Consider the following 57,671-nt stretch of genomic DNA (forward strand, 5'->3'; position numbering starts at 1 on the left):
CCGCCGGGCCGTGTCCTCAGGCGCCCTCACCCCGGGCCCGGCCCCCGTCCGGGGCGACCGCACCCGTTTCCGGGCCGCGACCGCCCTCACCGCCCGACACGGCCGCCGGAGCGGCCGCGACGACGTCGGGACCAACGCGGGTGCGGCCCCGTTCGGGGCCGCACCCGCGCCCTTGTCCGCTCCTCAGGCCCCGGCCCCGTCACGACGGCGCCGGGGCACCCGTCACAGGAACTCCACGCCCTGCGCCAGCGGCAGCTCGCCGCCGTAGTTCACCGTGTTGGTCGCCCGGCGCATGTACGCCTTCCACGAGTCCGAACCCGACTCCCGGCCGCCGCCGGTCTCCTTCTCCCCGCCGAACGCGCCGCCGATCTCGGCGCCCGAGGTGCCGATGTTGACGTTGACGATGCCGCAGTCCGACCCGGCCGCCGACACGAACCGCTCCGCCTCGGCCTGGTCCCGGGTGAACAGCGCCGACGACAGGCCCTGCGGCACCCCGTTGTGCAGCTCCACCGCCTCCTCGAAGGTGCGGTAGGTCATCACGTACAGGATCGGGGCGAAGGTCTCCTCCTCCACCACCGGCGTCTGGGCGGGCATGCGCACCAGCGCGGGCTCGACGTAGTAGGCCGCGGGCGCGGCGTCCTCGCCGACCCGGCCGCCTCCGGCGACCACGGTGCCGCCGTCGGCCTGCGCACGGGCCAGCGCGTCCTGCATGGCGGCGTGCCCGCGCTCGGAGATCAGCGGCCCGACCAGGGTGGCGTCGTCGAAGGGGTCGCCGATGCGCTCGCGCAGCTGCCGGTAGGCCCCGGCGAGGCGGTCGGTGACCTCATCGGCCACGTCCTCGTGCACGATCAGGCGGCGCAGCGAGGTGCAGCGCTGCCCGGCGGTCCCCGCCGCGGCGAACACGCTGCCGCGCACCACCAGGTCCAGGTCGGCCGAGGGGGCGACCACCGCGGCGTTGTTGCCGCCCAGCTCCAGCAGGCAGCGGCCCAGGCGGGCGGAGACCCGCGGGCCCACCGCACGGCCCATGGCCACCGACCCGGTGGCCGAGACCAGCGCCACCCGCGGGTCGTCCACCAGGTGCTCGCCGACCTCGCGGCCGCCCGGCACCACCCGGTGCAGCCCTTCGGGGGCGCCGGTGTCGGCGGCGGCCCGCCNCCAGCGCGGTCAGGGGGGTGGTGTCGGAGGGCTTCCACACCACCGTGTTCCCGCACACCAGCGCGATCGCGGTGTTCCAGGACCACACCGCCACCGGGAAGTTGAAGGCGGTGATCACCCCGACCACGCCCAGCGGGTGCCAGGTCTCCATCAGCCGGTGGCCCGGCCGCTCCGAGGGCATGGTGCGGCCGTACAGCTGCCGGGACAGGCCCACCGCGAAGTCGCAGACGTCGATCATCTCCTGCACCTCCCCGGCGGCCTCCGAGCGGATCTTGCCCGCCTCGATGGAGACCAGGTCGGCCAGGTCCTGCTTGTGCGCGCGCAGCAGCTCGCCCAGGCGGCGCACGAGCTGCCCGCGCACGGGGGCGGGGGTGTCCCGCCACACCCGGCGGAAGGCCTCGTCGGCGGCGGTGACGGCCTGCTCGGTGGTCTTGGCGGTGCCGAAGTCCAGCCGGAACAGCTCCTCACCGGTGATGGGGGTGCGGGCCGAGCCGGGGGCGCCCCCGTCCTCGGGGAGGCGGGCCGCCCCGCACGCCTCAAGGGCGGCGGTGGCGCGCTCGGCGAGGTCGGCGGTGTCGGGGAGGGTGGTGGTAAACGGCATGCGTGATCTCTCTCCATCGAGAGCCGTGGGGTCCGGTCGTCGGCGGCGCGTGAACACCGCCACAGGCCGGGTCTACCCCGGATCGCGCCGGACCTCACCCGCCCGCCGCGAGCGCCGCCGCACCCGCCCCGGTGTCGCTGCGGGCATGTAGACTCACGCCCCGTTCGGACCGCCGACCCGCGAACATGGAGCCATGGACGCCACCCCCACCACCGCCGAGGAGGACCGCGCCCGTCGGGAGGCGCCGCGGCAGCTGCTGCGCCGCTCCGGGTTCGCCGCGGCGGCGCCCCTGTTCACCGCCGACCTGGCGGGGGCCGCCGGGGCCGAGGAGGCCGCGCGGATCGTCACCTCGCACGGGCACCGGCTGTGGTCGGAGGCGGCCCGCAGCGGACAGGCCGGGGACGACCGGCCGCTGTACTGGGCGCGGCTGACGCTCGCCGCGATCCTGCGCTCCTGGGAGCCGCCGTTCGCGCTGGCCGCAGAGGAGCGCGCCGCGCTGCTGCGCCGCCTGGAGTACGCCTCCCGGGGCCACGACGACCTGGTGTTCGCCCCCGACGACCGGCAGCTGCGGGTGATCGTCACCGGGTTCGACCCGTTCGGGCTCGACGAGGACGTGCGCCGGTCCAACCCGTCGGGGGCGGCGGCGCTGGCCCTGCACGGCACCTCGTTCGAGGCCGGGGGGCACACGGCGGTGGTGCGCGCGGCGGTGTTCCCGGTGCGCTGGCGGGACTTCACCGAGGGCATGGCCGAGGAGACGCTGATGCCGCACTACGGGGCCACGGCGGCCCCGGCCGACGCGGTGATCACCGTCAGCCGGGGGCGCGAGGGCCGGTTCGACCTGGAGGCCTACAACGGCGCCTGGCGCAGCGGCCGGGCCGACAACGAGGACCGCGGCGAGCAGGGGCCGGTTCCGCTTCCCGGCGGCATGGGCCTGCCGGACCCGCCGCCGCAGTGGTGCCGGTCCACGCTCCCCCGCCGCGCGATCGTCGAGGGTGCCGCGGGGCGCTTCCCGATCGTGGACAACACCGAGGTCACCGAGATCCCGGCCGGGGCGTCGGAGCCGGTGGTGCGCCCCGACGGCCCGACCGAGGGCTCGCAGGCGCGCGCGGGCGGCGGCGGGGGCTACCTGTCCAACGAGATCGCCTACCGCAACACCCTGATGCGCGACACCGCGGGCCGCGACATCCCGGCCGGGCACGTGCACACGCCCGAACTGGAGCTGGCGACCGACGACCCGTCGGCGGTGACCGACCCCGACTTCGAGCGCGACCGGGCCGACATCACCGAGCAGCTGCGGGCCATCGTGATGGCCGCGGTCAGGGCCCGCACGGAGGACGACGGGTAGCGCGGTCCGGCCCTGCCGGGCCGCGGTCCGAGCGTTCCGGGTGCCCGCCGGGCATCCCGGCACGGTCGGGGACACTCCCCGTGGACGCCTTCGCGGCGACGGGGCCGGGCCGCGCCAGGCCCCTCCCCGCCCTACCCGGGCGCGGAGTCCTCGGTGTCCATCAGGCCGGAGCGGTAGGCCCAAGCGGCGATCTCGACCCTGTTCCGGGCGTGCAGCTTCGCCTGGACGCTCGCCAGGTGGGTCTTCACCGTGCTCAGCGACACGAAGAGCCGCTCGGCCGCCTCCGTGTTGGTCAGCCCTTCGGCCACCGCCCGCACCGTGTCCAGCTCCCGCTCGGTCAGCCCCTGGCGCCGCGCCTCCTCCGCGGGGTCGCGTCGCCTGCGGGCGGGCCGGGCGAAGTGCTTGAGCAGCCGCACCGTGACGTTCGGCGCCACCAGCGCGTCGCCGCGGGCGGCCGCCCGCACCGCCTCGGTCAGCAGCGCCGGACCGGCGTCCTTGAGCAGGAACCCCACGGCTCCGCCCTGCAGCGCCGCGTGCACGTACTCGTCCAGGTCGAAGGTGGTCACCACGACCACCTTGAGGGGGTCGGCCACCCCCGGCCCGGCCAGCCTGCGGGTCGCCTCCAGGCCGTCCACGCCGGGCATGCGGATGTCCATCAGCACCACATCCGGCCGGAGCTCCTCGGCCAGGCGCAGGGCCGACAGCCCGTCCCCGGCCTCCCCGGCCACCTCGATGCCCTCCTCGGCCTCCAGCATGTACCGGAAGCCGGTCCGCACCATCGCCTGGTCGTCGGCGAGCAGTACCCGGATCGTCAACGTCCCCCTCCGTCCCCGGCCGTCCCGGCGGGCAGCTCGGCCTCGACCCGCCACCCCGGCGCGTCGGCCGCGGGGCCCGCGGTGAAGGACCCGCCCAGCAGCTTGGCCCGCTCGGCCATGCCGATCAGACCGTATCCCCCGCCGGGGCCGTGCGCCGAGCCGCCGCCCCGGCCGTCGTCGGCGACGCGCAGCCGCGCCCCGGACGCGTCGGCCGCCAGCTCGACCCGGACCAGCGCGGCGTCGCGGGCGTGGCGGCGCGCGTTGGTGACCGCCTCCTGGGCCATGCGCAGGACGGCCGAGGCGGTCTCCTCCGGGAGCGCGCCGAGGTCGCCCTCGACGGCGACCTCCACCCGCGGGCGGCCGATGTCGCCCGGCTCCTCCATGGCGCGCAGGGCGGCCGCCAGGTCGTGGGCCTCCAGCGGGGCCGCGTCCCCCTCCTCGCGCAGGGCGCCGACCATGCGGCGCATCGCGGCCAGGGCGGCGGCCCCGGCGTCCTCGATCTGCGGCAGGGCGGCGGCGACCACGGCCGGATCCCGGTCGGCCACGTGGCGCAGCGCCTGCACCTGCACGACGATGCCGCTGACCTGGTGGGCGACGACGTCGTGCAGGTCGCGGGCCAGGGACAGGCGCTCTTCGCGCCGGGCCTCCTCGACCCGCCAGGTGCGCTCGCGCTCGCGCCAGCGCAGGACCAGGCCGGGCAGGAAGGTCAGGGTCGCCAGCAGGAGCATCCAGCCGACCGAGTCGGTGCCCCACCCCTCGCTGCGCAGCGCCTGGGAGAGGATGGCCAGGGTGGTCGCGGCCGCCATCACCACCGCGGCCCTGCGCGAGGCGTGCCAGGCGACCAGGTTGGCCACGAGGAACATAGCGAACACCTCGAGGATGCTCATGGTGTAGCCGTAGGCCCCGTGGTCACCGGGCCACAGCGCCACGGACGCCGCCACGACGACGACGGGGGCGACCGGGCCGAGCAGGGCCAGGCGGCGCGGGGGCGTTCCGGGCCAGGCGGCCGCCACGGTGGCGGCGCCGCCGATCAGGCCGGAGTACAGGGGGAACCAGTCGCGGAAGGAGGGCGGCGGCCCCATCCAGTCGGGGCCGGGCGAACGGCTCAGCAGCTCCTGCAGCGTGGTGGCCAGGCCGAGCACCAGGACCACGCCGACGACGACGGTCAGCATGAACCCTTTGCGGGCGAGCGTCTCCATGGCCGCCTCGGCGCGGCCCCAGGGCTTCCACGATGGCATGGCGCCAGGTTAGAGGGGGTGAACAGCGAACCGCCTCGGCCGAACGGCCGAGGCGGTCGCAGGGTCTGCCGACGAGACGGAGGGGACTAGTACGTGGTCGTCGTCCCGGCTCCGCTGGCCGCGACCAGGAAGAAGTAGAGGATGCTGGAAACGATGCCGATCGCGACGAAGACCCAGCCGATGATCTGGCAGATCTTCGACGCCTTCGGGTTGCTCTCAGCCGTCACGATCGCCACGATGCCGAGGATGCCGGAGAGCAGGTTGCAGCACAGGAACCCGATGACCGTCAGTGCGATCGCCGCGCCCTTGTTGGCCGGCGGCTCCGTCGGGCCCATGTTCGGCGGGGGCGGCGGGGCGCCGTAGCCGCCTCCGGGGGGCGGGGGCGGAGGCGGCCCGTAGCCCCCGGGGCCCTGCGGTGGCGGTGGACCGTAACTCATACTCGGTTTCTCCTGGGTTCGGGGATTACTGCATCGGCCTGCGCCGATTCGCGCGGCGGCTCGCCGATGATCTCACTTCGGACGGGGCCCAGCCGCTCGAGGTTCCCGATGGAACCACTTCGTTATCAGGACGTATCCGAAATCGCCGCTGCTGCGGTGCGCGGGCGGGCATGACCACTCGGATGGTATGACGCGGCGGTGACCGCGACGCGCCGCGGGCACGCGATTGCACGCCCGCCCTCGTGCCCGTATGTTCGCGATGCGGTCCGCTGCGGGAGGCCGGGGCGCGTCCGCCCGCTCCCGCCCCGTGCGCCGCCGACCGGCCCCCGAACTCCAGGTGAGAACCCGTGCCCGTGTCCGCCATCGCCCGACTCCGCCCGACCGGGCTGCGCCCGCGCCACGCCCTCGCGGCGGCCGTGGCACTGTGCCTGCTCGCCGTACCCGGCGCGGCCGCCGTCGTCGGCGGGAAGCCCGACTCCCCGCCCCTGGCGCTGGCCGACCCGCAGAGCGTTCCCGGGCTGGACCTGGTCGCGCACACGGCGGCGGACGACGAGGTGAGCACCGCGTGGACCTACCCGGTGGTGCCCGGGGCCCCGGGGTTCGGCGGGGAGGTGCGCACCGCCATGGCCGAGGCGCACACCGCCTTCATGGAGGAGCGGGGCGGTGAAGGGCCCGCCGAGCTGGAGCAGCGGCTGGACCTGGTGGCCGCCTCGGGGGACGTGCTCGGGGCACGGATCGTGCGCGAGGCCCGGCTGGGCGGCGGCGGACCGCGGGTGGACGGCGAGTCGCTGTGGTTCGACGGCGGCTCCGGCGCGGTGCTGCCGTGGACGGGTCTGCTGCGCGGCGAGGACGCGGTGGCGGCGCTGGACGCCGAGGTGGCGCGGGTGCTGCGGGAGCGGGACGGCGTGGAGCCCGGCGAGCTCCCCGAGGGACTGGAGTCGGACGGGTCGGCCGAGCCCTTGGGCGACGGCGCCGACGCCCCCGGAGGAGGCGGCGACACCTCCGGGGAGAGCGGCGGGGACGCGGACGGCGACGGCGGCCCCGGCGACGGCGCCGGGGAGGCGCCCGAGTTCCGCCCCGGTGACGCGTGGGAGCTGAGCACCGAGCTCGGCGACTCGCCCCTGCGCGACCTGGCCTTCGACACCGAGGGGGGCTTGGTGGTGACGCTGCCCGGCACCCCCGCCGAGGGGGCGGGTTCCACCGCCGGGGACGGCGGCGACGGCGGCGGATCAAGGGCCTCCGACGGCCCCAGGGTGGCGGTCTCCGCGGAGGCCGCCACCGGGCTGCTGTCGGCGTTCGGCGAGCGGGCGCGCGCGGCGGCCCTGGCCGACGCCCCGCTGGAACTGAAGGACGCCGACGGGCCGGGCCGCGCCGACCTGGACTGCGACCGCGTCCCGTGCGTCGCGCTGACCTTCGACGACGGGCCGGGCGAGCACACCGGGCGGCTGCTGGACGCGATGGACCGCTACAACGCGAAGGGGACGTTCTACCTGCTGGGAATGCTGGCCGGGGAGTTCCCGGACCTGGCGGCCCGGATCACCGGGGAGGGGCACGAGGTGGGCGCCCACTCCTGGAAGCACGACGACCTGGCGGGCAAGTCGGCCTCCGGGGTCTCCGACGACTCCGTGCGCACGGCGGAGGCGATCGAGAAGGCGACCGGCGAGTGGCCGCAGACGATGCGCCCGCCGTACGGGTCGTTCAACGCCACGACGAAGCGGAGCGTGGGGGCGCCCCTGGTGCTGTGGGACGTGGACACCATGGACTGGAAGGTGCGCGACGCGGGCAAGGTGGCCGACACCGCGCTCGAACAGACCCGCCCGGGAAGCATCGTGCTGATGCACGACATCCACGGCACGACGGTGGACGCGGTCCCGGACATCCTCAAGGGGCTGCACGCGAAGGGCTTCCACTTCGTGACGGTGTCCCAGCTCTTCTCCGACCTGGAAATGGACGAGGGAACGGTCTACCGCCGCCGGGAGTGAGTGCGGTCCCGTCCGGTGCGGGACCCGCCGCCCCGCCGCCCCGCCGTCCCCGCGTCCGATGGTCCCGTCTCCGACGGAACCACGGCCCGCGGAACCGTTGCCGCCGTCCCTACCGCCCGTCGGGGAACCGGCCTTTCCTGGGAGCGTCCGGACGGCCGTGGAAAGGACGCCGACCATGGAAGCGCAGAACCTACCCCCTCCCCTCCGACACCCGCGCTCCCCGCACCCCCGGCGTCGCCTCGGCGGCGGCGCGGTGGGTCCTGGCCGCCCTGCGGCCGGCCATCGGCTGGGTCTTCTTCTGGGCCTTTCTGGACAAGCTGTTCGGCCTGGGGTTCGCCACGCCCGCCGACGGGGCGTGGATCGCCGGTGGCAGCCCGACGTACGGATTCATGGCCGAGGCCGCCTCGGGCCCCTTCGAAGGCCTCTACGGCTCCTTCGCCGGGGCCGCCTGGGCGGACTGGCTGTTCATGGCAGGGCTGCTCGGGATCGGGCTGGCGTTCCTGCTCGGCATCGGAATGCGTATCGCGGCGGCCTCCGGGGCCCTGATGCTGGTCCTGGTGTGGACCGCGGTCCTGCCGCCGCCCAACAACCCCTTCATGGACGACCACCTGGTGATGGCGCTGGCGATGGCGGCCCTGGCCCTGGTGGACGCGGGCGACACCGCGGGTCTGGGCGGCTGGTGGTCCCGCCTCTCCCCGGTCCGGCGCGTTCCCGCCCTGAGGTGACCCCGCGTCCTCCCTCTCCACCGCTCCATGCCCCGGCGCCCCGGGCGCGTGGAGCGGCCAGGCGCGTGGAACGGCTCCGTGGCACACCGCTCCGCCGCTGGAGGTCAGACCGCCTCGGAGGAGTCGCCGCCCTCCCCCAGTTCCTGGTAGGCCGCGCGGGTGCGTTCGGTGTGGTCGGCCATCAGGGCCGCGGCCTCGTCGGGGCGTCCGGCCTCCACCGCGTCGATGATGCGGGCGTGCTCGTCCCATGAGGCCTGCCCGCGGGACCGGGCGATCGGGGCGTAGAACCAGCGCACCCGCCGGTCCACCTGGGCCGCGAGTTCGGCCAGCACCGTGTTGCCCGAGGACACGATCAGGGCGCGGTGGAAGTCGGCATTGGCGTTCACCGCCGCCTCGACCGGCTCCTCTCCCGCGGCGCGGGTGCCGCGGCGCCACAGCGCGCGCAGGCGCTCGATGTCGTCGGGGCCCGCGTTGCGCGCGGCCAGCCGGGCCGCCTCGGTCTCCAGGAGGGCGCGCACGGCCAGCAGCTGTTCGGCCTCCCTCTCGTCCGGGGTGTGCACGAACGCCCCGTAGCCGGGGCGCAGGTCGACCCAGCCTTCGTTGCTCAGGCGCTGCAGGGCCTCGCGCACCGGCTGGCGGGAGACCCCCAGCCGGGCCGCGAGGTCGGTCTCGACCAGGTGCCGCCCCGGCGGCAGGGCGCGGGTGGTGATCAGGTCGAGGAGGGCCTCGTAGACCGCTTCGCGAAGCGGGGCCGGGCGTCGCACCGGGTCGGCCGCGCCGCCGGCGGTGGTCGTCGGTAAGGGCATGGACGGTCCTCCGACTCCTCGGCGGTGACTGTCGACAGTGTACGAAACGCGCGGGCAGGCGCGGGGGCGATCGCGCCGACCGCCCGCCGCCGCGGCGGCGGAAAAGTGCGGAAAGAAGGCGAGAACTTCCCGGTCCGGGACCATCCCCGCCTCCTTCTCCCCCTCCGTGGAGGGTCACCCTTCCCGCACACGGTTACTGTATACAGTATTCCTTTCCCCGAGAGAAGGGACCCCCCATGCGCATCGCCGTCCTGGGCGCAGGCGCCATCGGCGCCTACGCCGGCGCCGCCCTGCACCGCGCGGGCGCCGACGTCCACCTCATCGCGCGCGGCCCCCACCTGGAGGCCATGCGGGCCCGCGGCGTCCGCGTGCTCAGCCCGCGCGGCGACTTCACCGCCCGCCCGCACGTGACCGGCGACCCGGCCGAGGTCGGCCCGGTCGACTACGTCCTGCTCGGCCTCAAGGCCCAGCACTACGCCTCCTGCGGCCCGATGCTCGCCCCCCTCATGGGCCCCGACACCGCCGTCATCGCGGCCCAGAACGGCGTCCCGTGGTGGTACTTTTACGGGTCCGGCGACCGGTGGGAGGGCCACCGGATCGAGGCGGCCGACCCCGGCGGGGCCGTCAGCGCCACCATCCCGCCCGAGCGCGCGATCGGCTGTGTCGTCTACGCCGCCACCGCCATCGAGCGGCCCGGGGTCATCCGCCACATGGAGGGCACCCGCTTCTCCATCGGCGAGCCCGACCGCTCCCTGTCCCCCCGCTGCACCGCGTTCTCCGAGGCGATGACCGCAGGCGGCCTGAAGTGCCCGGTCGAGAACGACCTCAGGGAGGACGTGTGGGTGAAGCTGATGGGCAACGTCACCTTCAACCCGCTCAGCGCGCTGACCCGCTCGACCATGGCCCAGATCTGCGCGTTCCCCGACACCCGCACCGCCGCCGAACTGATGATGCGCGAGACCCTCGACGTCGCCGGGCGCCTCGGCGTGCACACCTCCATCTCGATCGACCGGCGCATGGCGGGCGCGGAGCGCGCGGGCGACCACCGCACCTCGACGCTGCACGACGTGGAGCGCGGGCGGCCGATGGAGCTCGACGTCATCCTGGGCGCGGTCGTGGAGCTGGCCGACCTCACCGGGGCCGACGCCCCGACGCTGCGCACGGTCAACGCCCTGGCCAGCCTGCTCAACGAGCGCCTGGACGAAGGGGCGGTGCAGCCCCGGGCCGCCGAGGGCGCGGCGGCGGGCTGACCGGAGGACCGGCCCCGCGCGCATCGGCCGGAACGGCACCCCCTCCCCCGGCTGCGACCGGGGCGCCGATGCCCTGAGCGGGCGGCGGAAGGCGGGGGAAGAAGGAGGGCGGGCCGCCGCCACCCACCCTCCCCCCTTGCCGCCACCCCCGAACGGTTGAATACTGTAGACAGTCACCATCGATCGACCCTGCCCGCCGCACACCTGGACGACCCCTCCCACCCCTGCGAGGCAACGATGCGATCGGACCGGCGGAATTCCGCCTACCAACGACTCACCCAACCGCTCGTCCGCGAGGGCGGCGGCCTGCGCCCCGCCACGTGGGACGAGGCCCTGGACCGCGCGGCCGAGGGCTTCCGCGACGCCGTGCGGCGGCACGGCCCCGACTCCTTCGCCATGCTCTCCTGCGCCCGCTCCACCAACGAGATGAACTTCATGGCGCAGAAGTTCACCCGCGCGGTGATCGGCACCAACAACGTCGACTCCTGCAACCGCACCTGCCACGCCCCGAGCGTGGCCGGGCTGGCGGCCGCGTTCGGCTCCGGGGGCGGCACCTCCTCCTACCGCGAGGTGGAGGAGACCGACCTCATCGTCATCTGGGGCGGCAACCCCCGCAACGCGCACCCGATCTTCTTCCAGCACGTGCTGAAGGGCGTGCACAACGGCGCGCGCCTGTTCGTCATCGACCCCCGCCGCACGCCCACCGCCGAGTGGGCCGACCGCTGGCTCGGCCTGAACGTAGGGACCGACATCCCCCTGGCGCACGCCGTGGGCCGGGAGATCATCCACTCGGGACTGGTCAACGAGACCTTCGTCAAGCGCGCGACGACCGGCTTCGAGGAGTACCGGGAGCTCGTCGAGCCGTGGACCCCGGCCGCGGCCGAGGCCGAGACGGGCGTCCCCGCCGAGGCGATCCGCGAGCTCGCCCACGCATTCGCCCTGGCCGAGCGCGCACAGCTGTGCTGGACCCTCGGCATCACCGAGCACCACAACGCCACCGACAACGTGCGCGCGCTGATCAACCTCTCCCTGCTGACCGGACACGTCGGGCGCCCCGGATCGGGGCTGCAGCCGCTCCGGGGGCAGAACAACGTGCAGGGCGGCGGCGACATGGGCGCCATCCCCGACCGCCTCACCGGGTTCCAGGACATCCTCGACGACGAGTCGCGCGCGCCGTTCGAGCGCGCGTGGGACACCGCCATCCAGCCGCGCAAGGGCAAGAACCTCACCCAGATGTTCGAGGGCATGGACGAGGGCGAGGTCAAGGCGCTCTACGTCATCGGGGAGAACCCGGTCCAGTCCGAGCCCGAGACGGAGACGACGCTGCGCCGCCTGGGGCGCCTGGACCACATGGTCGTGCAGGACATCTTCCTGACGCGGACCGCCGAGCAGGCCGACGTCGTCCTCCCGGCGAGCGCGGCCTGGTGCGAGTCGGACGGGACCTTCACCAACAGCGAGCGGCGCGTGCAGCTCGTGCGCAAGGCCGTCGACCCGCCGGAGGGGGCGCGCGACGACATCGAGATCCTGTGCGACCTGGCCGACCGCCTCGGGCACGCGTGGAAGAGGCCCACCGCCGAGGAGGTGTGGAACGAGGTCCGCTCGCTGTCCCCGATCCACCGCGGGATGACCTACACGCGGCTGGAGGAGGAGCAGGGGCTCCAGTGGCCCTGCTTCTCCGAGGACCGGACCGAGCCGTCCTACCTGCACGGCCGCCTGTGGTCGGAGACGCCGCAGGAGCGCGGGGAGCCCGCGCCGTTCGGCATCGTGGGCCACTCCCCGCCGGTGGACCTGCTGGACGAGGAGTACCCGCTGAGGCTGACGACGGGGCGCCGCCTGGACGACTACAACACGGGCGTTCAGACGAGCGGCTTCTCGTCCCCGCTGCGGCGGGGGGAGCTGTTGGAGATGTCCCCGGAGGACGCCTCCGGTCTGGGCCTTGAGGACGGCGACGCGGTCCGCGTCTCGTCCCGGCGCGGGTCGGTGGTGGCGCCGCTGGCGGTGTCGCCGGGACTGCGGCCCGGGTTGGTGTTCATGACGTTCCACTTCCCGGACCAGGTGGACACCCAGCTCCTGACGATCGACGCCACGGACCCCATCGCGGGGACCGCCGAGTACAAAGCGGCGGCGGTGCGCGTGGAGCGCGCCGAACAGGCGCCGCAGGAGGGCGCCGAAAGCGTGGACCGGGCCCCGGTCGCGTGACCGTCCCGCCGCCCTGGTGCCGGTCCCGGGGACATCGACCAGAGGTCTCCCGGGACCGACCCCGCAGGGGGCGGGGCCGGTCCGTCGCCCGGGCGACGGCGGGCCCGGGCCCCGGGATCTCCGGGCCCCGGGCCCGCCGCTCCTGCCGATGACGGCGTCCAGGAGACCTTCGGCGGCCGCGCCCGCCTTGGGCGGGCGGCCGGAGGCGGCCCTCAGCGGCAGGGCGCCGGTCGGGGCGCCGACGCAGGGGCAGGGCCGCCCCGAGGCCGTGCCGATCACCCTGACCCGGTGGGACGGACATGCCACCACTCCAGCGGACGCGCACCTGCCGATGCGGTCGCCGAACCGTCCGGCTCCGGCCGTCGGCCACGTCCTGCGGAGAGGTGTGCCCCCGTCCGCCCGTGGCGGGGCGGGCGCCGCGCACCAGGGGCCCCGCCCGGCCTTCAGGGCCCTGAGGGACGCGGGCGCCGGGCACGGCGGCTGTTCAGTCACTCGACCGGATCAGGCCCATCCACCGGTCGTCCCCCGCCCACGGGCACTGTCCGGACTCCCGCAGGACCACCGACCGGCAGCGCCGGTGGCGGCCGCCGGGGCACGTCCGCGGGACTTCCATCCGGCCGGGTCGGCCCGCCGGATACGGCTCCAGAGCGGACCGGGCCGCCTTCAATGCCCTGGCCTGCGATCCGCCCTTCGGCTGCCGGCCGGGACCCGCCCGCCCAATGCGGCCGCAGTCGGCAGAGGTGACACCGCTCCAGCGGAAGCGACCCTCCAGACGCGGACCGGATCCGCCCCGGAGCCGCAACGACCGTGGCGACCCTGCCGGGCGGAAACCGCGACCCCGGCGGACACGCCTCGGAGGGAACCGGACCGCGCCAGAGCACACGACCACGGCACGGTCGCGAGGCCGTCGCCGCGCCCGTTCACAGGCGCCCGGCGCCCCCCGGGGGAAATGCCTCCCGGCGGCTCCAGACGGGGGGTTGTCCCCGGCCGAGCGAAGGCATACTGTAGCCCGTATACAAAATCCTGTGACGTAGACCACGGACAGCCGCGCGAACAGCCACCGCGCCACCGCCCGCCCGCGCGCGGGCGCCCACACAGTGAAAGGTGAGCGGGGAACGTGGACCTTCAGCACCTGGACACGCCTCCGAGCGACGCCGAGCGCGCCGCCGTGGACGCCCTCCTCGGCCCGCCCGGGTCGGCCTGGGAGGGCGGCGAGCGCACCGGCGGCGACCTGCGCCGGGCCGACGGCGGACAGGCCGCACGCGGACGGCGCGACCTCCTCCTTCCCGCCCTGCACGCCGTCAACGACCGCATCGGCTGGATCAGCGAGGGCGCGCTCGGCTACATCTGCCGGCGCCTGACCGTTCCCCCGGCCGACGCCTACGGCGTCGCCTCCTTCTACTCGATGTTCGCCCTGCACGAGCGGCCCCGGCGCGTCCTGCACGTGTGCACCGACATCGCCTGCGCCGCCAAGGGGTCGGGCCGGATCTGCCGGACCCTTGAGGAGCGCCTCGGGCCGCCCGGCCACGGGTCGGCCCCGCCTCCCGACGGCGAAGAGGGCGGGCACCGCGACGACCCCGGTGTCGCCTGGGCCGAAAGCCCCTGCCTCGGGATGTGCGAGCGCGCCCCGGCGGCGCTGGCGATCGAGGCCGGAGACCCGCCCGGGTACGCGGTCTCCGCCCCCGCCGACCCGGACGTGCTGTGCGCACCCCCTGGGCCCCGGCCCACCGGGGCGGACGGGGAGGACAGGGCGGACGGGACCGCCGCCGGACGGGCCGCTCCCCCGCCTCCCGCGTCGAGCAACGGGCACCGGACCCCCGCGCATCCCACCACCTTCTCGCCCGACCCGCTCGCCCCCCTGCCCGCCGAGCCGCCCGCCGAGGCCGCCGTCCCCCAGGCCGGGGACACCGGCCTCCTGCTCCTCGGGCGCATCGGCGCCGTCGACCCCACCGACCTGGACTCCTACCGCGCCGCGGGCGGCTACACGGCCCTGCGCCGGGCCATCGCCCTGGGCCCCTCGGGCGTGATCCGCGAGGTCACCGACTCCGGCCTCGTCGGACGCGGCGGGGCGGCCTTCCCGACCGGCCGCAAGTGGGCCGGGACCGCCCAACGCCCCGAGGCGCCCCGCTACCTCGTCTGCAACGCCGACGAGAGCGAGCCGGGCACCTTCAAGGACCGCGTGCTCATGGAGGGCGACCCGTTCTCGGTCATCGAGGCCATGACCGTCGCGGGGTTCGCGATCGGGGCGGCCCGCGGCTACCTCTACATCCGCGGCGAATACCCGCTCGCGCTCTCCCGCCTGGAGAACGCCATCGCCCGCGCCCGCGCGCGCGGGCTGCTCGGGGAGGACATCCTCGGGTCCGGCTTCTCCTTCGACATCGAGATCCGCCGCGGGGCCGGGGCCTACATCTGCGGCGAGGAGACCGCGATCTTCAACTCGATCGAGGGCCTGCGCGGGGAGCCGCGCAGCAAGCCCCCCTTCCCCGTCGAGCGCGGGGTGTTCGGCCGCCCGACCGCCGTCAACAACGTCGAGACGCTCGTGAACGTCCTTCCGATCGTGCAGATGGGCGGGCCCGCCTACGCGCGCATCGGCACCGGGTCCTCCACCGGCCCCAAACTCTTCTGCGTGTCGGGGACCGTCGCGCGCCCCGGCGTCTACGAGGTGCCGTTCGGTGCCACGTTGCGCGACCTCGTCGGCCTCGCCAACACCGGCGCCGCGTCGCCCCCCGAGCCGCGCGCGGTCCTCCTCGGCGGGGCGGCCGGAGGGTTCCTGCGCGGCGACGAGCTGGACGTGCCCCTCACCTTCGAGGGGGCCAGGGAGGCCGGGACCACCCTGGGCTCGGGCGTCGTCCTGGTCCTCGACGACACCGTGGACCTGCCCGCGGTCCTCGTCCGCATCGCCGCCTTCTTCCGCGACGAGTCGTGCGGACAGTGCGTGCCCTGCCGGGTCGGCACCGTCCGCCAGGAGGAGGCCCTGGCGCGGCTGTCCGGCGGCACCGGAGACGGGTCCGACATCGCCCTCCTGCGCGACGTGGGTGCGGCCATGCGCGACGCGTCCATCTGCGGCCTCGGGCAGACGGCCTGGAACGCGGTCGAGTCGGCGATCGACCGGCTCGGGGTGTTCGCGGACGCGCCGACCCGAAGGACCCTGCCCCTGACCGCCGCCGCCCCGTCGACCACGAAGGAGGCGCCGTGACCGCCGCACCTGAGACCCCCGCCCCCTCCCCCGCCGGACCGGTCCCCCTGGCGCCCCCGCGCCGCCTGGTCGGGGTCACCGTGGACGGCGAGGAGCTCCGCGTCCCCGAGGGCTCGACGCTCCTCGACGCCTGCGAGGCCAAGGGGGTCGACGTCCCGACCCTCTGCTACGGCGACACCCTCACACCGCGCAACGCCTGCCGGGTGTGCGTGGTCGAGGTCGAGGGCGCGCGCACGCTCGCCCCGGCGTGCTCGCGCAAGGCCGAGGAGGGGATGAGCGTCCTCACCGACTCCGAGCGCGTGCGGCACAGTCGCAGGCTCGTCCTGGAGCTGCTCGGATCGTCGGTCGACCTGTCCACCACGCCGGGCGTCCCGGAGTGGAACGAGCGCTACGACGCCGAGCCGGACCGGTTCGGCCCGCGCGCCGAACCCGCCCCGCTGGGCGAGCGCGACGCGCGCCACGCCGGGGAGCACGGCCCGGTGGACGGGGCGGCCGCCGCGACCGTCGAGCAGCCCGCCAAGGACGACAACGACCTCTACGTGCGCGACTACGGCAAGTGCATCATGTGCTACAAGTGCGTGGACGCGTGCGGCGAGCAGTGGCAGAACACCTTCGCCATCGGCATCGCCGGGCGCGGGTTCGACGCGCGGGTGTCCACCGAGTTCGACGTCGGGCTCCCGGACTCGGCGTGTGTGTACTGCGGGAACTGCATCGAGGTCTGCCCCACCGGGGCGCTGTCGTTCGCCACCGAGTTCGACATGCGCCGGGAGGGGACCTGGGACGAGGAGCGGCAGACCCAGACGACGACCGTGTGCACCTACTGCGGGGTGGGCTGCAACGTCACCCTGCACGTCCAGGACGGTGAGATCGTCAAGACCAGTTCGCCGCACGACAACCCCGTGACGCACGGCAACCTGTGCATCAAGGGGCGGTTCGGGTACCAGCACGTGCAGAACGCACCCGGAAGGGATCAGGGGCGCGGCGGCGGGGAGACAATGGAGTGAACCGGTCCCGGGCATGAGAACCGGGACGGGCGCGACGCCAGAAAGGCAGAGGGCTCATGGGACGCGTGACCACCCGCGAGAAGGTGCTGCGGATCCGCGGCGCGGCCTCGGACGACCGCGCCGACACCCTCGTCGTCGAGGAACCGCTGGAGATCCGCTTCGGCGGAGCGCCGCTGACGGTCACGATGCGCACCCCCGGTGACGACTTCGACCTGGCGGCGGGGTTCCTGGCCAGCGAGGGGGTGCTGGCCGGCGCCGAGGACCTGGAGTCGATCCGCTACTGCGCCGGAGCGACGGCGGACGGGTCCAACACCTACAACGTGCTGGACGTGGCCGCGGCGCCGCACGTGCCGCCGCCGGACACATCGCTGGAACGCAACTTCTACACGACCTCCTCGTGCGGGCTGTGCGGCAAGGCCTCGATCGACGCGGTGCGCACCGCGGTGCGGTGGGACGTCGCCGGGGACACCCTGGAGGTGACGCCCGAGCTGCTGGCGAGCCTGCCGGACCGGCTGCGCGAGGCCCAGCGGGTGTTCGACCGCACGGGCGGTCTGCACGCGGCGGGGCTGTTCGACACGGACGGAAACCTGCTGTGCCTGAGAGAGGACGTCGGGCGGCACAACGCGGTCGACAAACTGGTGGGCTGGGCCCTGCGCCAGGGGATGCTCCCGCTGCGCAACACCGTCCTGATGGTGTCGGGGCGGGCATCGTTCGAGCTGGTGCAGAAGGCCCTGATGGCGGGGGTGCCCGCGCTGGCCGCCGTATCGGCCCCATCGTCCCTGGCGGTCGAACTGGCCCGGGAGCACGGCCTGACCCTGGTCGGCTTCCTGAGGGGGGACTCCATGAACGTCTACGCCGGCCGGAACAGGATCACCCTGGAGACGGCGTCCCCGACGCCTATGGCGGCCCCGAGGTGACCCCCCGGCCGGGCCGGTAGACGCGGAACCGGTCGGCGCCACCACAGCCCCCTGCGCCGGCCGGTTCCGACAGTTCGGGCACTGCGCCGCTTCCCCGTGGCACAGCTCCGCGCAAGAATGCGACGCGGAACAAGAAGTCCCCCATATAGGACATTTTTCAGGTTCCGCCCAAATAACATTCATTCACATTCATTCCCCCTATCCCGCCCCTCCGGGCCGATCGGAACACCGATTCCCGTGCGGCCCCGTGGCCGAATCGCGCCATCCTTGGGCCGAGGTGGGCGACGAGGCCCGGATCGTCATCGACGACCCGTTCCTCGGTCCCGGGACGGAGACGGCTGACGGTGGCACCGGGGGACCGAGCGCAGGGGGCCGACGGAACAGGCAGCCCCGCAGGCCGGGCGCGGGCGGCGGGGAGGCACCCGTGAGCGGGGTGAACCGCAGGCGACGGCGCGATCCGGCTGGCCTGCGCCGTCCGGTGATGCTCCCCGGGCCCGGGAGACCGGCCCGGAAGACCGGTCAGGGAGGACACCGCTGCGCCGACGCCGCTCGGTTCCGACGGCCGCCCTCCCGGCCCGGCGCCCACCGCGTCCCGGCGTCGCGCTCGCCGACCGGCCTCTCTCCTGACGGTGTCGGGGAGGAGCCGCCGCCACGACGAATCCTCCCGGTCCGGACGATCGCGGCGGGCGCCCATGGGCGCTCACGGGAGCCCGGCGGCCTCAGGGCCCGACCAGCAGGGCGCGGACCACGTGCCCGAACAGCAGGCGGCCGCCCCAGGCCGCGGGCGCGTCGAGGACGCGGGGAAGCCGGGCCACCCGGACCTCCTCGCGCCACAGCACCCGGGCCCGGCCGCCGCTCCCGCCCACCACGATCTCGGCCCATCCGGTGACCAGGGCTCCGCGCTTCTCAAGGCGGCACATGCCGGGCCTCCCGTCCGAGGGCGGAGACCACCGCACCACCTCCATCGTGTCGTCGAACCCGACCGGTCCGATCCCCGTACGCGCCGAGAGCAGCGTCCCGACCCCGGTGGCGCCGGGGGGCTCGACAGTGACACGCGTCAGCGGGATGTGCGCCCCGTGGCGGGGCCAGTCCGTCAGCCGCCGCCACGCCTCCTCGGGCCCCAACGAGACGCACCGCATGATCCGGAAGAAGGCCACAGGCCGATCGTAGACGAGGAGCACGCGGACGAGGAGCACACACCCGACCGGGGCCGACGGCTCTACCGTCCTCCGTCCTCCTCCCACCGTCCGAGTCCGGTGTCGCCCTCCTTCCGAGGGGCGACCCGAAACCGGAAATGGGGGAATCGGCTCCTACGAGGGACCTGACGACCTCAGGCTCCGGCCTCCGCTCCGGCCCTCGCCCACTGGCGTCGGAGCCGCTCCGCCAAGTCCGCGCGTTCGAATCCTTCCAGGATGCTCGCGAGACGATCCACCATGGCCGGCCGCTCCCACTCTTCGAGTCCGGCCAGGAACACGTCCATGGTCGAGTCCCGATCCCCGTCACCGTCGCCGTTCACGATTCCTCCCACCTGCTCGGGAGGGGTGAGCATCTCATCGAGCATCTCGCCTGCTTCGGAGATCCGGTCCAACTGATCGGGGTGCTGCTCGAACCACCAGACGCGCGCGAGTACGGAGTCGACCAGGACGTCACGCTGCAGTTCCCGGACACGCTCCATGCGCCCCCGGTGAACGGCGGCTTGGATCTCCTTCCTCGGCCCCAGGAGCTCCAGCTCCTTGGCCAGGCTCATGTCCTCCTCATCGACGGCGAGGGCCACGGTCACCATGTGTCCGCGCACCTCGGCCCGGTCGAAGGCCTCTTCGTCGAAAAGGGCGCACCTCAGTTCCGCCTCCGCCACCCCCATGTCGCCGAGGGAGAAGTCGGCCGATCTCTCCGAAGCCGACCGAATGATCCGGCGCTGAAATTCGGCCAGCATGCGGGCACGGTCCGACGATCCTGCACCATTCCACGCGACCTCCAGCGAGAACCGGGCCCCGAACCACAGCCCTTCGTTCCTGCTCGGCAATCGAGCTTCGAAGTCGATCTGCGAATCGGGGGCCCGGAACGCGATACTCCAAGAGGGAATGGAAGGACGCCCCCGCCTGGACCCGAATCCGAAAAATGTCATGATCTCACCCCTTCGATCAGCATGCCTCCACCAGCCTGTAAGGAATGACAGGATCAGGATTCACGGCCGCTGATCTCCTCATAGAGCCTGTCGACTTCGGCGACCCTGCGTCCGCACGCCAGCCGCCAGCGCTTGATGACCCGGAGGATCGCTTCCGCATTGCCAGGGGAGCCATGAGCCGCCGCCCGCAGTGACTCCTTGACCGGTTCGGGCACCGGCCAGGAAGCAAACGCGTTCAGCCACATCCACAGAGTCTTCGATGCCTGCGCGTTGTCCTCCATGAGGGCTTGCCAGCAATTCGCCACGGTGTCGGCCGAAACCCGGGACTCCGCGAGTTCGGTGAAGATCACCGGTTCCCCATCCTCCGGTCCCTGCGCAGAGCGTGTGAGGAGGTGCGCCAGCCCTTGAACGGCGAAGTATCCGCGGTGTCCGTGCCTCGACGCGTCGGCCACCCAGGTCGTCAGCTCATCGAGCACCGACTCCACATTGCCCGGCTCATCGGCGATGCTCTCTAAGATCCCGACGAGCGATCCGGCCCACTGGTGGGGAACCTTCGCCGCGATGAGCCGCAACCGCACCATCGCGGAGCGCGGGCGCACCCGGCCGTAAACTCCGCACACTTCGGCGACCATACGGTCGAGCTGATGTGTCCTGCCACCGGCGGCCACCCGGTACAGCTCCGCCCTGACCACCCCGCCGATCTCGGCGGTGACAGCGGCTTCGGCGATGGCGGGGACCGCCGCCCACGAAAGGTCGGCGGTCCGGCCCCAGGACCTCATGAGCTCAGTGACGGGGGACGGATCCGAATGGCGGAGTCCGAGCCTGAGCCACCGGTCGGCGAGGTCCCCCCTCTCCGCCCACGGGAGCTCTGCGGCAGCCGACTCCGACCAGGAGAGAAGGTCGGCCCTCGCGTGCGGGTGCTCACGCCAGAGATGGTCCAGGGCGCCGTCCCTGATCTCCTGACGGGTGAACCGGATCCTGTCGTCCACGACGGTCGCAGGGAAGTCCTGGAGTAACTCCGACAGGCCGCTCCCGGAGATGGGCGTGCGCCAAGCGGAGGGAACCTTCCAGCGCTGGGCGAGTTCATGTGCCTGCTTGAGGACGACGGGGCAGCGGGCGCCTTCCAGCAGCGCGACGGCCTCCAGGAGGACCCGTTGGAACTCCTTCTCGTAGTCGTGCTCGGCGAACCACTTCCGGAGCTCCTTCGCCGGGTCGGTGAAGGAGCCGATGACGGAGTCGATCCACTGGCGGTAGCCGTCCTCTCCGCCGCCACCCGTGTCCGGTCGCCCCCGGGCGGCCATCCCCGCCAGCTGGGTGGCGCGCCCCGGGTCGGCACCTCTCAGCGCGGCGCGGACCCCTTCGTCATCACACCACCGCCGGGCATCCTCCTCGCACGTCCGATGCCGCATCGACCTGAAGAAGACCTCCAGCGGACGGGGAGGTTCTTCGATCTCCAGCCAGGCGTACGCCTCTCCGAACTCCTCGGTCCACTGCTTAGGGGTGGCGATGACGACGAGGAGCGTCTCCGCCTCACGGACCCTCCCCGCGAAGGACCGCAGAGCGGTCCGCTGGGTGGGGCCGATCTCCGGGGCATGCGTCAAGTCGATGAGATAGGTGTGCTCCTTTTCGACTTCGACTCCGGATAGACCCGCATCCCGTTCGTCCAGGTCCGGCATCTCCTCTTGAATCGGACTCCCGGGCCTGAGGGCCGCGAGCGCGTTGATGCCCGCCGTTCCCCTGCCGGTGCCCTGTTCACCGACGATGATGCCGATACTGGAGCGGCGTAGTTCCTCCTCAAAACGCTTGTAGTCCCGGCATTCGACGAACGTTTCAACGATCGTCTCCACTTTCTGTTCGTCCATCCGCAGGGCATTGCGGACCCGTTCAGCCGTCTCCTCTGAACGGACGTAGGTGTGGAACGCGACGCCGCCTTGGATCAGGCCCGCCTGCACCGCCTGACCCCGGTTGGAGCCCACGCTCGACCGCGCATTCGTCCGTCGGTCGGACTGCCTTCCCCCTTCGCTGCCGCCCCCTTCCTCGGTGCCCGCATCGGGCTTCCCCGCTTGCGCCGATCCCGATGCCTCGTCCCGGGAACCCGAGTCGCCGGAAGCACTCCCGTGCGTTTCGCCCTCCACACGCGCGTCCTTGGGCGGGCGTTCCTCTCCTTGCTGTTCAGGATCTCGCCCCTCGGCCACGACTACGCCCCCTTCTGGTCCCCGAACTTCAGGCCACCAGAGATCTCATCCGCCTGAACGGACACGCCGCTATTGGTGCCGATTGCTTTGGAGGGGCGCTCCCTGCCCTCGTCCACCCATCCCGGTCCTCCCTCCACGTCTTCTGCACCAGCGCCTGTCTCAGCCCCGGTCCCCCCTACGGTTCTGGCCGGGTCGCCTGCGTCGCTGTCAGCCCGCCCGACAGATGAAGGCCTCGGCGTGTAGACGTACACCTCGGCCTGGAACTCCTTGTCGGGGATGCTTCCGTCGGCCGGTTGGAAGAGGGCCGGGTTCAAGGCGACGTATCCGCCGAGGACCGCGTCCTCGTACACGCGGCTGGACAGGCCCGCGACCAGGTAGGTCACGTCCGGGTTGCCGGCCTTGAGCGCCCTTCTCAAGGGGGCGGAGTCCAGGATGCGGTGGGTCTCGGTCATGGCGGATCCGATGCCGTCGCCGCGTTCTTCGCCGCCGCTGTCGGGGAGCGGGCCCAGGCCGATGGCGGCGCGCAGCCGCAGGCTCAGGGTGCGGTCCTCGTAGGCGAGGATCGGCTGCATATCGGCGAGGACTTCCTGGAGTTCGCCCATGAGCGGGTTGATGAGCAGGGCGAGGTGTTCCGGGTCCACACCGACCACGTATCCGTCCCCGGTGTGCTGGGGGAAGGACGCGTTCTCCCAGAGGCCGGCCAGCCCGCAGTCGCGGAACGCGGTTTCGAGCGCATCTTGGATGGAGTTGTTGAGCAGTCGCTGGTTCATGGAGGAGGTGCGCGAGAACTTCTCCGCATCGACCGCCAGGACGGCTCGGTAAGGCGGCATGGGCTTGCCGGTGCGGCGCGCGCGGCGGGGGACTTCCACCATTTCGCTGTCTCCTCGGGTGTCGGGGGTGCGCGGCCTCCCAGCCGCGCACCCCGACCTTCCCCCGGGGGCCAGCAGCGCTCTGTCCAGAATCAGACACACCACGGCGGCGCCCCGTCGGCGCCCCGCCCGTGCCGCGTCAGAGCCCCTGTGAGCCCGGTCTCCCTCCGACGCGCACCGTCAGGAGTCCCCCTGGGCGACCTCTCTCAGGCGGTCCAGGTCGCGGATCGAGACGTACTGGCGGCCTGTGCGGATGATGCCCATGGACCGGAGCCGTCCGAACTCCGCGGCCACCGAGGCGCGGGACATGCCGATCCAGTCGCCCAGCTCCTTCTGGGACAGCCCCACCCGCAACACGGCGCCGTGGCGGGCAGCCCCGTCTCCTCCGCCCTTCGCACCGCCCGCGCCGGGGACGTGCGTCCCCAGCACGCCGGTGAGCCTGAGCAGCGTCGCCGCCAAACGCCGCCCCGAGGGCAGGGCCACGATCTCCGCGCGCTGGCTCTCCCCTTCGCTCTGCCGCTTGACCACGTGCTCCCACAGCGCCCGGTGCAAGTCCATGCGCCCGACGAGCAGCCGGAAGTGGGCACTGGTGAGGGCGCGGGTCAGGCAGCCGCCTCCCGTCGGCGTCACCGTCGCGGTCCTCGGCAGCCCCGACAGGGCGGAGAACTCGCCCAGCGCTTCCCCCGACCCCCTGAGCGCGAGCAGGGACTCGGTGCCGTCCGGTCTGACGACCGACACCTTGACCGTCCCCTCAGCGAGCATGTAGACGACGCCTTCCCGGTCGCCCTGGCGCATGATCGGTTCACCGTCGGGGAAGACCCTCGTGGCGCCGGCCTTCAGGAAGACCGCCCACTGCTCGTCCGTCAGCAACGCGCCGAAGCCTTGTCTGCGCACCTGTGCCCTTTCGGTCCTCGTGAACGTCCGTCGTCCGGATTCCTTTCCTTGAACTCCGGATCGCCAGCCGTTGGAGGCCGAGAGTGACCGAATGCGGTCGCAGGGCCGGAACGCGCGGACAGGCGCCGCCACGCCGTCGAGCCACCCCGTCAGGCCCCGTACGCCTCCGCGAGGGCCTCCAGGACCTCGGTGCAGCCGGTGTCCAGCTTCAGCGCCGCCAGGTCGTCCGCGCGGGTGGGGCCGCGGTTCACGATGGCCACCGGCTTGTCCTGCTGGGCTGCGTGTTTGACGAACCTCCGCCCCGACAGCACCGTCAGCGACGAACCGGCGACGAGCACCGACGCCGCCCCGTCCACGAGACCGTAGGCGTCGAGCACGCGCTCCTTCGGCACGTTCTCTCCGAAGTAGACGATGTCTGGCTTGAGCATGCCCCCGCAGTACTCGCAGTCCGCGACGCGGAACCCCTCCGTGGAGGCCAGCACCGCGTCGGCGTCCGGGGCGACCTCCACGTCCGCCACGCTCTCCGAGAAGCGCGGGTTCAGGGCGGCCAGGCGCTCGGCCAGGTGGGCCCGACTGATCGTCCGCCCGCACGACAGGCACACCACGCGGTCGAACCGCCCGTGCAGGTCGATCACCCGGCGGCTGCCCGCCGACTCGTGCAGGGTGTCCACGTTCTGCGTCACGACACCCGACACCAGCCCCGCCGCCTCCAAGCGTGCCAGCGCGCGGTGCCCGCCGTTGGGGCGGGTCTCCCGCATGTAGTGCCATCCCACGTGATTGCGGGCCCAGTAGTGCCTGCGGAACGCCGCATCCCCGACGAACTGCTGGTAGGTCATCGGCGTGCGGGGCGGCGAATCCGGTCCGCGGTAGTCCGGGATTCCGGAGTCGGTGGAGATCCCCGCCCCGGTGACCACGGCCACCGGCCCGTCTCCGAGGGTCTCGCGCAAACGCTCCGCCGCCGCGATCGGGCTCTGGGCCTCCGTCGTCTGAACCACGCAGTCGAGCCTATGCGCCCGGGGCAATCCGCCGACCGGCCCGCCCCGGGCGCCCGGCCCCTCAGCCTGCGAGTCCCTGCCGCCCGTCGCCGCCGTCGGGGAGGTCGATCCCCCGCACGGCGCCAGGGGTGAGAGTGCCGTCCTGCATCCGCAGTCCCCTGTAGACGCGGACCGGCCCCGCAGGGGCGTCGACCGTCCCCTTGACCGACGACGACCGCCCGGCGACCACGTCGTCCGTGCCGTCGCCGTCGGTGTCCACCAAGCGCAGCAGCGTACGCGGAAACTCCTCATAGGGGTCCCAGTACTCGTCCTCGGGAGGCGGGGACGCCTGCGGGTACTGGTCGGCCTCCTCCGGACGCAGCAGGCACGCCCCCTCACCGGTCAGCCCGTCGGGACCTCCCGGCAGGACGACGACGTCCCCCTCGTCCACGGGCGGCTTCCCCCCGCCCGCCGGGCGGTTCACGGCCGCGGCGACGTCAGCGTACCCGTCGCCGTCGACATCCCCGGCCTCCAGCACGGTGCCGAGCTCGTCGCCGTCCACCCCCTTCTGGGACAGGCCGGCCTGGTCCATGCCCACCCGGGTGGCCGGTTCCTCGGCCGGACCGTCCGGTCCGCCGGGGTAGACGGTCACCTCCCCCGGACCCGGCGCCCCGTCCTCCACCGTCGTGCCGACCTCGCGGACGATGAGGTCGCCGAAGCCGTCCCCGTCCACATCGGCCACAACGCCCTCGTCCGCGTTGGCACGGGTCCCGGCCGACTCGAACCCGTCCTCGCTCCCGGTCCACAGGGCGGTCTCATAGGCCATCTCCTCGAAGGCCCGGAAGGCGACGAGGTCGTCGCATCCGTCGCCGTCCATGTCCCCGGCGATGAACGAGTTCTCCAACCCCTCCAGGTCGACCCCGGAGGAGGCCGTCCGGGCGGGTGCGCCGTCGCGGTCGAACGGGCCGTACAGGACCTCGCTCTCGTCACCGAACCACTCGACGCCCACGAACATGTCGGAAGCACCGTCGCCGTCGAAGTCCCCGACCGCGGTCAACCACGGCTGCACTTCACCGCCCTTCTGGACCACCGTCCCTCCGTCGACGCCGCCTTGCCCGCCCCAGACCAGGGCGATGGACCCCTGGTCTTCGTCCCTCTCGGTCCGTGGGCCCGCGGACACGGCGACGTCGGTCACGCCGTCCGCGTCGAAGTCGCCGGTCAGGGCGGTCTCACCGAATCGCACGTCGTCCTGCAGCGACGCAGGGACCCCGTCCTCTCCGGGCACGACGCTCTGAGCGGCCCCGCCGTCCGGGCCGTCCTCGCTCCCGGGGACGACCAGGAGGCTCCCCTCACGCTCTGCCTTCTCTCCCGACTCATAGGGGCCGAGGTACGGGACCACCAGGCCCTCGAAAGCGTCCCCGTCGACGTTCTGGACGGTCCGGTCCGGGGCCCCCTCCCCGCGGCCCCACCCGACGCGGGCACGGATCCGCCGCACAGCTCCCCGGGATCGTCCGGCCGGTCGGTGCCACAGCCGGCGGCCAGGAGGACGAGCGGGAGGACCAGAAGGGGCCGTCATCGTGAGGGGACGGTGGGGCGGGGCGATCATGCTGGGGAGAACGTCATGACCGGCGGCTCAGTTGTCCGATGCCCCGAGCAGTCGTCAATCCGTGACATCTCCGTCGACGTAGGTCCACTGCCCCTCATGGCGGGTGAAACGGCTGTTCTCGTGCAGGGCGCCGGTCGAGCCGCCGTGCCGATAGGAGGCCCTGAACTCGACCGTGCCGTCGGTGTGGAATGCCGTTCCACCGGTGGTCGACAGGATCTCCAGCCCCTCCCACTCCATGGCGGGATCGAGGTCGAGCCTGCGGGGACGGGTCGTCGGGTGCCAGCTCTTCTTCAGGTAGGCGGCGTCCCCCAGGACGAACGCGGTGTACCGGGACCGCATCAGCTGCCCGGCGGTGGAGGCCGAGCGCCGTCCCTGGTGCAGCGGGGCGCAGCAGGCGGCATAGGGCGCCCCCTTCCCGCACGGGCAGGGCATTTCGGGGTCGGCGGAGCCACTGGGGCGACGTTCAGGCATGCCCCCATTGTTCCGCGCACCGTAAGGGAGCGCGCCGCACCGGCCGCTCTCGCGCGGCTGCATGAGGTGTCGACCGCCGTCTGCAAGGCCGCACAGGCAGGCGACGGCCCCGCCGCGTAGTGGCGCGTGACGGGGAGACGCCGTCTGTCCCGGGGCCTCTCCGGCCCCACGCAGGCGCGGAGCCGGAGAGGCGGCCGGACCCGGGATCAGCGTTCGTCGTCGCCCTCCACGTACACCTCGGCGGTGCCCGGCCCGTGGTCGGGCAGGGCCGACCCGGCGGCGGCCTCGCGGTGCAGGCGCAGGAACTCCAGGTGGCGCTCGTACTCGTCGAGGATGTTGCCGATGAGCTGCTGCTTGCTGTAGCCCATCACGTCGTAGCCCTGGCTGCCCTCGGTGAGGCGCACCTCGAACCGCACGTAGGTGTCCTGGTTGGTCAGCGCACGCATGGCGAAGGCCGGGGTGGGCATCTCGATCGGCCACACCTGGTAGCCGAACTCCTCCTCGGCGCCCATCGGCGCGCGCAGCTCCAGGTGCGGGATGCCGGTCGCCTCGTCCACCCCTTCGGTGATCGAGGCCTCCGCCCCCTGCTCGCGCAGCTCCTCGGCCACGTCCTGGAAGGCCGGGCGGCACACCTCCTCGACGAAGCGGGCCGCCGCCCGCCTTCCGGGAAAGCTCGTCACCCGCGCCAGGCGCTGGCGCCAGTTGCGGTCGGCGCCCCGGCGGTCGATCTCGGTCCGGGTGGACAGCGAGGAGGTCAGCGTGGTGCGGAAGGCCTCCACCCGGAACTGCTCGACCCGCAGCGCCCGGTACAGCCCCCACATGACCAGCAGCATCACGAACGAGAACGGCAGGCCCATGATGATGGTCGCGCTGGTCAGCGCGTCCACGCCGCCGACGATCAGCATGGCCAGGGTGAGCAGGCCGGTCACCGACGCCCAGAAGATGCGCAGCCACGCCGGGGCGTCGGTGATCGGCGTGGGCAGGTGGGAGCTGAGGTTGGCGGTGACCAGCGCTCCGGAGTCGGCGGAGGTCACGTACAGCAGCAGCCCGACGATGGTGGCCAGCCCGGCGCTGAAGGTGAAGCCCGGATACTGCTCCAGCAGCGTGTAGAAGCCCTGCTCCGGGGTGTTCATGGCGACCTCGCCGAACCGGGTGTCGCCGCCCATCACGATGCTCAGGGCGCTGTTGCCGAAGATCGACAGGAAGGTCAGGGTGTACAGCAGCGGGATCACCAGCGTTGCGGCGACGAACTGCCGGATGGTGCGCCCGCGCGAGATGCGGGCCAGGAACATGCCCACGAACGGCGCCCAGGCGATCCACCAGGCCCAGAAGAACAGGGTCCAGGCGTTGAGCCAGTCCACCGGCGGGTCGTAGGCGAAGGTGTTGAGGGTGATCCCGGGCAGCCGGCTGACGTAGTCGCCGATGTTCAGGATCAGGGTGTTGAGCAGCCAGACCGGCCTTCCGGCGAACATCACGTACAGCATCAGCACGATGGCGAGCAGGACGTTGAGCTCGGACAGGCGCCGGATGCCCTTGTCCACGCCGGCCACGGCCGAGACGGTGGCCACGAGCACCGCCACGGCGATCAGCGCGGTCTGGCCCGCCACGCCCTCGGGCACCCCGAACAGGGCGCTGAGGCCGAAGTTGAGCTGCACCACGCCGATGCCCAGCGACACCGAGATGCCGAACACCGTGCCGATGATGGCGGCCAGGTCCACGGCGTCGCCGACGCGGCCGTGGATGCGCTTGCCGATCAGGGGGTACAGGGCCGAGCGGATGGCCAGCGGGAGGCGGTAGCGGAAGGCGAAGTAGCCCAGCGCCATGCCCATGAGGGCGTACATCGCCCAGCCGGTCACGCCGTAGTGGAACAGCGACCACACGAGGGCCTGCCGGGCGGCCTCGACCGTCTCGGGGTCGCCCTCGGGCGGCGCGAGGTAGTGGGTGACGGGCCCGGAGACCGAGAAGAAGAGCAGGTCGATGCCGATCCCGGCGGCGAACAGCATGGCGGCCCAGGCGAACACCCCGTAGTCGGGCGTGGAGTGCTGCGGGCCGAGCTTGACCTTGCCGTACCGGGAGACCGCCACGAACACCACGAACAGCAGGTAGACGGTGGCGACGAGGAAGTAGTACCAGCCGAATCCCGAGGAGATCCAGCCGACCACCGCGCCGATGACGGACTCGGCGTTCCCGGGCGCGATGATCGCCCACACCGAGATCACCAGGATCAGCACGGACGAGCCGACGAACACCGCCTTCTTCAGACGGGGCGGACCGTGCCCGTTCTCATCCTCATCCGCGGGGGACTGTGCCCCCGGTCGCGCCTCTCCTCCGATGGATGACAGCGCTCTCACCTCTCCTGCCCACGGTGCCGACACCGGACGACTGCGGAGGACCCCGCACGGTGGGCCCTGCACCTGCGCCCCCGATTCTGGAGAACACCCGCACAGAGCCGATCCGGGCACCATCCTTCCCCGACCCGGCCCCGCCTCCCCGGTAAACCCCCCACATCGGCGTGCCGCGGGACGCGGGCAGTGGGCTGATGCAGCATGACGCGGCGACACGTCTTCGACGATTGAGCCGTTCTCATGCTGAGGATGTGCGGGCGGTTCCGTTCAAGCCGTGCCCAAAAGGAGTTCCGCAGCGACGGTGTCCGGCTCGGCCCAGCACCTCCACGCGGGGACCCGCACCGTGCGCACGCCCGCCACCTCCGCGAAGAGGACCGCCCGGCCAAGGGTGCGCTCAAGCGCCCTCTCCGAGCCGGGCTGTGCCGGAGCACCGATCCCTGAACCGTCCACGATCACGGCGGCCTCGCCCTGGGAACCCGGGACGAGGAGGTCACACGCGTACCCGTTGACGACGGGCCCTGCCTCCGGGGCGGCGCCGCGGGCCGTCAGCGCCTCGAAGAGCCGGTTGCGCGCCTCGTCGGGGGCCTCTTCCACCGCAGGTGAGAGCGCGTGGGCCGCCAGGTCGGCGAGCAGGCCTCCCTGCTCGGACCAGTACCCCCGGTCCCCGACCACGTAGAGGCGCGAGCGCGCTCGGGTGACCGCCACGTTCCACAGGTTCTGCTGCCTGGCGGCCCACTGGCCCGCCCCACGCTCGACGCCGGTCGCGGCCGTCGGGGACACCACCATGACGTCCCGTTCTCCGCCTTGGAAGGTGTGCACGGTGCCGACCCGGATGCGTTCCCCCGCCTTGCCGCCGAGGTGCCGGTCGAGGTCCCTCCTCTGCGCCGCGAAGGGGGTGACCACACCGATGTCGGCATCGGCCGGAAGATCCGTCCACAGTTCACGCAGCAGGCGGACGACCTCCTGCGCCTCGTCGGGATTGCGGCAGGAGCCGCCCTTGGGCCTTTCCGAGAGCCCCTTGACGTCGATCCAGGTGACGGCCCGGTCGGCGGGTGCGGCGAGCCCTGTGGTGCGGGTGCGCACCGCGAGCCTGTTGCCGTAGAAGCGCCTGTTCACCGGAGTGACGATGTCGGGGTGGCAACGGTAGTGCTCGTCAAGCCAGAGCACGTCGCGACCGGCGCGCGCCAGGGCGGAGGCGGCCGCGTGGTAGGCGGACGAGCGAGTGTAGACGAGCGACCGTTCATCGAGCCAGTCCTCGTCCAATCCGGATGCCGCCTGGATACGCCGGTCCTCGGACGCGTCCAACGAGTTCACCGGCTGGAGCTGGTGCGGGTCGCCGATGATGAGCGCCCGCTTGGCCCGGAAGAGCAGCGGGAGCAGGTCGGCGATGGTGCACTGGCTCGCCTCATCGATGACGACCAGGTCGAAGAGGCCCTCCCGTGGCGGGAACACGCGGGCGGAGCGGGACGTGGTCGCCCAGGCCCGGGCCACGCGCACGAGGCGGTCCATACCGACCCATGTGGATCTGCGGGCCGCCAGATTGTCCAGCCGTTCGTCGAGGACGGAGACGCCCTCGTCCCGAGCCCGGGCCACCTGCGCCACGACGAACCTCCCGGCGTCGCCGCGCCGCTCCTCCCTCAGGGCGCGGATCCGATCGTGGGCCTCCGCAGGGGACGGAAGGCGCTGGAGGCGGTCCTGTGTACGGCGCCAGTCGGACTCGGTTTCCAGCAGGGCGGCGAGCGCCTCCCATTCGTCCGCGTCACGCCCGTAGCGCAGAGAGCGCCGTACGAGCCACCGGTAGAACCACCCGGTCCACCTGCGTTCTGTGGCCGCGTGCACCCGGTGAGCCCACCGACGGACGCTCTCCAGGTCCGGGAAGGCCTCGTCCAGCGCGACCTCCTCGGCCACCCGGGCCCTGTCGCCCTCACGTGTCGGGGCCAGGGCGGCCAGCCGGTGTTCCAGCGCACCGATCTCCTCGAGCGCCGCATGTCCGGCGCCGAGTCCGCGCTGGTGGAGGTCGAGCCGTTCGGCCGCGGTGCGCGCGCCGGTGGAGTCCAGACGCGCCGCCCGCAGCCTCCCGAGGATGTCGGCTTCTTTGCTCTGCTTGTCCGCATTGCCCGTACGGACGATCAGATCGGCCCCAGGGAGCAGACGGTTGGCGCGGTCGACGACCTCATCCACCGCCGTGTTGTTGGTCGAGGCCACCAGGACGGACTCGCCGTCGGCGACGGCGGTGGTGACGACCCCCGTGATGAGTTCGCTCTTCCCCGTGCCCGGAGCACCCGTGGCGACGGTCAAGGTCTCGCGCATCGACGATTCCAGGATGCGCTCCTGCGCGGAGTTGCTGAGGCCGGTGATGACGGGGCGCCGACCACCGGCGCGCCGAGCATTCCCGCACACCGCCGGATCGGCGAGCGCCGCCAGAGCCGTGGACGCGATGCGCTCGGTCTTCAGGCCCTTGCCTGAACGGTGATCCAGATCGGCCGACAACCGTCCGACCGCAGAGGCCGCGGGGTCGGCGGCATAGAGCATCGCCGCGTTGCGGGCCCCGCTGGTCAGCGGCCGACCGGCCTCCAAGCGGTCCTCGAGCCTCCCGGGGACCAGGTCCTGGACCTGGGTCAGCCCCAGGCGCCCGCACAGTGCGCGCGCCTTGTCCGCGAGTCCGGCCACGCCCAGTCCGCCTCGAACCAGGCCACCAGATCCTCGATCTCTTCTTCACCGAGGTCGGCGGCGCTGAGCAGGACCTCCCGGTTGAGCTCGGGCTCACCGACCGGGACGAGCGTGTCGGCGCCGCCCGGCCCGCTGCCCTCCCGTACCTCGACGTCCAGCACGAGCAGGGGGGCGACTTTGAAACCGGTCCTCCCCTTGCCTCTGCTGCGGGCCGGGTCGAAGAGCACGGCCGGGTACCCGTAGCGCAGGGAGCGCCCCTCCCTGCGGGCGCCGTCGGCGATCCGCGCGGGGTCACCGGTCAGTCCGACTTGCTCGCCCTCTCCGCTCAGGAGGAGTTCCCGCCCCGTCCCCACGACCGCGTACAGGCCCGACCCGAGGTCGGGGAGCTGCTGGAGGACGCTCTGCCTGTCGAGGCAGGCGCGATAGTAGTCGAAGAGGGCCGTCCATTGGCGGGTGTCCCAGGGGCGCTCGGCGCCACCGCGCCCGGGCTCGTGCACCGCCCCGCCGCCCGCGTGGCCGGTGGCGGCTCCGGTGCCGTCCCGGCCCTGGACGGGTTCCGCCGCCCCCGTCCCCGGCGGCGCCTGGTCGCCCAGCGCCACCCCGGTCGCCGCCCCCGCGTGCCGGGCCAGCTTCAGGCCGCCGCGCACCCCGAGGCTGAAGCCGGTCACCCGCTGGCGCCCCTGGCCCTCCACCTGCCGGTAGACGTACTGGTAGAGGTCGAGGGCGTCGATCCAGCCGTCGCCGTCGGAGTCGTCGGCGGCGCCGGAGAGGCCGCGGACCACGGCCGCGGTGAACGGGGAGGGGTCCGTTCCCCCGGTGTTCGCCCCTTCGTAGGCGAGCTCGATGGCTCCCGAAGAGGCGATGACGTAGGTCCCGGACGCGTCCCCCGCACCCATCTGCCGTTCGTAGTCGGGGTGCTCGTCGGCCCCGGCCCCGCTCCGGGTGGCGAACCCGTCGGCGAAGGCACCGCTGTAGCAGCAGTCGAGCAGGACGAACTTGCTCGCCGCACGGGACTCCTTCAGCATGCGCTGCAGCGACTCGGCGGGCAGTCCGGTGGACTCCAAACGCTCGGAACGAGTGTCACCGAAGGCGAAATGGAGCCGTCCCCGGGAGTTGCGCAGTCCGTGCCCGGAGAAGGAGAGCACCACCAGGTCCCCGGGCCCCGCCTCCGCCAGGACGTCCTCGACGGCTTCGACCGCCTCGGCCCTGTGCGGGTCATAGAGGGGACGCACGCGGTCGAAGTGCCCTTGGGACTTGAGCACCCTCTCCAAATGCTCGACGTCGGCCCGCGGCGATTTGAGGTCGGAGAGCTCGTGGTAAGAGGTCGCGCCGATCAGCAGGGCCGTGCGCTTCACCGCTCCTCCCCGGCGCCCTCCGGGCCGTCGACCCCCGAGGCGCCTCCAGCTCCCGCACCGTCCTCATCCGGATCCACCGGATCCACCGGATCCACGGAACGGCTGCGCTCCAGGGGCCGCGCCGTCTGGGAGCCGGTGTTCAAACGGGCCAATGAGGACACCATCCGCTCGATCTCCTCCGGCCGCGTGTGCCCCTGCACGGTCAGCCTGGTCGCACCGTTCTCCACGGTCACCGACTTCTGAGCACGGGTACGGAGCCATTCCTGGACGATCGCGGCGATGTGCGGAGCGGCCTGCCGAACCGCGACCCCGGCCATGACGATCGCGCCGCCGACCACCGCCAGGTCCCCGGCGCGAGCCCCTTCGGGGACCGCATCGGGCCCTGTGTCGAGGCCGACCCGCTCGGCGACGACCCCCTCCAAGAGTTCGAGCAGGTCGCGCGTGTGCTCATCGGCCTCTTCGGGGGTGGTGTCCTCTCGGAACCCGATCCTGATCCGCAGGTCGGTCACGCGCGCTCCCTACCATCGGTGCATTTCGAGCCCGTCCGGTAATCGAACGAACACGTTGCGAACCTGTCACATATAGCACCGGAACGGTCACCGCGTTCCTGAAATCGCCCCGGATGACCGCTCCCGGCCAGGACCGGCGCCGAGCAAGCCGACCGCCGATGCGGGGCCGTCACCGCACTCGGCACGTCCGCTCAGACGAGGACACCGGGCACGCGGCCCGCGAGAGCCAGGACGGCCGCCATCGCGAGAACGAGGAACAAGGCACCCGCACATCCGCCCCCGCCCGTGCGGGCATGGTGCCGGGAGCCCGGGGACGCCGCGCCGCGGGTGGACACATGGACGACCATCTCGTCCTCGTCGTCATCCTCGAAGGGCGCGACGAACCGCCGGTAGTACTCGTCGTCGGAGAGTTCGCGCGGGCGCCATGTCCGGTGCCAGCCCGTCCGGCGCTCGAGTTCGGCCCGGCGGTCGTCACGCTCACGGACTTCGGCCGCCCGGGCCGCGTCCCCCGCGTTCTCGAAGAGCGACTTCTGTGCCTCGGCGGCCGCCGCGTCCAGGATCCGCTCGGCCTCCTGCGGCGCCTCCACGCGGATCCCGGCCTCGCGGGCTTTGGCCGCCTTGGGGTGCTCCTCAGAGGGGTCGGCCACGACCAGCCGCACGGTCTTGGTGACGTTGACCCCGACCGTCGCCCCGCGCTCGGCGGCGGAGTCGACCACTGCCCGTACCGCCGCAGACTCCCCCGCCGGCACGATCCTCCACCCCTTGAGGGGGCCGTTGCGGCGGGCCTTCTCCTTCTCGGCCACCTCCAGCAGGTCCCCGACCAGGTGCCGCGCGCCCAGCTGGTCGGCGGCCTTGTTCAGTTCGCGCAGTTCGGCGGAGGTCACCACACCGTCGGCCTCCGCGCGCGCACGCGCCTCGGCCAGGACCTGCTCGTGGACCCCGCGCACGGTGGAGCGGGTGAATCCCGCCTGTGTCGCCAACCGCGCCAGCCGGTGCGCCTCCTCCCCCACGACGCGCCCGTCGGCGAGGGCGTCCACCAGGACCGCACGGTACTCCGCGGCCGCACGCGGCTCGGGGGAGAGCGAAGGCCGCATGTCCGGGAGTCCGGCCGCCAGGTTGGCCAGCCACCCTTCCTCTCCCCTGCGCAGGCTCCCGGGCCGGGGCGCGATCCGCCCCGTGCGGGGCAGCGCGGGCTGGGGCACGGGGTGCGGGCCGACCCACGCCAACGGCTGGGGCGGTTCGGTGGCCAGGATCTGGAGCATGTGGCCGAGGTTGCGCGCCTTCTCCAGGGAGCTCTGCTCCCAGGCGGGCCAGGAGCCGGTGACCTCTTGGAAGACCGTGTCCTGGCGATACCTGGAGAGATCGATGTGCCTGCGGAACTCGAACAGGGTGCACAGCGCGGGGAAAGGGCCCACCGAGATCCCCGCCAGCCGGAACTCCGCCCGTAGGAAGCCTTCTAGGTACGGCAGGTGGTGGGTGGCGACGACCGCGTTGGACAGGCGGGGCACGAGTTCGCCGGCGATCTCCGGGAACGTCGGCGCCGAGGCGGCCAGCGCGTCGTCGATCCCGTGGTACTCGCTGTTGCCGATGTGCCGCTGGGGGTTGACGACGGTCGCGAACTCGTCCTCGACCCGTCCGTCGCCCCACATGCGCACGACGGCCACCTCGCAGACCCGGTCGCCGCGGAGGGGATCGTAGCCGGTGGTGTCGAGCTTGACCACCGCGAACAGGACGCGCCGGGGATCCTCCCCGGGCCCTCGTACCAGTCGGCCCTGGCCGAACATGCGCTCCTCCGATCAGACCGCCGCGGCGACCGGGCGGCCATTCCGTTCCTACCGATTCGACCCCAGTGTTCCGTACGGCAGAGAATTCCGGGAATTCGGGAATTCACGTGTGTACGGGCTCGATGCCCATCCCGTCCAACAGTTCCCACAGCGGAATGAGCGCGCCGTCAGGGTCACGGAAGAACCGGCTGCCGCGAATCCGCTCGAACGTCCACCCGACACGTTCCAACTCCCTCTGGCGCGCCGCGTCCTCCGCCGCGTTGGCCTCATTGTGGAACGCATCACCGTCGCATTCGACCGCGAGCCTGCGGCTGTGCCCTTCCACCACCAGATCGATACGGAAGGGGCCCGCCTGGTACTGGGGGAGGACGCGGTAGCCCCTCGCCCTGAGCGCGCAGAACACGCGCTGCTCGAAAAGGCTGTCGAACGGGTCCACCCGTTCGTCCTCCGGCACATGCGCCAGGCCGGTGCCGTCCTGCTGCTCCACCGGGCGGTCCAGGTAGTCCAGGTAGGACCGGCGCAGGTCCGTCTCCCCCAGGTCGGTCAGGGCGAAGCTGTGGAAGAGCCAGACCTGGTCGCGCGCACGGGAGGCGGCGACGTTGATGGCCTGCTGAGCGCCCTCGGAACTGTACGGCGCGGCCCTCCTGGGCTCGCCCTCGGAGTCGAACGGTGCGTACACGGCACCGATGAAGACGACGTCCCGCTCGTCGCCTTGGAAGGCGGAGGGGGTCCCGACCCGGATCCGCCTGGACACGCGCTCCTCCAGGTCCAGCTCAGCGGCGAGGAGGTCCTCGATGAGGGCCTGCTGGCGGCCGGACTGCAGCACGATGATCCCCATGGTCCGCCCCGCGTAGACGGGGTCGGCGCAGCACTCGGCGACCTGCCTGACCAGCCTGCGCGCTTCATGGGGGTTGGTCTGCCGCTGCCCCTTGCCCTCCAGGCGGCCCTCCGGGACGTGCACGCTGCGCAGCGGCGTGAGGCGGTCGCCGCCGAACTGGCGGAGCGCCTGCAGCCTGCCCTGGTAGAAGTGCTCATTGGAGAACCCGATGATCTCCGGCATGCACCGGAAGTGCTCCTTGAGCATCAGCCGCCCGCGCCCTCCGGCCAGGCCCGAGACGATGTCGAACAGGCTCCGGTTCGGGGAGAACAGGTTGCGGCGGGCGGGGGTCAGCGCCCCCAGGTGGCGCTGCTGCATCGTGAAGACGCTGCCCTGGTCCACCCCGACGTCGGCCGGGCTGACCTGCTTGTCGTCGCCGACCACGACGACCTTCCGGGCGAGCCAGGCCAGCAGCAGGGCCGTCGGCCCGGACTGGCTGGCCTCGTCCACGACGACCACGTCGAACACGCCCGGCCGTTCCATCGGGATCGTGGAGACGACCTGGAAGAACGGCATGATCCAGGCGGGAACGGCGGATGTGCACTCGCGGAGGCTCTCCTGGGCCTGGCGCTGCAGGCGGCCGACGTACTTGCCCGTCCCCTTGCCGATCTTGTTGACGCTCGTCTGGTACGAGCTGAGCGCGATCTCCTGGGCGTCGTCCAACCGGTCGAGGCACCCGGCCCAGGCGCGCGCCGCGGCCAGCCGCGCCATCGTCAGGCGCACCTCGCCGTCGGCCTCGGCCAGCCGGGCGCGGCATTTCTCCTCGGCCCGGGGATCGGTGAGCTCGGCCAGCCTCCTGTTCCACGCCGACCAGGCCCAGGCCCGGTCGAAGTCGTCGATACGGCGTTCCCACTCGGGAAGGTGCGGGTCGGCCGCCACGGACTCGGCGAGCGCCGCGTGGCCGGCCGCGAGCGCGCCGTAGGCCGCCTCATAGTCCGCGACCAGCCGCGCGGCCTCACGCACGCGGGCCATGTCCGCACAGGCGGCCGCGTACGCGTCGGGGTCACCGGACTCCAGCGCCTCGCGGGCGCGGGTCAGCGCCTCCGGGACCTCGGAGGCGCGCCCGGACCAGTCCCTCAGGAGAGTGGCGGCCCGCTCCACGCGCTCGCGGTGGTCCGCCGCACTGTTCTCCGCGTCGACCGCGGCGAGGAGCAGGCCGACCTGATTGACCTGGTCGGCGTCGGCGAGGTCGAGCGAGGCGAGTCCCGGCAGGCCGGCGCAGGCCTCCGAGAGCGCTCGCCTGGCATCGGCGAGCGCGATGAGCACGTCGAGGTCCCGCTTGGCGTCCCGCAGGCGCGCGATGCGTGCCGGTGGCCGCTGCCATGCCCGTCCGGCCGCCGTGTCGCCGCCGAGGAGCCCTTCGGCCTCCTGCAGCGCGCGCTCGGCCGTGACGCGGGCCAGCACCGTTGCGGCGTCGTCGGCGCTCTCCAGCGGGCGCCCGTCGACCCGCACCGACGCGAGGAAGGACGCGTGCTCCTTGGCCAGGCGCGTGCGTCCGAACAGGCCGCGGAGCTTCCCTCCCGATGCGAGGGCTTCGCTGAGTCGGCTCGCGCTTCCGAGGGCCTCGGCGACGCCGAAGGCGTCGAGGCCGGTGACGAGCGCGTCGCCGACACGCCGCGTCTCCTGGTCGGCGAGACCGACCGCCTTGCGGACCCCCTCTTCCCGCACGGTGATCTCGCTGGAGCGGCCGGCGAGGACGTGCGCCAGCGACGGGGCCCAGTGCTCGCCGAGCCGGCGCGCAGTGTCCCGGGCGGCGATGAAGGCGTCCATCGCGGTCCGGATCCGCTCACAGCGCTCGGGGTCCACACCGGCGAGGAGGTCTCCCAGATCGGCGCCCCCGATCCCCGAGGCCTGGGCGTAGGCCTCGTCTGCGGCGGCGATCGCCTGCGCGGACTCGGCGAACTCCCCCGGTGACGGGATCCCCGAGGCTTCCGGAACCTCGGCGGCGAGGCGGCGTGCCTCCGGGCCGACGGCGCGCGCCGCGTCCACGAGGGCGCGGAGGGCGTCGGCGGTCACGGTGGGGTGGTCGGCCGGAACCTGCCCCATCCAGGAGTAGCGCTCCTCCTCGTCGGCGAGGCGGCGCGCGATGGCGGAGAGCCGTCCGCTGTAGTCGCCGATGGTCCGCGGGTGTTCGTAGGTCTCCTGCTCGCGGATCCCCCGCAGGTCCTTGAGGGCCTGGTCGCGGTCGGTCCGCGCCTTTTCCAGCCGGTCCTCCAGCCCGGCGATGTCGCGCCGAGCCTGTCGGGCATCGTGGTCGCCGCGCCGCTCCAGGATCGCCTGGACGGAGGTTTCGAGCTCCTTCTTGGCCTCCAGGCCGTCGCCGGTGCGGCTGACGGCGAGCGGCCGAATCTCCTCGGGGAGCTTGTCCTTGAGGACCTTCAGCGCGCGCGTGGTCTCGCTGGTGATGAGGACCCGCTGCCCCTTCGCGAGCAGGTCGGTGACCAGGTTCGCGATGGTGTGGGTCTTCCCCGTCCCCGGTGGCCCTTGGACGACGACCAGGTCGCTGTCCTGGAGCCGGGATGCGATCCGGCGCTGTTCGGCGTTTGAGGGCAGGGAGAAGTACAGCCCTTCGTCCGGTGCGCCGCGTTCGGCGGTCGGCTCCCCGGTGTCCTCCTCCTGCGCGTCCTCCTGGGCAGCGCCCGGGTCCGTCCCTACGAGGCGCTGTACCAGGTCCGTCGCCGCCTCCCCCCTGCCCAGCGCCTCGACGATCCGCTTGAGGGCGTCCACGCGCCCGCGCTGGGGGCGCTGTCGGAGGATCACGGCGGGTGCGAAGGCCACGACGGGCCCCTCCCCGGCCCCTTCGGCCCCCTTCGCCGCGCCGCCCGCGGGAGCGGGAGCGGCCGTGGAACGCGAGTACTCGGCCTCGGCAGAGGTCGCGACGGCCCACTCTTCGAGGGCACGGTGCAGGTGGCCGGCCGCTTCAGCGGCCGGAACCTCCTCGGCTTCCTCAAGGGCCCCCAGCACCCGGCCGCGCGGCTCTTCGCGGAGACGCTGATCGGCCTCCAGCATCTCCTCTTCGAGCTCGAAGCGGGAGGCCTCGGGGTCGGGCACCAGGTCGATGCGCCCGGACTCGTCCATGGAGGAGACCAGGCGGCGCGCGACCAGGTGGCGGCGGACCGGGTGCCCGTCGGCCGTCCACGTCAGGTGCCCGACGCCCAGCACCAGCTCGTAGGCGTCCCCATAGTCATGGGCCTCCTGGTGGATCCGGAACAGGGCCTCGTAGGCCTTCACGAACGGGGCCTTGGAGCGCTCGTCCTCGGCCCACTCCAGCCACTGCAGGGACCAGCGGGCGTAGGTCTCGCGGACCGTCTCGTCCGGCGCCTCATCCGGTGCCTCGTCCGGTGCCTCGTCCGGTCCGTCGGATTCGCCTTCCCCGCTGTCCTTGGGTGCGGGGTGCTCCTCCTGTCCAGTCCATTCCGCACCGGACCCGTGTCCGGGCAGGGGTGTCTCCCGCAGGGGCGGGGCCTCGGTCCGCTCCCAGTCGCGCACCTCCCGGGGGTCGACCCACGGCTCCAGGGGCACCGGAAGGTCGGGCGGCCGCGTGTGGCGGACCCGGTCGGCTTCGAGCCAGGCATCGCCGTCGTCGGGGTCGACGATCCCGCAGTCGACGGCACGGGGGCTTCTGGGAAGTTCGTCCAGCCAGAGGACGCGTTCCGCAGAGTCGAGCGTCCTGACCGGACGGCTGCGCAACTCTTCGGACTGGAGAAGGAACCGGTAGAGGCTGTGGACGGCATCGGCCCCGGTGGCTTCACGGTCGGTCACGGTCGCGGTGAACTCCTTGTCCTCATGCCCGGCGGCCACCGCTGCGGCCCACGGTGGAACGCCGCCCGCCTGAGGGAGAGAGGCGGGCACGCCGACCCTACAGAGGCGTGCGGGGCGACCGGGCCGTAACGCGAGTATCGGCGGCCGGTGACCGGATCCGGTCGCCCCGCGGCGGCACCCCGACGTTTGCCGCAAGGAACTTCGCTCCTCTTTCACCACTCAGCGAACGCGCGTCCTCCTCTGAAGCAGGGTGCGCAGCCGCCACCCGAGAAAACAGTGAAGCACGCGATTACAGGAATGCGCACATTTCTCACGGCATTCCTTATCCGGCCATGGCGGACTGTTGACGGTGTGTTCCTCCCGGGGTGTTCTAGTAGGAACGGAGAAATCCCTCCCCTCGGAGATGCGATGACGGCGTTGCCGAGCGCCCCCTCCCCCGACCGCGCCGGCCCCCTCCCCGCCGGCGGATACGCCGCGCGCAGACTCGAATCGTTCATCTCAGACGTGGCCGACGCCTGGGGTCGGGGCGGCTTGGAGGAAGAGCAGCTGCGCACGCCCCTGCTCAGACTCGTGGAAGGGGTCTCCCATGACTTCGGGACGCCGGTGACGGTCTTCGGAGAGGTCCCCCTCAAAGCGCTCGGAGCCCGACCCGATTTCGGAGTCGACGCCAAGAACACCGGACGCGACCCCATCAACAGGATCGGCTATATCGAGCTGAAGAAGCCGGACAAGCCCATCCCCCCGAGCGACTTCGTGCGCGGACACGACCTCAAGCAGTGGGAGAACCTCAAGAGCCTTCCGAACCTGCTGTACACGAACGGCACCCAATGGTCGCTTTTCCGCTACGGCGTCCAGCGCGGACACACGGTGGAGACGCCGGCCCTGTTCTCGAAGAAGCGCAGACGGCTTCCGCCCCAGCGTGAACTCGAGGGCCTCCTATGGGACTTCCTCACCTGGGCACCCGAACAGAACTACACACTCGACCAGCTCATCACCCGTGTCGCACACATGTGCCGACAGCTCCGGGGGGAGATCGTCGATCTCATCGAGGAGGAGCGCTACAGCGATGGCCCCAAGCCGTTCACCGGCCTGGCCCGGGAGTGGAAGAACCTCCTCTTCCCCGCCATGGAGCCCGGCCCTGAATTCGCCGACGCTTATGCTCAGGCGGTCACCTTCTCCCTGCTGGTCGCACGGGAATCCGGGGTCGACTTCACCGACAAGAGCACGCGCGAAATCGGCGATCAACTCGGAAAGCACCACCGTTTCCTAGGGGAAGCGTTCGCCACCCTCACATCCAGCGAGGAGATAGAGAAGAAGACCCTTCTGCCCACTCTCATCCGCATCCTCCAGCCACTCGACTGGGACACGGTGATGCGAGGGGAGGAGCACGCTTACTCCGACCTCTACGAGACCTTCCTCTCCCGCTATGACCAGGAGTTGCGGAAGGAGACCGGCTCGTACTACACCCCGGAGCCCGTGGCCTCCTATATGGCGGGGTTCGTCGACTCGGTCCTCAAGGAGAGAATGGGGATACGGACCGGGCTCGCGGACAGGAGTGTCACGACGATCGACCCTGCCATGGGGACGGGGACCTTCCTTTCAGCGGTCACGAGGCGGGCAGCGACGACTCTCCTCGATGAATCCGGTCCCGTCCAGACGCGGCACCGGCTGAGGGAGATGTACGAGTCCCGTCTGATCGGGTTCGAGCCCAGCGCCTCACCCTTCGCGGTCGCCGAGCTCCGGCTGCACCAGCAGCTCCAGGACGTGTACGGAGCCGAGGTCCCCACGGAGCATCAGCGCTTTCTGGTCGATACTCTCGACGACCCCTGCCTGGCGATTCCGGCGTACGGCCTCCGCTATGAGGAGATCCTGAATTTCCGCAGGAGAGCGAACGAGACGAAGCGCACCACACGTATCCAGGTCGCCATCGGAAACCCTCCCTACATCGACCATGCCACCAAGAGGGCGCCCGCCCCTTGGATCGCCAGAAGGAGAGTCGACCCCGCAACAGACCCGTTGACCGACCGCCCGTCCCTCGACGAGTTCAGAGAGCCGGGAATGGGGAGGTTCGAACACAAACTCCATCACACAGGTGTGTACTTCTGGCGTTGGGCCACATGGAAGCTGTTCGACGCCCACCCCGACCAGCCCGCCGGCATCATCGCCTTCGTCAGTACGTCCGCCTTCCTAACAGGCGACGTCTTCATGGGGATGCGGCGATACCTGCGCGCGACCACGGACGAAGGGTGGATCGTCGACCTGTCCCCAGAAGGCCACCAGGCTCCGGTGCCGACCCGGGTCTTCCAAGGTGTGCAGCACCCAATCTGCATCGCCGTGTTCGCCCGGTACGGGGAACCCAACCCCGACCGCCCGGCAAAGGTCTGGTACACGTCGCTCGAAGGGCTCAAGGAACAGAAGTTCACCGCCCTGTCCTCCGACACTGCCCTGTGCCTTGACGGCGCGGCCTTCTCCCCGACCGAGAGTGAAGCGACGGCAGCGTTCCTTCCTGCATCCCCCGCAGCCGCCTCCTGGAAGTCGCTTCCCTCATTCGGCGACCTGTTCCCCTGGCACGCATCCGGCGTCAAAGCAAACCGCACCTGGGTCATCGCTCCTGAACGGGAGACGCTTCATCGGCGCTGGAGAAGGATGAAGAGCGCGTCCCCCGAGACGATGGACCGCCTGTTCAAGGCCACTCGCGACCGATCCGCAACAACAAGCGTCGCGGGAATGCCCTCCATAGCCCACGATCACCGTGAGCCTGAGTGCGCCGAGTTCGCCTACCGCGCGTTCGACCGTGAGTTCATCATCAGCGATCCCCGGTTCGTGGACCGCCACCGCCCTCAGCTCTGGCTAGCCCATGGTGGGAGACAGGTCTATGCAGTAGAACAGCACTCTCTCCCACTGGCTTCGGGGCCGGGGCTCCTCTTTTCCTCCCTCATTCCAGACCAGCACTACTTCAGCGGTCGTGGCGGCCGAGTGCTTGCCCTCCACCGCGACCAGGAGGGAAGGGTGCCCAACACACCGCCCCGCCTGCTCTCGGCATTGGAGTCGCGGCTGGGGATCACCGTCACGGCCGAGGATCTGATGGCCTACTGCGCCGGAGTGGCGGCTCACCCCGGCTTCGTGGCCCGATTCCAGGAGGGGCTGAAGGTTCCCGGGGTCCGCATCCCCATGTCGGCCGACCCCGACCTGTGGCGGACCGCGGTCGAGTCAGGGCGGCGGGTCGTCTGGCTGCACACCTACGGAGAGCGCTTCTGCGACCCGGACGCGGACCGACCGCCAGGTGGCCCGCGCCTTCCCCGCGAGCGGCGCCCCCAGCTCATCGCCGAGATATCGGACGGCCGGGGAGGCCTGCCCGACCGTATCTGGCACGACTCCGACACCGGTGACGCAGGAGACCGCCTGCACGTCGGGGAAGGTGCAATCGCTCCCGTCTCGCCGCACGCCTGGCACTACGACGTGAACGGCATGCGGGTGGTGAAGAAGTGGTTCTCCTCCCGGCAGCGCAATCCACGGGGGAAGCGGAGGGGAACTCCCCTGGACGACATCCGTCCCGACCGCTGGTCGCCCGACTACACCGACGAACTCGTCGACCTCCTGTCGGTCCTGACACTTCTCGTCGACCTCGAACCCCGACAGGCGCGGCTCCTCGACGACATCATGGCCGGACCGCTGATCACCGTGGACGACCTCGCCACCGCCGGTGTCCTCCCCTTCGATGAAGGGCACAGGAAGGGGCCGCCTTCGAACGAACAGTTGGAGCTTCCCAGCGAGTGAACGGGCCCGGAGACCAGTGGCCCCTCTTTCTCACCCCTTGGCTACCGCAGTCGCTCGCCCAGGGCGGCCAGCCGGCCGTCGATCGCATACGTCAGATCCCGGAACTCCGATCTGCACTTTTCGACCAGGCCCTGCATGCTCCCCATCGCACCACCGGCCGTTCTCAAGTCGAACATCGGCTTCCGGGCGTCGTGCGCGAGCGGCATGAGACTCCGGTACTGGCGAATTGTGGCGATCTCATGGTCTCCGCCGCCCTCGATACCGCTTTCTTCCAGGACGAATCGCTCGTACACCATGGGGATGCGGTCCAGCCACCGCTTGTAGGCGCCGACCGGGCGATCCAGGCGGAATCCTGGCTGCATGATCACGTACCCGAGGGGACTCATGTTGCCGCTCGGAAGCACCATGTCCTTCGGGGCCTGGTGCACGACGACGCCCTGCCACTTCCTCCTCCACTCCGCGAGCGTCGGTCCCAGGTTCCGCAGCCCGCGCAGGGAGAAGAGGTCGGCGGCGAGCGGCATCAGCACGGTGTCCGAGGACAGGAGGGCCGCTCGGTTGATCGCCCCCAGGTTCGGGCCGACATCGATGAGCACGACGTCCGGGTCGACCACCCGCCGCGCGTTCTGGATGAAACGGTAGAAAGCGGTCGTCGCGCGGACGGCCTTGGCGTTCCCGGCAAGGGTGTTGCCCCAGGCCTGGGACAGTTCATCTTCGAACCGGCTGAGTTCGAGGTCACCGGGAAGGAGCCACAGCCCTTCGACCACTTGCGCCGGCTCGATGAGCTCCACATCACCGGTCCCCTCGACGATCGGCTGCACGGCCTGCGCGATCGTCTTGGTCTCTGGAGACAGCAGCGTGAACATCGCCTCCTGCCGGGGACCGAAGGGAAGGTCCGTCTCGTCCCACAGGAAGGCCAGGTCGTCCTCGTCCAGGAACGCCGAGGTGAGGTTGGACTGCGGGTCCAGATCCACCGCCAATACGCGCTTCCCCAGGCGCTGGTACATGTGGGCGAGGTGGTAGGCCAGCGTCGTCTTTCCGTCGCCGCCCTTGTTGTTGAACAGCGCGATCGATGTCACTGGACTCTCCTCATCACCACGACCCACGAACTCTCGTCCACGGTGAACTCGGGCGGCGGGTTCCCGTTCTTCTCCACGAGGCCTCCCCCCGGCTTCACCTCGGCCAGGCGCTGCCCTCCATGTCGAATGACAGGTGGAACCACACGTTGCGGTGCGTCGCCCAGCCGTTGTCGCCCCAGGTGGTGGACAGAGCGTCGACGAGGGCCAGCCCGCGCCCGGCCTCTCCTGACGACGCCGACGTGAGACCTGACGGCCGAAGGTAAGCCCGTTCCGGGGCCATGACTCGGGGTGGGAGTCGCTTGTCCCCATCGTCGCGGCAGGTCAGGGTCAGTCCCCCACGGCCGCGCTCGACGATGAGGGTGTATGTCGCCTCCGGACGACCGGAGCGGCTGTGCACGAGGGCGTTCGTAGCGAGCTCGCTTCCCAGGAGGGTGAAGAGGTAGCGGTAGTCGCGGTCGCGCTCTGCGGCACAGGTGTCCAGGAACGAGCGGACCAGCGGGAGCATGTCCGCCATACCGGGGACGTCGACACGGCGGCGCGTATAGGGACCGGTGTAGGCGCCGCAGAAGTAGTGGCGGCGCATCGGCGGGATGAAGGCGGTGAGCGGGACCGTGACCCGAGGCAGCGGGGGTACGGGGGTGGACGCGGGCATGAGGACACACTCCTCCGGGGGCGAAGGCGGCAGGCCGAGCCGCGACAGCGCCCAGCACTCGTGCCGATTCACGGACACCAGAGCGAACGCCGACTAGATTGAGCTGCGGTGATGGCCTTCCAGGCCACCAACACCGCCAGTGACTCCAGACTGATTCTCGATATTCGAGCTGTCAAGCAGATTCTCGATATTCGAGTTCGGATGGCATAGGCTTCTCCCATGCACCGCCCCTTCAGCCCCACCGTCCGACGGCGCCGCCTGGCCCGTGAGCTGCGACGCCTGCGCGAGGCCAGCGGCCTCAAGCTCTCCACGGCCGCCAAGGACGCCGACGTGCCGCAGTCCACCCTGAGCAACATCGAGAGCGCCGATGCCCGGCGGATCAAGGCTCGCGACATCGACGCCCTGGCTGACCTCTACGGCGCCTCGCAAGAGGTTCGTGTCGCCTTGCACGAGCTGTCACGCGAGTCCAAGGAGCAAGGCTGGTGGTCAAAGTACCGCGACGTCTTCGGCGGCAACGCGCTGCCCGACTTCGAGGCCGAAGCCTCCATGATCCGCACCTACCAGTGCCAAGTGATCCCGGGACTCCTCCAAACGCCTGCATACGTTGAAGCCGTCTTCCGGGGCGGTGGAGCCTACGCGGACGACAAGGTCACCAGGCACGTGGACGCCCGCCTGCGCCGGCAGCAGATCCTGACCAGGAACCGACCGCCTCACCTGTGGGCCGTGGTCGACGAGGCGGCTCTACGGCGTCGTCTCGAAGATCCGGCGATCATGCGGGAGCAGCTTCAGCACCTCGTCGATCTCGCGACGCACCACAACATCGACATCCAGGTCCTGCCGTTCACGGCCGGAATGCACGCGGGCCTGTCGGGCTCCTTCTACCTGCTGGATTTCCCCCATGATGCCGACCCCAGCATCGTATACACCGAGACCGCCACGGATAGCCTCTTCGTCCAGGACCCTGATTCAGTGCAGCGCTATGTCACGATCTTCGCCCACCTGAATGCCGCCGCACTCCGCACTTCAGAGACCATCACGTTCGTCAGACGGATCATCGAGGACGAAGGGCCAGCATGAGAATCACCGGTGAGCCGGTCTTCTTCAAGTCGAGCTACAGCAGCGACCGTGTGGAATGCGTCGAGGTCGCTCCCCTCCCCGTCGGAGCCGCCCTACGCGACTCCAAGCACCCCGACCGGGCCGTGCTGGGGTTCCCCTCCTCCGAGTGGCACGCCTTCCTCTCGACGCTGGGCGACGACGCGACCTCCTGAAGCCCTTACCAGCCCCGCTTCCCGGAGGCCGCCGCCTGGCCGCCTCCGGCCACTCCCGCCCCGACGATTCGGACCACGCCGGCCTTCCTGAATGGATCCGCAGGAGAGACACACCGGCCGGATCACCTCTCCCTCGGCGGTCACGGCGTCCCTTCCGCGACGCACCGCCCCACTCGGGACTTTCGTCCCTTCTCTTTTCCGGGCGCCCCGCTTCACCGTTCTTTGGTTGTGAACACAGTTCACACTCGCTACTGTTGGCTCATCCGACGCTGCCCGCAGCCACGGCCGGTGAACCCGCACACCTCCCCTGGCCACGCGTCGCCCCGCGTCCTCCCCGCGAGGGCGCGCCCAGCAAGCGCGATCAGGAAGTCCGGCGATGCCCAGCACAACCGAAGAGCGCCCCGCCCCGGGATCGCTCGTCGCCGTCCGCGGACAGAAGTGGGTCGTCAGCGATGTCGACCACGCCGACGGCGGCACCCTGGTGACCCTGCAGAACACCGACAGCGGCCGCTACGGCGAGACCCTGAGCGTCCTGTGGGAGATCGAGCCCGGACGGCGGGTCCTCCCCCGCGGCTCCCTCCCCCCGGTCTCCCCCGACCGCTTCGACCCGCCCGAGCGCCTGGCCGCCTTCCTCGACGCGGTGCGCTGGTCAGCGGTCACCTCGGCCGACACCCGCACCCTCCAGGCCCCCTTCCGCTCCGGCGTGGCCATCGAGGACTACCAGCTCGAACCGGTCACCCGCGCGGTCGGCGCCCCGCGCGTGAACCAGCTCCTCGCCGACGACGTCGGCCTCGGCAAGACGGTCGAGGCCGGGCTGGTCGCCCAAGAGCTGCTGCTGCGCCACCGGGCCCAGCGCATCATGGTCGTCTGCCCCGCCGGGCTGACGGTCAAGTGGAAGGACGAGATGGCCGAGAAGTTCGGCCTGGACTTCACCGTCATCGACTCCGACCGCTGCGCCCAGGTCCGCCGGGACTACGGCAGCGCGGCCAACCCGTTCAAGGTCTACCCGCTCACCATCGTCAGCCTGTCCTGGCTGCGGGGCCCCAAGGCCCAGCGCCTCCTCGACGAGGTCCTGCCCGCCGGCGGCGCCATGGGCCCCGAGGACCGCGTGTTCGACCTGCTCATCCTGGACGAGGCCCACCACGTGGCTCCGGCCGCCCCCAAGCAGGTCTACGCCGTGGACTCCCAGCAGACCAAGCTCATCCGCCGCCTGGCCCCGCACTTCACGCACCGGCTGTTCCTGTCGGCCACCCCGCACAACGGCTACCAGGCCTCGTTCACCGCCCTGCTGGAGATCCTGGACGACCAGCGCTTCGCGCGCGGGGTCGAGCCCGACCCGGCCGCCGTCAAGGACACGGTGGTGCGCCGCCTCAAGCGCGACATCACCGACGCCGACGGCAACCCCCGTTTTGTCGAGCGGGACGCCCGCTCCCTGCCGGTCGACTACCCCGACAGCGAACGGAAGATCCACGGCCTGCTCACCCGCTTCGCCGAGCTTCGCCGCAGGAAGCTCACCACCCGCCGCGGCCGTAAGGCCACCGACCTGGTCACCCTCCTGCTGAAGAAGCGCCTGTTCTCCAGCCCCGCCGCCTTCGCGCACACGGTGGAGGTCTACCTGGAGACGCTGCGCGCCAAGGGGCGCCCGCTCGACCCGTTCGCCGACGGGGACGGCGAGGACGAGGTCCCCGAGTGGATGGAGGACTTCTACGACGAAGCCGCGGCCTACAACGACGAGGAGCTCGCCGAGGCCGAGGACGACGCCCTCGACCGCACGCGCCCGATGCAGCCCGACCCGGACGACGACGAGACCGCGCTGCTGGAGCGCATGCTCGAATGGGCCCGGGACCACGAGGCGCTGCCCGACGCCAAGGCGTCCAAGCTCATCGAGTACCTGACGGCGGTCTGCAAGCCCGGCGGGCACTGGACCAACGAGCGCGTCGTCGTGTTCACCGAGTACCGCGACACCCTCGACTGGCTCCGCGAACTCCTCCGCCAGCAGGGCCTGGGCGGCGACCGGGTGGCCGAGCTCCACGGCGGCCTGGGCACCGACGAGCGGGAGCGGCTGCGGGTCGCCTTCCAGAAGGAGCCGTCCGAGCACCCGGTGCGCATCCTGCTGGCCACCGACGCCGCCAGCGAGGGCATCGACCTCCAGCGCCACTGCCACCGCCTGGTCAACTACGACATCCCGTTCAACCCGAACAAGCTGGAGCAGCGGATCGGCCGCATCGACCGATACGGCCAGACCCGCACGCCGGAGATCCGCCACTTCGTGGGCACCGGATGGGACACGGCCGTCGACTCCTATGAGGCCGACCTGGAGTTCCTGTCCCGTGTGGCCACCAAGGTCGCCCGCATGGAGGAGGACCTGGGGTCGGTCAACGCGGTGCTCTCGGACGCCGTGCAGCGCCGGATGCTCGGCCAGGGCGCACCGGTGGACGTGGACGCGGCCGGCGCCAAGGGCGACCGAGTGCCGTCCGAGGCCAACGTCCGCGAGCAGGTGCGCCGGGTCCGGACCGAGCTGGAGCGGACCGTCGAGGAGCTGGGCATCACCCCCGTGCGGGTCAAGCGGGTCGTGGACACGGCGCTGGGCCTGGCCCGCCAGCAGTCCCTCCGCCCGCACGTGGACGAGAGGCACTTCGCCGAAGGCATGTTCGAGGTCCCGCCGCTGACCGGTTCGTGGGTGCGGGCCACCGAGGGACTGACCGAGAAGCCCGCAGCGGGCGCCGCGGACGGCGGCAAGAGGCACGGCGGCAAGCGCGACGAGCCGCTGCGCCAGCTCCCCGTCACCTTCGACCCGGAAGTGGCCAAGGGCCGCGACGACGTGGTGCTGGCCCACCTCAACCACCCCTTGGTGGCGATGTCCACGCGGCTGCTCCAGACGGCGGTCTCCAACGACCAGGTGGGCCTGGACCGCGTCACCGCGGTCGTCAGCGACGATCCGGAGCTGGAGGACGTGCTGGTCGGCGCCTTCTCCCGGTTCGTGCTGGTGGGGGCCGACGGTATGCGCCTGCACGAGGAGGTGCTGCACGCGGGCGGCTGGCTGCCCGAGGGCGGGCGCTTCCGCCGCCTGGAGAACCTGGGCGCGCTGCGCGGGATGCTCGACCGGGGACTGACCGACGGCACGCCGCTGGCGGGCCCGGTCTGGCACCGGATCCACCAGCGGTGGACCGACCGCGCCTCGGACGGCCTGATGAAGGCGATCGAGTGGCGCAAGGAGACCCGGCTGGAGTCGCTGCGCCGCAGGCTGGAGCAGCGCGAGGCCGAGGAGCGCGAGCGCGCGACCGAGGTCATCGACCGGTTCAGCGCCACCCTGCGGGCGGCGCTGGCCGAGGACGACGCGGACGCCGAGAACGCGCTGTTCAGCACGGCGGAGATCACCCGCACCAGCAAGGAAGAGCGCGAGCAGTACCGGAAGGACCGGATGAACTGGGAGAAACGGTTGGACGAGCTGGCCGCCGAGCGCGACCGCGAGCTGAAGGCGATCGCGGCCCGCTACAGCCGCCAGGAGCCGCACTCCTTCCCCGTCGCCGTCGTCTTCGTCGTTCCGAAGCGGGAGGCCGTCCGATGAGCGCACCCACCACCGCCGCACGCCGGCGCCGCACCACCGGCGAGGACAGCGCCGAGCAGCACCGCAACTGGCTGAGCCTGATCGAGGTCGACGGGCCGTTCCTGACGCTGCCGGTGCTGCGCGCCACCTGGCCCGCGCGGCTCGAACCGCTCGACAAGGAGGAGCGCGCCCGGATGCGCCGCGAGCACGCGCGCTGGCAGGCCGCCTCGGCCACGACGGCCGGGCAGCAGGCGTGGATCCGCTACCTGCTCGCGGACATGCTGGCGTGGGGCGATGACCTGCACCTGGCGGCCCGGGGCCCGGAGGAGGGTGCCGAGGGGAACGGTGCGGAGCGCGCCGGGGCGGCGTCCGCGAGCGACGGCGCCACGGGCGAGGACGGGGGCGGGGACACGGACGCCGCCGCGCTCGACGCCCTGGCGCTGGAGGTCCCCGAGCACGAGACCCGCGTCGTCCCGTCGTTCGTGCTGACCGCGCCGGGTGAGGCCGTCAAGCCGGACACCGTGCGGGTGCTGGGGCTGGTGTGCCCGCCCGGCCAGCAGCCCACCGCCCGGATCAAGGGCGAGGCGTGGGCCGCCAGCCCGGCGGACCGGCTGGCGCAGCTCTGCCGCCACCACGGGGTGGAACTGGGGCTGGCCACGGACGGCCGATGGTGGGCGCTGGTGTGGGCGCCGCGCGGAGGCGTGACGACCACCGCCGTCTTCGACACGGCGGTGTGGAACGAGCGCGCCGAGCGGGACGTGGTGGAGGCGTTCCACTCCCTGCTGTGCCGGCGCCGGTTCTTCGGCGTGCCGGACGAGGAGACGCTGGTCCGGCTGCTGGCCAAGAGCCAGGACGGGCAGGAGGAGATCACCGAGGCCCTGGGCGTGCAGGTGCGCCAGGCGGTGGAGCTGCTGGTCGCGGCGTTCGGCCGGGCCGACACCAAGCTGCGCGAGCGCGGCGAGCCCGACCTGTCCGAGGTCGACGCGCACGAGGTCTACCGGGGCGCGGTCTCGGTGATGATGCGCGTCGTCTTCCTGCTCTTCGCTGAGGAGCGCGGGCTGCTGCCCTCGGACAACGACCTCTACCTGAAGTCGTACTCGGCGGGTCGGCTGTGCGCGGAGCTGGAACAGCGCGCGCTGGAGGGCAGCGAGGACGAGCTGGAGGAGACCTACACGGCCTGGCACCGGCTGCTGGCCCTGTTCGAGGCGGTGTACCAGGGCGTGGACCACCCGCGCCTGCGCATGCACCCGCACGACGGGTCGCTGTTCAACCCGGCCGAGTTCCCCTGGATGCCGCTGCTCATCGACGACCGCACGGTGCTGCACATGCTGCGGTCGGTGCAGTACGTGGTGGTCGGCAAGGGCAAGAGCAAGGAGCGGCGGGCGCTGTCGTTCCGGTCGCTGGACGTCGAGCAGATCGGGTACGTGTACGAGGGCCTGCTCTCCTTCGACGGGTACCGGGCCGAGAGCGAGACGGTCGGACTGACCGGCAAGGTCGGGGCCGAGGAAGAGGTAGAGCTGCGGCGGCTGGAGGAGATGGCCGCACAGTGCGCCGACGTTCCCGCGCTGGCGGCCAAGCTGGCGGCGGAGTTCAAGGACTCGGGGATCGGGTCGGCCCGCGCGCTGGAGAAGAAGCTCGCGCCGCTGTCCGGGGTGGAGAAGGAAGAGGCCCGGAAGAAGGTTCAGGCGGCGGTCGGCAACGACCAGGCGCTGGTGGAACGGCTGATGCCGTTCTACGGGGTGCTGCGGGAGGACCTGCGGGGCCTGCCGTTCGTAGTGCTGCCGGGTGAGCTGTACGTGACGGAGTCGTCGCTGCGGAAGAACACGGGGACGCACTACACGCCGAGGTTCCTGGCGGAAGAGGTCGTTGAGGGGGCCTTGGAACCGCTGGTGTACGAGCCGGGGCCGCTCCAGACCGCGAACAAGGACGAGTGGAAGCTCAAGTCCAGCCGGGAGATTCTGGACCTGAAGGTCGCCGACATCGCGATGGGGTCGGCCGCCTTTTTGGTGGCGGCGGCGCGCTACCTGGGCGACAAGCTTCTGGAGGCGTGGACGAACGAGGGCGACGAGCGGGTCCGCGACTACACGCCGGGGAGCGACGGCGCGAGCGCGGATGAGGACCCGGTGGTGATCGAGGCACGGCGCCAGATCATCGAGCACTGCCTGTACGGGGTGGACATCAACCCGATGGCGGTGGAGATGGCGAAGCTGTCGCTGTGGCTGGTGTCGATGGACCCGGAGCGGCCGTTCACGTTCTTGGACGACCGGCTGGCGGCCGGGGATTCGCTGTTGGGGATCACGTCTTTGGAGCAGCTTGAATACATGCACATGGACCCGAAGAAGGGGAGGGAGATCCATTCCGAGGGGGCGTTGATCGACTTCACGTCGGGTGTGCGTGAGCTAGTGGAGCGAGTTGCGGAACGGCGTCGCGAGGTCACTGAAATCGACGGCGCCACCTTGGAAGGCCTCGTTCGCAAGCGCGAGCATCTGAAGGAGGCCGAACTTGATTTGGAGCAGGCGCGCCTCTTGGCAGATCTCACCGTGGGGGCCGCTTTGGCATACGCCACCCAGGGAGAACGTGAGCAACAGAGCGGCGCACTCACCTCTGCTGACCTAGCACGAAGGATTGAGGCTGCTAATGCAGAGGCAAGAGTTCAGGCCCAGGAGTGGCTAGACACAGGGCGCCCTTCTGAGTCCTTCACCCGAACCCCCATCCACTGGCCCCTCACCTTCCCGGAAGTGTTCGCCAAAGAAGGCTTCGACGCAATTATCGGAAACCCACCTTTCCTTGGAGGCAAGAAAATAAGCGGCTCCACAGGGGGCGCATACAGGGAATACCTCGTAAAGAATATCGCAACCAACAAAAAGGGAAATGCAGACCTTGTTGCATACTTCACTCTTCAAGGTCACGCAATCACTAACAAGAATGGCCAGCTCGGGATTATAGCCACTAACTCCCTAGCTCAGGGAGATACCCGCGAAGTCTCGCTCGACCAATTGCCCAAGCGGGGAGTCACTCTGCGGCGCGGGATAAGTAGCACCCCTTGGCCTTCCAGGAGTGCAGCCCTTGAATTCTGCGCCATCTGGACAAGCAAATATGAACCAAAAAAAGAATCGTCAACCATCTTGGATGGCACTATCGTCCCCGGGATAACCCCAAGCCTCACACCGAGAAGTAGAATCTCTACGCCCCCTAAGCGCCTTGCGGCAAATCGAGGCCTTTCCCACATTGGAGTTCTGGTCAACGGAACTGGGTTCACACTCGACGAGAGGCGCGCCTCGGAGTTCATCTTAGACGACGCCAAGAACTCCAGAGTCCTCCACCCATACCTCAATGGCCAGGACCTAAACACAGACCCAACCTGCTCAGCTTCACGATGGATTGTCGACTTCAACGACCTCCCAATCGACGAAGCAAGCAACTACAAGCTACCATTTAAATGGGTCACAGAAAGAGTAAAACCGGAACGCGAACAGAATAAGCGCAGATCGTACCGCGAACGCTGGTGGCAGTATGCAGAGAACCAAAACTCGATGCGATCCGCCATCGCCAACCTGCAACGCATTATCGCTATCACCTCCGTCAGCAAGAGTGCAATACCGGCAGCACTTCCCACTGGGCAGATCTTTTCCCATATGCTAGCCGTTTTCGCAACCGAAGACATGGCTATGCTATCCCTACTCACAAGTTCCCCACATTATTGGTGGGCAAAATCCCGCGGTTCATCCATGAAGGCTGACCTTCGCTACACCCCCTCCGACGTCTTCGAGACCTTCCCTCTCCCCGAGCTCACCCAGGAGATGCGTGACCTCGGCGAGCACCTCGACACCTACCGCCGGGACGTCATGCTCTCCCGGGACTCTGGCCTGACCAAGACCTACAACCTCGTCTTCGACCCCGACTGCAACGACGAGGACATCGTCGAACTCCGCCGCATCCACCGCGAGATCGACGAGGCCACCATCCGCGCCTACGGCTGGGAGGACCGCATCGAAGCCGTCGGCGGGCTCGACCACGGCTTCCACAAGGTCGGCGGGCGCGAGACCCGCTACACCATCGGCCCGGCCGCCCAGCGCGAAGTTCTCGACAGCCTCCTCGAACTCAACCACGAGCGCTACGCCGAAGAGGTCGCCCAGGGCCTCCACGACAAGAAGAAGTCCGGCAAGTCCAAGAAGAAGGCCGCCGACGACGAAGGGACGCTGTTCTGATGTCCTCCGACGGGCTCTTCCCCAACCCCAACGGGGAGCAGACCTCCCTCGACGCGACCGGCGCTGCCCCTCCCCCGCCCTCCGCGCAGGACGCGCAGGGCAAGGACGACACGACCGACCAGCCCAAGCCCCGCACCGGCCCCGCCCTCACCGACCCCCAGGAGCTCATCGACCGCCTCGACACCCCCCAAACCTTCAGCGGCGCCTCCTCCTACCAGGTCCGCGACGAGTTCCAAGAGCTCGTCGCCCGCGACCTCCTCGGCCCCTGGGGCGGCGACTACGAGGAGTTCGCCCCGCGCGCCCGCGGCCCCCGGGAGCGCTATCTCGTCGGCATGCTCGGTCCCCGCGACAAGCCCGCCGCCTCGCACACCGCCGACGCCGGGGACCTCGCCGACACCGAGGCCGGCGTCGGCGGCAGCGCCAAGGGCGAGGAGGGCGGCGAACTCCCCGACGTCGTCACCACCCAGAACCTCGGGCACATCTGGGCCTCCTCCATGGGCCTGGCGTTCACCGTCGCCGACGAGACCGACGCCCTGTCCGTCACCGCCTCCTGGGGCGAGTACTCCCGCCGCACCATCACCGACGACGACGGCAAGTCCCGCACCACCTGGGCCCGGGATCCGCGCACCTACATGCGCGAGGTCCGCCTGGACGGCGACCGGAACCAGCGCATCGGCCTCACCGCCGCCGACACCGACACCCCCGGCGTCTACCTCGACGTCGCCGTGCGCCCCCGCGACGGCCGCCGCACCGTCGAGCTGACCCTCATCAACGGCCAGCAGCAGCCCTCCACCACCCCCGACACGGCCTGGCTGTTCCAGACCCGCCTGGCCGTCACCGCCCGCGACGGCGGCTCCCCCGTCTTCCTCCCGATCGACGACCCGCTGGACCCGGCCCAGCCCGCCCCTCCGCAGGCCGACACCGAGGACCTTCGCCTCCGTCTGCTCTACCGCAACCAGCTCTCCTACGCCCGGGGCCGCAACGTCGCCGTCCAGGAGGACGCTGACCCCGAGCTGCGCCGGGCGCGCAGGCTGGAGACCACCTGGCTGCCCACCTACGACGTCCCGCCGACCAGCGCCCCCTCCGGACCGGGCACGCCGCTCGAAGGCACCGAGCTGTCCATGGACGCCTTGGCCGCGGCCTCCCCCGAGGAGCTGGCCTCCGGCCTGGCGCCGCTCGCCGACGGCTACTCCGCCTGGCTGGACGAGCGCGAGGCCGAGATCGGCGGCCTGCCCGAATCCCTGCGCGGCACCGCCGAGGCCGCCGTCTTCCAGGCCCGCAGCGCCGCCGAGCGCATCCGCGCCGGGATCGACCTGCTCTCCGACCCGTCGGCGCCCGGCCACGACGACGCCCTGCGCGCCTTCCGCTTCGCCAACCGGGTGATGGCCGACCAGCGCCGCCACACCGAGATCGGGCGGCTCCGCGAGGACCGCGACCGCTCCTACGCCGACGCCGAGCGCGCCGTGCGCGAGCGCGGCCCCTCCGCCGCCTCCTGGCGCCCCTTCCAGCTCGCCTTCGTGCTGCTGAACCTGCCCTCCCTGGCCTCCCCCTCGCACCCCGAGCGGGCCGCCTCCCCGCGCGCGCTCGTGGACCTGCTGTTCTTCCCCACCGGCGGCGGCAAGACCGAGGCCTACCTGGGGCTCACCGCGTTCACCTTCGCCATCCGCCGCCTCCAGGGCATTGTCGGTTCCGGCGAGGACGCCCGGTCCGGGATGGCCGGGGTCGCCGTGCTCATGCGCTACACGCTGCGCCTGCTCACCGCTCAGCAGTTCCAGCGCGCCGCCTCGCTGGTGTGCGCCGCCGAGGTGGAGCGCCGCGCCGATCCCGACACATGGGGCGAGGAGCCCTTCCGCATCGGCCTGTGGGTCGGCGGCGGGGTCTCGCCCAACTGGTACAAGGAGGCCGAGGACCAGATCCGGGACGCCCGCGAGGCCGGCCACGGCGAGCGCACCAACGTCCTGCAGACGCTCGCCTGCCCGTGGTGCGGGGAGGAGCTGACCGCCCAGCGCGACCTGGAGCCCGACCCGGTCGCCCGGCGCGTGCGCCTGTTCTGCCCCAACGGCGAGGGGACCGACGCCTGCCCCTTCTCCAAGCGCTCCTCCGCCGACGGCCTTCCCATCCTCACCGTCGACGAGGAGATCTACCGGTACACCCCCAGCCTGGTCATCGCGACCGTGGACAAGCTGGCGCGGCTCCCCTGGAGCGGGTACGCGGGCATGCTCTTCGGCCGGGTCCGGGAGCAGTGCCCCCGGCACGGGTTCCGCCACGACGACCTGGACCGCAAGACCGACTGCCGGAGCAGGCACACCGCGAAGGCGGGCTACCCCGCGGCCACCAGCCGCCCCGTCCCCCGGCTGCGTCCGCCGGACCTGATCATCCAGGACGAGCTGCACCTGATCTCCGGGGCGCTGGGCACCACGGTCGGGCTGTTCGAGTCCGCCGTGGACCGGCTGTGCACCTGGACCGCCCCCGACGGCTCGCGCACCGCGCCCAAGATCGTGGCCTCCACCGCCACCACCAAGCGCGCGGAAGCCCAGGTGCGCGGGGTGTTCGCCCGCGACCTGCGGATCTTTCCCCCGCAGGTCACCGACGTGGCCGACACCTTCTTCTCCCAGCAGGTGCCGATCTCGGAGAGCTCGCCGGGCCGCCGGTACATGGGGGTGTGCGCACACGGGGTGCGGCTGAAGTCGGCCGAGATCCGGCTGGCGGAGATCCTGCTCATCGCCGGGCAGACCATGTTCGACGCGCACGGCGAGGCGGCCGACCCGTACATGACGACGGTCGGCTACTTCAACGCCACCCGGGAGCTGGCGGGCATGCGGCGCTACGTGGACGACGACGTGGTCACCCGGGTGCGCCGCAACGGCCGCGCGAAGGGGCTGTCCAACCGGCTGCAGGGCACCACCCAGCTCCTGGAGGTCCAGGAGCTCACCTCGCGCGTGTCCTCGGGCGACATCAGCCGGGTCCTCAAGGGGCTGGAGGTGCCGTTCGACCCCGAGCTGGACACCTCCGACCGCAAGCGGACCATCATCCAGCA

General features: G+C 71.6%; 34 protein-coding genes and 1 pseudogene (1 of these 35 running past the window's edge). 14 read left to right on the plus strand and 21 right to left on the minus strand.

Annotation, left to right across the window (positions count from 1 at the left end; translation table 11 throughout):
* Positions 1 to 222: 222 nt before the first annotated feature.
* A pseudogene (amaB, locus tag D476_RS33180) lies at positions 223 to 1,756 on the minus strand (L-piperidine-6-carboxylate dehydrogenase).
* 193 nt (positions 1,757 to 1,949) lie between these two features.
* Here amaB and D476_RS0113245 point away from each other — a divergent pair.
* Complete coding sequence (locus tag D476_RS0113245) at positions 1,950 to 3,101, plus strand: C15 family peptidase (RefSeq protein ID WP_017624421.1); 1,152 nt, start codon at positions 1,950 to 1,952, stop codon at positions 3,099 to 3,101.
* 131 nt (positions 3,102 to 3,232) lie between these two features.
* Here the strand turns inward: D476_RS0113245 and D476_RS0113250 are convergent, their stop codons facing one another.
* The 3 genes from D476_RS0113250 to D476_RS0113260 form a co-directional block, all read right to left on the minus strand.
* Positions 3,233 to 3,916 (minus strand): response regulator transcription factor, encoded by a 684-nt coding sequence (locus D476_RS0113250; RefSeq protein ID WP_017624422.1) that lies wholly within the window; start codon positions 3,914 to 3,916, stop codon positions 3,233 to 3,235.
* Positions 3,913 to 5,154: a sensor histidine kinase gene (locus tag D476_RS0113255; RefSeq protein WP_026123477.1), complete on the minus strand. Its 1,242-nt coding sequence runs from the start codon at positions 5,152 to 5,154 to the stop codon at positions 3,913 to 3,915. The genes D476_RS0113250 and D476_RS0113255 overlap by 4 nt, the downstream gene beginning before the upstream one ends.
* Positions 5,155 to 5,240: 86 nt before the next feature.
* The gene (locus D476_RS0113260) at positions 5,241 to 5,591 is read right to left on the minus strand and encodes a hypothetical protein (RefSeq protein ID WP_239648694.1); all 351 of its coding nucleotides are present in this window, start codon (positions 5,589 to 5,591) and stop codon (positions 5,241 to 5,243) included.
* A gap of 347 nt (positions 5,592 to 5,938) precedes the next feature.
* Here D476_RS0113260 and D476_RS0113265 point away from each other — a divergent pair, with 347 nt between their 5' ends.
* Together D476_RS0113265 and D476_RS33185 are read left to right on the plus strand one after the other, a co-directional pair.
* A complete protein-coding gene (locus D476_RS0113265; protein ID WP_017624425.1) occupies positions 5,939 to 7,573 on the plus strand; it encodes a polysaccharide deacetylase family protein in 1,635 nt (544 codons plus the stop codon).
* Between the two features lie 389 nt (positions 7,574 to 7,962).
* A complete protein-coding gene (locus D476_RS33185; RefSeq protein ID WP_017624426.1) occupies positions 7,963 to 8,298 on the plus strand; it encodes a hypothetical protein in 336 nt (111 codons plus the stop codon).
* Between the two features lie 104 nt (positions 8,299 to 8,402).
* Here the strand turns inward: D476_RS33185 and D476_RS0113275 are convergent, their stop codons facing one another.
* On the minus strand, positions 8,403 to 9,104 hold the full coding sequence (locus D476_RS0113275) for a GntR family transcriptional regulator (protein ID WP_017624427.1): 702 nt from the start codon (positions 9,102 to 9,104) through the stop codon (positions 8,403 to 8,405).
* Between the two features lie 236 nt (positions 9,105 to 9,340).
* Between D476_RS0113275 and D476_RS0113280 the strand changes: the two genes are divergently transcribed.
* The 5 genes from D476_RS0113280 (at position 9,341) to fdhD (ending at position 17,670) form a co-directional block, all read left to right on the plus strand.
* Positions 9,341 to 10,354 (plus strand): 2-dehydropantoate 2-reductase, encoded by a 1,014-nt coding sequence (locus tag D476_RS0113280; protein ID WP_017624428.1) that lies wholly within the window; start codon positions 9,341 to 9,343, stop codon positions 10,352 to 10,354.
* 237 nt (positions 10,355 to 10,591) lie between these two features.
* Positions 10,592 to 12,553, plus strand: a complete 1,962-nt coding sequence (locus D476_RS0113285) for a molybdopterin oxidoreductase family protein (RefSeq protein ID WP_017624429.1) — start codon at positions 10,592 to 10,594, stop codon at positions 12,551 to 12,553.
* A 1,117-nt stretch (positions 12,554 to 13,670) separates the two neighbouring features.
* Positions 13,671 to 15,749 (plus strand): NAD(P)H-dependent oxidoreductase subunit E, encoded by a 2,079-nt coding sequence (locus D476_RS0113290; protein WP_017624430.1) that lies wholly within the window; start codon positions 13,671 to 13,673, stop codon positions 15,747 to 15,749.
* Positions 15,746 to 16,753, plus strand: coding sequence for a 2Fe-2S iron-sulfur cluster-binding protein (locus D476_RS0113295; protein ID WP_017624431.1), 1,008 nt, complete (start codon positions 15,746 to 15,748; stop codon positions 16,751 to 16,753). Before D476_RS0113290 ends, D476_RS0113295 begins: the two co-directional genes overlap by 4 nt.
* Positions 16,754 to 16,809: 56 nt before the next feature.
* The gene (gene fdhD / locus D476_RS0113300; protein WP_017624432.1) at positions 16,810 to 17,670 is read left to right on the plus strand and encodes a formate dehydrogenase accessory sulfurtransferase FdhD; all 861 of its coding nucleotides are present in this window, start codon (positions 16,810 to 16,812) and stop codon (positions 17,668 to 17,670) included.
* A 719-nt stretch (positions 17,671 to 18,389) separates the two neighbouring features.
* On the opposite strand, the gene D476_RS0113305 is transcribed toward fdhD, so the two are convergent.
* From D476_RS0113305 to D476_RS0113365, 14 genes are all read right to left on the minus strand, one after another.
* Positions 18,390 to 18,827, minus strand: a complete 438-nt coding sequence (locus tag D476_RS0113305) for a hypothetical protein (protein WP_026123478.1) — start codon at positions 18,825 to 18,827, stop codon at positions 18,390 to 18,392.
* Between the two features lie 173 nt (positions 18,828 to 19,000).
* Positions 19,001 to 19,603 carry a hypothetical protein gene (locus tag D476_RS33190; protein ID WP_017624434.1) on the minus strand — a complete coding sequence of 201 codons (603 nt, stop codon included), beginning with the start codon at positions 19,601 to 19,603 and terminating at the stop codon, positions 19,001 to 19,003.
* Positions 19,604 to 19,848: 245 nt separating this feature from the next.
* Positions 19,849 to 21,930: a hypothetical protein gene (locus tag D476_RS0113315; protein WP_239648695.1), complete on the minus strand. Its 2,082-nt coding sequence runs from the start codon at positions 21,928 to 21,930 to the stop codon at positions 19,849 to 19,851.
* Positions 21,931 to 21,992: 62 nt separating this feature from the next.
* Positions 21,993 to 22,862: a hypothetical protein gene (locus D476_RS0113320; RefSeq protein WP_017624436.1), complete on the minus strand. Its 870-nt coding sequence runs from the start codon at positions 22,860 to 22,862 to the stop codon at positions 21,993 to 21,995.
* Positions 22,863 to 23,039: 177 nt separating this feature from the next.
* On the minus strand, positions 23,040 to 23,753 hold the full coding sequence (locus D476_RS0113325; RefSeq protein ID WP_017624437.1) for a Crp/Fnr family transcriptional regulator: 714 nt from the start codon (positions 23,751 to 23,753) through the stop codon (positions 23,040 to 23,042).
* Between the two features lie 149 nt (positions 23,754 to 23,902).
* Positions 23,903 to 24,748 (minus strand): NAD-dependent protein deacetylase, encoded by an 846-nt coding sequence (locus tag D476_RS0113330; protein WP_040726280.1) that lies wholly within the window; start codon positions 24,746 to 24,748, stop codon positions 23,903 to 23,905.
* A 61-nt stretch (positions 24,749 to 24,809) separates the two neighbouring features.
* On the minus strand, positions 24,810 to 26,222 hold the full coding sequence (locus D476_RS0113335; RefSeq protein ID WP_017624439.1) for a hypothetical protein: 1,413 nt from the start codon (positions 26,220 to 26,222) through the stop codon (positions 24,810 to 24,812).
* Between the two features lie 165 nt (positions 26,223 to 26,387).
* A complete protein-coding gene (locus tag D476_RS33195) occupies positions 26,388 to 26,804 on the minus strand; it encodes a YchJ family protein (protein WP_026123480.1) in 417 nt (138 codons plus the stop codon).
* Between the two features lie 206 nt (positions 26,805 to 27,010).
* Entirely contained in the window at positions 27,011 to 29,146 is a 2,136-nt protein-coding gene (betT, locus tag D476_RS0113345) for a choline BCCT transporter BetT (protein ID WP_026123481.1), read from the minus strand.
* Positions 29,147 to 29,416: 270 nt separating this feature from the next.
* Positions 29,417 to 31,819, minus strand: coding sequence for a DEAD/DEAH box helicase (locus D476_RS39010; protein ID WP_239648696.1), 2,403 nt, complete (start codon positions 31,817 to 31,819; stop codon positions 29,417 to 29,419).
* Positions 31,768 to 33,174 carry a caspase family protein gene (locus D476_RS39015; RefSeq protein WP_239648697.1) on the minus strand — a complete coding sequence of 469 codons (1,407 nt, stop codon included), beginning with the start codon at positions 33,172 to 33,174 and terminating at the stop codon, positions 31,768 to 31,770. The genes D476_RS39010 and D476_RS39015 overlap by 52 nt, the downstream gene beginning before the upstream one ends.
* Positions 33,171 to 33,683 carry a hypothetical protein gene (locus tag D476_RS0113355; protein ID WP_017624442.1) on the minus strand — a complete coding sequence of 171 codons (513 nt, stop codon included), beginning with the start codon at positions 33,681 to 33,683 and terminating at the stop codon, positions 33,171 to 33,173. Before D476_RS0113355 ends, D476_RS39015 begins: the two co-directional genes overlap by 4 nt.
* A 191-nt stretch (positions 33,684 to 33,874) precedes the next feature.
* Positions 33,875 to 35,467, minus strand: coding sequence for an exonuclease domain-containing protein (locus tag D476_RS0113360; protein WP_017624443.1), 1,593 nt, complete (start codon positions 35,465 to 35,467; stop codon positions 33,875 to 33,877).
* Between the two features lie 103 nt (positions 35,468 to 35,570).
* Positions 35,571 to 40,106 (minus strand): AAA domain-containing protein, encoded by a 4,536-nt coding sequence (locus D476_RS0113365; RefSeq protein ID WP_239648698.1) that lies wholly within the window; start codon positions 40,104 to 40,106, stop codon positions 35,571 to 35,573.
* Between the two features lie 408 nt (positions 40,107 to 40,514).
* On the opposite strand from D476_RS0113365, the gene D476_RS0113370 reads away from it, so the two are divergent.
* Positions 40,515 to 43,883, plus strand: a complete 3,369-nt coding sequence (locus tag D476_RS0113370) for a type ISP restriction/modification enzyme (RefSeq protein WP_017624445.1) — start codon at positions 40,515 to 40,517, stop codon at positions 43,881 to 43,883.
* Positions 43,884 to 43,924: 41 nt separating this feature from the next.
* Here the strand turns inward: D476_RS0113370 and D476_RS0113375 are convergent, their stop codons facing one another.
* Entirely contained in the window at positions 43,925 to 44,959 is a 1,035-nt protein-coding gene (locus tag D476_RS0113375; RefSeq protein ID WP_017624446.1) for a ParA family protein, read from the minus strand.
* A 94-nt stretch (positions 44,960 to 45,053) separates the two neighbouring features.
* On the minus strand, positions 45,054 to 45,611 hold the full coding sequence (locus D476_RS0113385) for an ATP-binding protein (protein ID WP_017624448.1): 558 nt from the start codon (positions 45,609 to 45,611) through the stop codon (positions 45,054 to 45,056).
* A 219-nt stretch (positions 45,612 to 45,830) separates the two neighbouring features.
* On the opposite strand from D476_RS0113385, the gene D476_RS0113390 reads away from it, so the two are divergent.
* From D476_RS0113390 to drmA, 5 genes are all read left to right on the plus strand, one after another.
* Positions 45,831 to 46,688: a helix-turn-helix domain-containing protein gene (locus D476_RS0113390; protein WP_017624449.1), complete on the plus strand. Its 858-nt coding sequence runs from the start codon at positions 45,831 to 45,833 to the stop codon at positions 46,686 to 46,688.
* Positions 46,685 to 46,879 (plus strand): DUF397 domain-containing protein, encoded by a 195-nt coding sequence (locus tag D476_RS0113395; RefSeq protein ID WP_017624450.1) that lies wholly within the window; start codon positions 46,685 to 46,687, stop codon positions 46,877 to 46,879. The genes D476_RS0113390 and D476_RS0113395 overlap by 4 nt, the downstream gene beginning before the upstream one ends.
* Before the next feature lie 376 nt (positions 46,880 to 47,255).
* Positions 47,256 to 50,447 carry a DISARM system SNF2-like helicase DrmD gene (gene drmD / locus D476_RS0113400; RefSeq protein ID WP_017624451.1) on the plus strand — a complete coding sequence of 1,064 codons (3,192 nt, stop codon included), beginning with the start codon at positions 47,256 to 47,258 and terminating at the stop codon, positions 50,445 to 50,447.
* Positions 50,444 to 54,634, plus strand: a complete 4,191-nt coding sequence (locus D476_RS0113405) for an Eco57I restriction-modification methylase domain-containing protein (protein WP_017624452.1) — start codon at positions 50,444 to 50,446, stop codon at positions 54,632 to 54,634. The genes drmD and D476_RS0113405 overlap by 4 nt, the downstream gene beginning before the upstream one ends.
* Positions 54,634 to 57,671 carry the 5' portion of a DISARM system helicase DrmA gene (drmA, locus tag D476_RS0113410; RefSeq protein ID WP_017624453.1) on the plus strand. 919 nt of this gene lie beyond the right edge of the window, so only the first 3,038 of its 3,957 coding nucleotides appear in the window; it begins with the start codon at positions 54,634 to 54,636; its stop codon lies beyond the right edge, outside the window. The genes D476_RS0113405 and drmA overlap by 1 nt, the downstream gene beginning before the upstream one ends.

The sequence above is a fragment of the Nocardiopsis chromatogenes YIM 90109 genome (assembly GCF_000341185.1).
In the GTDB taxonomy this organism is placed as follows: domain Bacteria; phylum Actinomycetota; class Actinomycetes; order Streptosporangiales; family Streptosporangiaceae; genus Nocardiopsis_A; species Nocardiopsis_A chromatogenes.

Bases quoted from the DNA above. Each gene is read 5' to 3' on its own strand.
- D476_RS0113245 (WP_017624421.1), top strand. From the start codon at position 1,950: ATGGACGCCACCCCCACCACCGCCGAGGAGGACCGCGCCCGTCGGGAG.
- D476_RS0113255 (WP_026123477.1), bottom strand. From the start codon at position 5,154: ATGCCATCGTGGAAGCCCTGGGGCCGCGCCGAGGCGGCCATGGAGACG.
- D476_RS0113260 (WP_239648694.1), bottom strand. From the start codon at position 5,591: ATGAGTTACGGTCCACCGCCACCGCAGGGCCCCGGGGGCTACGGGCCG.
- D476_RS33185 (WP_017624426.1), top strand. From the start codon at position 7,963: ATGGCCGAGGCCGCCTCGGGCCCCTTCGAAGGCCTCTACGGCTCCTTC.
- D476_RS0113275 (WP_017624427.1), bottom strand. From the start codon at position 9,104: ATGCCCTTACCGACGACCACCGCCGGCGGCGCGGCCGACCCGGTGCGA.
- D476_RS0113280 (WP_017624428.1), top strand. From the start codon at position 9,341: ATGCGCATCGCCGTCCTGGGCGCAGGCGCCATCGGCGCCTACGCCGGC.
- D476_RS0113285 (WP_017624429.1), top strand. From the start codon at position 10,592: ATGCGATCGGACCGGCGGAATTCCGCCTACCAACGACTCACCCAACCG.
- fdhD (WP_017624432.1), top strand. From the start codon at position 16,810: ATGGGACGCGTGACCACCCGCGAGAAGGTGCTGCGGATCCGCGGCGCG.
- D476_RS33190 (WP_017624434.1), bottom strand. From the start codon at position 19,603: ATGCTGGCCGAATTTCAGCGCCGGATCATTCGGTCGGCTTCGGAGAGA.
- D476_RS0113320 (WP_017624436.1), bottom strand. From the start codon at position 22,862: ATGGTGGAAGTCCCCCGCCGCGCGCGCCGCACCGGCAAGCCCATGCCG.
- D476_RS33195 (WP_026123480.1), bottom strand. From the start codon at position 26,804: ATGCCTGAACGTCGCCCCAGTGGCTCCGCCGACCCCGAAATGCCCTGC.
- D476_RS0113360 (WP_017624443.1), bottom strand. From the start codon at position 35,467: ATGTTCGGCCAGGGCCGACTGGTACGAGGGCCCGGGGAGGATCCCCGG.
- D476_RS0113370 (WP_017624445.1), top strand. From the start codon at position 40,515: ATGACGGCGTTGCCGAGCGCCCCCTCCCCCGACCGCGCCGGCCCCCTC.
- D476_RS0113385 (WP_017624448.1), bottom strand. From the start codon at position 45,611: ATGCCCGCGTCCACCCCCGTACCCCCGCTGCCTCGGGTCACGGTCCCG.
- D476_RS0113390 (WP_017624449.1), top strand. From the start codon at position 45,831: ATGCACCGCCCCTTCAGCCCCACCGTCCGACGGCGCCGCCTGGCCCGT.
- D476_RS0113395 (WP_017624450.1), top strand. From the start codon at position 46,685: ATGAGAATCACCGGTGAGCCGGTCTTCTTCAAGTCGAGCTACAGCAGC.
- drmD (WP_017624451.1), top strand. From the start codon at position 47,256: ATGCCCAGCACAACCGAAGAGCGCCCCGCCCCGGGATCGCTCGTCGCC.
- D476_RS0113405 (WP_017624452.1), top strand. From the start codon at position 50,444: ATGAGCGCACCCACCACCGCCGCACGCCGGCGCCGCACCACCGGCGAG.